Source organism: Kocuria sp. CPCC 205261 (assembly GCF_040981025.1).
GTDB lineage: Bacteria > Actinomycetota > Actinomycetes > Actinomycetales > Micrococcaceae > Kocuria > Kocuria marina.
The window spans coordinates 113,905-154,699 of sequence record NZ_JAVKPU010000009.1 but is presented as its reverse complement, the minus strand read 5'-3'; the positions used below and the strand labels follow the sequence as shown (position 1 = coordinate 154,699).

Annotated in this window: 38 protein-coding genes (1 of these 38 cut by a window edge); 5 read left to right on the top strand and 33 right to left on the bottom strand. The window is 69.6% G+C overall.

What is annotated here, in order from left to right; all coding sequences use genetic code 11:
- Window positions 1-582: 582 nt before the first annotated feature.
- The 7 genes from tyrS to RF646_RS10325 all read right to left on the bottom strand — a co-directional run bounded on the left by tyrS (window position 583) and on the right by RF646_RS10325 (window position 9,954).
- The gene (gene tyrS / locus RF646_RS10355; protein ID WP_064845917.1) at window positions 583-1,890 is read right to left on the bottom strand and encodes a tyrosine--tRNA ligase; all 1,308 of its coding nucleotides are present in this window, start codon (window positions 1,888-1,890) and stop codon (window positions 583-585) included.
- Window positions 1,891-1,903: 13 nt separating this feature from the next.
- Window positions 1,904-4,201 (bottom strand): AAA family ATPase, encoded by a 2,298-nt coding sequence (locus tag RF646_RS10350; RefSeq protein ID WP_368835916.1) that lies wholly within the window; start codon window positions 4,199-4,201, stop codon window positions 1,904-1,906.
- Window positions 4,202-4,286: 85 nt separating this feature from the next.
- Window positions 4,287-4,814 (bottom strand): adenine phosphoribosyltransferase, encoded by a 528-nt coding sequence (locus RF646_RS10345; RefSeq protein ID WP_064845919.1) that lies wholly within the window; start codon window positions 4,812-4,814, stop codon window positions 4,287-4,289.
- 40 nt (window positions 4,815-4,854) lie between these two features.
- Entirely contained in the window at window positions 4,855-5,565 is a 711-nt protein-coding gene (locus RF646_RS10340; RefSeq protein ID WP_368835915.1) for a DNA-3-methyladenine glycosylase, read from the bottom strand.
- Window positions 5,562-7,007 carry an argininosuccinate lyase gene (gene argH / locus RF646_RS10335; protein ID WP_368835914.1) on the bottom strand — a complete coding sequence of 482 codons (1,446 nt, stop codon included), beginning with the start codon at window positions 7,005-7,007 and terminating at the stop codon, window positions 5,562-5,564. Before argH ends, RF646_RS10340 begins: the two co-directional genes overlap by 4 nt.
- 140 nt (window positions 7,008-7,147) lie before the next feature.
- On the bottom strand, window positions 7,148-8,353 hold the full coding sequence (locus RF646_RS10330; RefSeq protein WP_064845922.1) for an argininosuccinate synthase: 1,206 nt from the start codon (window positions 8,351-8,353) through the stop codon (window positions 7,148-7,150).
- 86 nt (window positions 8,354-8,439) lie between these two features.
- Complete coding sequence (locus tag RF646_RS10325) at window positions 8,440-9,954, bottom strand: long-chain fatty acid--CoA ligase (RefSeq protein WP_368835913.1); 1,515 nt, start codon at window positions 9,952-9,954, stop codon at window positions 8,440-8,442.
- A gap of 198 nt (window positions 9,955-10,152) precedes the next feature.
- Here RF646_RS10325 and RF646_RS10320 point away from each other — a divergent pair, with 198 nt between their 5' ends.
- Complete coding sequence (locus RF646_RS10320) at window positions 10,153-10,584, top strand: ankyrin repeat domain-containing protein (RefSeq protein ID WP_064845924.1); 432 nt, start codon at window positions 10,153-10,155, stop codon at window positions 10,582-10,584.
- Between the two features lie 109 nt (window positions 10,585-10,693).
- Here the strand turns inward: RF646_RS10320 and RF646_RS10315 are convergent, their stop codons facing one another.
- The 6 genes from RF646_RS10315 to argC are packed head-to-tail and all read right to left on the bottom strand — an operon-like array spanning window position 10,694 to window position 16,712.
- On the bottom strand, window positions 10,694-11,188 hold the full coding sequence (locus RF646_RS10315) for an arginine repressor (RefSeq protein ID WP_368835912.1): 495 nt from the start codon (window positions 11,186-11,188) through the stop codon (window positions 10,694-10,696).
- Complete coding sequence (argF, locus tag RF646_RS10310) at window positions 11,185-12,156, bottom strand: ornithine carbamoyltransferase (RefSeq protein ID WP_368835911.1); 972 nt, start codon at window positions 12,154-12,156, stop codon at window positions 11,185-11,187. The genes RF646_RS10315 and argF overlap by 4 nt, the downstream gene beginning before the upstream one ends.
- Before the next feature lie 36 nt (window positions 12,157-12,192).
- On the bottom strand, window positions 12,193-13,455 hold the full coding sequence (locus RF646_RS10305; RefSeq protein WP_368835910.1) for an acetylornithine transaminase: 1,263 nt from the start codon (window positions 13,453-13,455) through the stop codon (window positions 12,193-12,195).
- Window positions 13,452-14,402, bottom strand: a complete 951-nt coding sequence (argB, locus tag RF646_RS10300) for an acetylglutamate kinase (protein ID WP_131333162.1) — start codon at window positions 14,400-14,402, stop codon at window positions 13,452-13,454. Before argB ends, RF646_RS10305 begins: the two co-directional genes overlap by 4 nt.
- Before the next feature lie 10 nt (window positions 14,403-14,412).
- Window positions 14,413-15,618, bottom strand: coding sequence for a bifunctional glutamate N-acetyltransferase/amino-acid acetyltransferase ArgJ (gene argJ, locus RF646_RS10295; RefSeq protein ID WP_131333163.1), 1,206 nt, complete (start codon window positions 15,616-15,618; stop codon window positions 14,413-14,415).
- Window positions 15,619-15,662: 44 nt separating this feature from the next.
- Entirely contained in the window at window positions 15,663-16,712 is a 1,050-nt protein-coding gene (gene argC / locus RF646_RS10290) for an N-acetyl-gamma-glutamyl-phosphate reductase (protein ID WP_131333958.1), read from the bottom strand.
- 192 nt (window positions 16,713-16,904) lie between these two features.
- Between argC and RF646_RS10285 the strand changes: the two genes are divergently transcribed.
- On the top strand, window positions 16,905-17,882 hold the full coding sequence (locus tag RF646_RS10285; protein WP_313362062.1) for a quinone oxidoreductase: 978 nt from the start codon (window positions 16,905-16,907) through the stop codon (window positions 17,880-17,882).
- Window positions 17,883-17,951: 69 nt separating this feature from the next.
- Here the strand turns inward: RF646_RS10285 and RF646_RS10280 are convergent, their stop codons facing one another.
- The 8 genes from RF646_RS10280 to infC all read right to left on the bottom strand — a co-directional run bounded on the left by RF646_RS10280 (window position 17,952) and on the right by infC (window position 25,562).
- Window positions 17,952-18,563, bottom strand: coding sequence for a hypothetical protein (locus tag RF646_RS10280; RefSeq protein WP_368835909.1), 612 nt, complete (start codon window positions 18,561-18,563; stop codon window positions 17,952-17,954).
- A 31-nt stretch (window positions 18,564-18,594) separates the two neighbouring features.
- Window positions 18,595-21,147: a phenylalanine--tRNA ligase subunit beta gene (pheT, locus tag RF646_RS10275; protein WP_368835908.1), complete on the bottom strand. Its 2,553-nt coding sequence runs from the start codon at window positions 21,145-21,147 to the stop codon at window positions 18,595-18,597.
- A 4-nt stretch (window positions 21,148-21,151) separates the two neighbouring features.
- Window positions 21,152-22,210 (bottom strand): phenylalanine--tRNA ligase subunit alpha, encoded by a 1,059-nt coding sequence (gene pheS, locus RF646_RS10270; RefSeq protein WP_064845938.1) that lies wholly within the window; start codon window positions 22,208-22,210, stop codon window positions 21,152-21,154.
- Window positions 22,211-22,359: 149 nt separating this feature from the next.
- Window positions 22,360-22,803, bottom strand: a complete 444-nt coding sequence (locus RF646_RS10265) for a (deoxy)nucleoside triphosphate pyrophosphohydrolase (RefSeq protein ID WP_368835907.1) — start codon at window positions 22,801-22,803, stop codon at window positions 22,360-22,362.
- A 48-nt stretch (window positions 22,804-22,851) separates the two neighbouring features.
- Window positions 22,852-23,808, bottom strand: a complete 957-nt coding sequence (locus RF646_RS10260; RefSeq protein WP_368835906.1) for a TrmH family RNA methyltransferase — start codon at window positions 23,806-23,808, stop codon at window positions 22,852-22,854.
- A gap of 8 nt (window positions 23,809-23,816) precedes the next feature.
- Window positions 23,817-24,203, bottom strand: a complete 387-nt coding sequence (gene rplT, locus RF646_RS10255; protein WP_035963276.1) for a 50S ribosomal protein L20 — start codon at window positions 24,201-24,203, stop codon at window positions 23,817-23,819.
- A 92-nt stretch (window positions 24,204-24,295) separates the two neighbouring features.
- Window positions 24,296-24,493, bottom strand: a complete 198-nt coding sequence (gene rpmI, locus RF646_RS10250; protein WP_035963278.1) for a 50S ribosomal protein L35 — start codon at window positions 24,491-24,493, stop codon at window positions 24,296-24,298.
- Window positions 24,494-24,611: 118 nt separating this feature from the next.
- On the bottom strand, window positions 24,612-25,562 hold the full coding sequence (infC, locus tag RF646_RS10245; protein WP_368835905.1) for a translation initiation factor IF-3: 951 nt from the start codon (window positions 25,560-25,562) through the stop codon (window positions 24,612-24,614).
- A gap of 362 nt (window positions 25,563-25,924) precedes the next feature.
- Here infC and RF646_RS10240 point away from each other — a divergent pair, with 362 nt between their 5' ends.
- The gene (locus RF646_RS10240) at window positions 25,925-26,395 is read left to right on the top strand and encodes a DUF1844 domain-containing protein (protein WP_144932648.1); all 471 of its coding nucleotides are present in this window, start codon (window positions 25,925-25,927) and stop codon (window positions 26,393-26,395) included.
- A gap of 116 nt (window positions 26,396-26,511) precedes the next feature.
- Here the strand turns inward: RF646_RS10240 and RF646_RS10235 are convergent, their stop codons facing one another.
- The 7 genes from RF646_RS10235 to RF646_RS10205 form a co-directional block, all read right to left on the bottom strand.
- Window positions 26,512-27,465, bottom strand: a complete 954-nt coding sequence (locus RF646_RS10235) for an SseB family protein (protein WP_368835904.1) — start codon at window positions 27,463-27,465, stop codon at window positions 26,512-26,514.
- Window positions 27,458-28,207 (bottom strand): bifunctional 1-(5-phosphoribosyl)-5-((5-phosphoribosylamino)methylideneamino)imidazole-4-carboxamide isomerase/phosphoribosylanthranilate isomerase PriA, encoded by a 750-nt coding sequence (gene priA, locus RF646_RS10230; RefSeq protein ID WP_368835903.1) that lies wholly within the window; start codon window positions 28,205-28,207, stop codon window positions 27,458-27,460. The genes RF646_RS10235 and priA overlap by 8 nt, the downstream gene beginning before the upstream one ends.
- A 108-nt stretch (window positions 28,208-28,315) precedes the next feature.
- Entirely contained in the window at window positions 28,316-28,477 is a 162-nt protein-coding gene (locus tag RF646_RS10225) for a hypothetical protein (RefSeq protein WP_167318643.1), read from the bottom strand.
- Window positions 28,474-29,169 (bottom strand): imidazole glycerol phosphate synthase subunit HisH, encoded by a 696-nt coding sequence (hisH, locus tag RF646_RS10220; protein WP_368835902.1) that lies wholly within the window; start codon window positions 29,167-29,169, stop codon window positions 28,474-28,476. The genes RF646_RS10225 and hisH overlap by 4 nt, the downstream gene beginning before the upstream one ends.
- Before the next feature lie 17 nt (window positions 29,170-29,186).
- Entirely contained in the window at window positions 29,187-29,804 is a 618-nt protein-coding gene (gene hisB, locus RF646_RS10215) for an imidazoleglycerol-phosphate dehydratase HisB (protein ID WP_144932642.1), read from the bottom strand.
- Between the two features lie 156 nt (window positions 29,805-29,960).
- On the bottom strand, window positions 29,961-31,064 hold the full coding sequence (locus tag RF646_RS10210; RefSeq protein WP_368835901.1) for a histidinol-phosphate transaminase: 1,104 nt from the start codon (window positions 31,062-31,064) through the stop codon (window positions 29,961-29,963).
- 151 nt (window positions 31,065-31,215) lie between these two features.
- On the bottom strand, window positions 31,216-31,647 hold the full coding sequence (locus RF646_RS10205; RefSeq protein ID WP_085106695.1) for a LysM peptidoglycan-binding domain-containing protein: 432 nt from the start codon (window positions 31,645-31,647) through the stop codon (window positions 31,216-31,218).
- Between the two features lie 280 nt (window positions 31,648-31,927).
- Here RF646_RS10205 and lexA point away from each other — a divergent pair, with 280 nt between their 5' ends.
- On the top strand, window positions 31,928-32,698 hold the full coding sequence (gene lexA, locus RF646_RS10200; RefSeq protein WP_368835900.1) for a transcriptional repressor LexA: 771 nt from the start codon (window positions 31,928-31,930) through the stop codon (window positions 32,696-32,698).
- Window positions 32,699-32,937: 239 nt separating this feature from the next.
- Here the strand turns inward: lexA and RF646_RS10195 are convergent, their stop codons facing one another.
- Complete coding sequence (locus RF646_RS10195) at window positions 32,938-34,992, bottom strand: ATP-dependent DNA helicase (RefSeq protein ID WP_368835899.1); 2,055 nt, start codon at window positions 34,990-34,992, stop codon at window positions 32,938-32,940.
- Window positions 34,989-36,692: a GTPase HflX gene (hflX, locus tag RF646_RS10190; RefSeq protein ID WP_368835898.1), complete on the bottom strand. Its 1,704-nt coding sequence runs from the start codon at window positions 36,690-36,692 to the stop codon at window positions 34,989-34,991. The genes RF646_RS10195 and hflX overlap by 4 nt, the downstream gene beginning before the upstream one ends.
- Before the next feature lie 86 nt (window positions 36,693-36,778).
- Between hflX and RF646_RS10185 the strand changes: the two genes are divergently transcribed.
- On the top strand, window positions 36,779-37,396 hold the full coding sequence (locus tag RF646_RS10185) for a class I SAM-dependent methyltransferase (protein WP_368835897.1): 618 nt from the start codon (window positions 36,779-36,781) through the stop codon (window positions 37,394-37,396).
- Window positions 37,397-37,603: 207 nt separating this feature from the next.
- Here RF646_RS10185 and dapF read toward each other — a convergent pair whose 3' ends face one another.
- The 3 genes in view from dapF to miaB are tightly spaced (at most 7 nt apart) and all read right to left on the bottom strand, a layout consistent with a single transcriptional unit that may run on beyond the window.
- Window positions 37,604-38,548: a diaminopimelate epimerase gene (dapF, locus tag RF646_RS10180; protein ID WP_242670443.1), complete on the bottom strand. Its 945-nt coding sequence runs from the start codon at window positions 38,546-38,548 to the stop codon at window positions 37,604-37,606.
- Window positions 38,541-39,482, bottom strand: a complete 942-nt coding sequence (gene miaA, locus RF646_RS10175) for a tRNA (adenosine(37)-N6)-dimethylallyltransferase MiaA (RefSeq protein WP_368835896.1) — start codon at window positions 39,480-39,482, stop codon at window positions 38,541-38,543. The genes dapF and miaA overlap by 8 nt, the downstream gene beginning before the upstream one ends.
- A gap of 7 nt (window positions 39,483-39,489) precedes the next feature.
- Window positions 39,490-40,795, bottom strand: partial view of a tRNA (N6-isopentenyl adenosine(37)-C2)-methylthiotransferase MiaB gene (gene miaB / locus RF646_RS10170; protein ID WP_239318253.1) — the 3' portion only. The gene runs 200 nt beyond the window's last position; 1,306 of the gene's 1,506 nt are visible here — the last part of the coding sequence; its start codon lies beyond the right edge, outside the window; the stop codon is at window positions 39,490-39,492.

The window sequence follows — 40,795 nt, the reverse complement described above, 5'->3', positions numbered from 1 at the left end:
AGCGCAGCAGAACCAGGGCAGGATCCCAGCTGACACCCAACACCCCCAGGAAACGGGAAAACACCCAGGGGCCATCAGGCCATCAACCAAAAACAAAAAAACTTTGGTATCAACAAACTAGACACACTATTGAGTTGACAAACAACAAACCACACCACCAGACCCCTCACCAGGGCCACAACGGTCGGTTGTCCGATCGAGCCGCTGGGGGCCGATCAACGATTTGGTAGCTGCCTCTCGGATCGAACCTCTTGGGTCCGCCGCGAAGCGACTCATCAAGCTTAGTTCCGCGTTGCTCGGCGTGTCAACTTGACTGTTCAAGCCAATTCGCTTCGCGCTGCCGAATGCCAGGTAACCATAGCATGAACGAGGTCCGACGTGTCGGGCTGATCTTTGCTGGTCACCCCGCGGCTCCGGTTCCTTCTCGGTTCCTCGCCGCGGCGACTCGGAATACATTACACACGAGCCGGGACCGGCGCAAAACGCTGGCCCCGGCTCGCGGGTGCTCCGCCGTGCGGCGGTTCCGGGCGTCCATGCCCGGGGTATGTGACCAGGGCCCGACGGGGACCCGGTGCCCGACGATCAGCTCCCGACCGTGACGGCTGCCAGGTTCTTCTTGCCCCGGCGCAGCAGCGCGAACCGACCGTGCAACAGGTCGTCCGCGGTCAGGGTGGCGTCCTCCCCCGAGAGCTTGCGGTTGTTGACGGAAGCACCACCCTCCTTGAGCGTGCGCCGCGCGGCGGACTTGGATTCCGCCAGGCCCGTGGCCACGAGCAGATCCACCACGGCGTGCTCACCCGGTGCGACCTCCGCGTGGGGCAGCTCTGCCGCGACCGCCGCGAGCGTGTCTTCGTCCAGGTCCTCGAAGGAACCCTTGCCGAACACGGCGGCGGACGCCTCGATCGCCTTGCGCGTGGCCTCGGGCCCGTGCACCAGGGTGTTGACGTCCGAGGCTAGGACCTTCTGGGCCTCACGCCGGAAGGGTTCCTCCTCGGTGAGACGCTGCAGTTCCGCGATCTCCTCGCGGGTGCGGAAGGTGAAGACCTTGAGTCGATCCGCCACGTCCGCGTCCGCGGTGTTGAGCCAGAACTGGTAGAACGCGTAGGGCGAGGTCAGTTCCGGATCCAGCCAGATGGCATTGCCCTCCGACTTGCCGAACTTGGTGCCGTCCGAGTTGGTGATCAGCGGCGTGCCGATCGCGTGTACCGTGGCGCCCTCGGCCTTGCGCACCAGGTCGGTGCCGGAGGTGAGGTTGCCCCACTGGTCGGAACCGCCGGTCTGCAGGACGCAGTCGTACTGCCGGTACAGGTTGAGGAAGTCCAGTCCCTGCAGGATCTGGTAGCTGAACTCGGTGTAGGAGATCCCCTCTTCCGAGTTCAACCGCTTGGCCACGATGTCCTTCTTGATCATGGTGCCCACGCGGAAGTTCTTGCCGATGTCCCGCAGGAAATCGATCGCGGACAGCTGGGACGTCCAGTCCAGGTTGTTGACCATGCGCGCGGGATTGTCCCCCTCGAAGGACAGGAACCGCTGGACCTGTTCGCGCAGCAGGTTTACCCATTCGGCCACCGTCTCGCGCGAGTTGAGGACGCGTTCCGAGGTCTGCCGCGGATCACCGATCAGCCCGGTGGATCCGCCGACCAGACCGATCGGGTGGTGTCCCGCGAGTTGGAGTCGGCGAAGCAGCAACAACTGCACCAGGTGTCCCAGGTGCAGGGAGGACGCCGTGGGGTCGAACCCGCAGTAATACGTGATGGGACCACCGTCGAGCGTTTCCTGCAGGGCCTCCGCATCCGTGGAGACCTGGACGAGTCCGCGCCAGTTCAGCTCCTCCCACAGGGAGGAGAAGGACGGATCGTTGTGCTGCGTGCTGAGATCGGTGGTTGACACGTGGACTAAGTTATCAGGCCGCCGTGGGGTCCCCGGAGCCCGGTTCCCCGGGTTGCGGGGTGATCCCGTCGGGCAGTCCGTGGGCCGCCACGAGGTACAACCGCTGGGTGGGACGGGTCATGGCCACGTACAGATTGCCCGGGCCCCCGGCGGGGTCGTCCGCGATCTCCGTGGGTTCCACGACCACCACGGAATCGAACTCGAGGCCCTTGGCATCCCACGGGGTGAGCACCATGATCCGCCGGTCCAGGCTGCGCATGCCCGCGGCCACGAGCCCCGGGAAGGCCTCGTCCAGGGCCTTACCCACCGCGGCCAAACGTCCCCCGGGGCACACCACTCCCACGAGACCCCCGGCGAGCCGCTCCAGTTCGCGCCGCACCTGCGCCACGATCTCCGCGGCCAGCTCCGCCTCGACGGCCACCGGCACGATCACCGGCGGATCGCCGCCGCGCACCGCCGTGGGATCGGAGACCGCGATCCCCGTAGCCTGCGCGACCCGCACCGCGGCGTCGGCGATCGGTTGCGGGGTGCGGTAGTTGACCGTGAGTTCCTCGAGCGTGAAGCGCTCCCCCACGAACGGCTCGAGCGCCTCGTCCCAGGTCCGGGCCGCCGCCGCGTTCCCCGCCTGAGCGATGTCCCCGACCACCGTGAAGGACTTCAGGGGGCACCGGCGCATGAGCACGCGCCACTGCATGGGCGAGAGTTCCTGCGCCTCGTCCACGACTACGTGCCCGTACGCCCACGTACGGTCCGACGACGCCGCTTCGGCCGCCGTCATCCGGTGCGGCGCCTCAGCGTTGAAAGACGTGAGCTGTTCGACCGTGACGACGCCCTGGGCACCGATGTCCTCGAAACCCTCCGCCATGGCCTCGAGCGCCTTCTGCGCCGATTCCTGGGCCTTGCGCTCCTCGAGCGAACGGTCCCCGCGCACCTTGATACCGGCGGACTCGAAGTCGCCCAACAGTTCCGCGGCCTCGTCCAGCAGGGCGACGTCGGGTACGGTCAACGGCGCGTCGACGGGCCGCAGCAGGCGCGAGACCTGGGCGTCCGAGAGCCGCGGGGCGGCGGAGCGCAGGTAGTGCTCCTTGGCGAACAACTGAGCCACGAGTTGCTGGGGTGTCAAGGGCAACCACAGCAGGTTGAGCGCGATGCGTACCTCTCGGGACTGTCGCAGGTCCTCCTTGAGGTACGAGCGGTCCATCGTGGTCCCGGCCTTCTCGTTGAGCTCGTCCCCGAGGTTCTGGGCGAGCTCCTTAACGATGACCTTCACGAACGTCTCGCGGGCCTCGTTGTGCGGCTTGCCCGTGGCGCGCGCACGCTCCCGGGCCCGGCGCACGAGCGAGGGTTCGAGCCGCACGCGGTGGCCGTCCACGGTGAGCCACTGGGTGCGCTCAGGAACCTTCTGCCGGTCAGCAACGGCGCGCTTGATGACGTCCACCATGTGCAGCCCGGACTTCCAACGGGTCACCCAGGGGTCGGTCTCGACCGTGCCGTGTACACCCGGATAGAGGTCCGCGAGGGACGACATCACCACGCCGGTCTCCCCGAGCGCCGGAAGCACGCGTTCGATGTACCACAGGAACGACGACGACGGACCCACGATCAGCACACCCGACTTGGCGAGCCGCTCCCGGTGTTCGTATAACAAGTACGCGGCACGGTGCAGGGCCACGGCGGTCTTGCCGGTACCCGGGCCACCCTGGACCACGCGCACCCCGGACAGCGGGGCGCGAATGATGCGGTCTTGTTCGGCCTGGATCGTGGCGACGATGTCCGTCATGCGGCCCGTGCGCTCGGAGTTCAGGGCCGCGATGAGCGCGCCCTCGCCGTGCACAACCTCGGCGTCGGAGACGGCACCCGGATCCAGGACGTCGTCCTCGAGGGCGGTGACCTCCCGCCCGTCCATGATGAGGTGGCGTCGACGCACCAGGTCCATGGGGTTGGCGGCGGTGGCCTGGTAGAAGGCCCCGGCCTCGCGGGCCCGCCAGTCCAGTACGAGCCGGCGGTGGTCCTCCGTGGCCAGTCCGAGCCGGCCCACGTAGTGCCGCTCCCCCTCGGTGGTGTCCAGGCGACCGAAGACCAAACGTTCATCCACCGAGTCGAGTTGGGTGAGTCGGTCCTCGTAATGCGTGGCGAATGCGTCACGTTCGGAGCGCGCCTGGTGTCCCCCGCCGAAGTTCGTGGTCCGGACGCGGCGCAACTCGTCCGCATTGAGTTGCCGCAACTCGTCCAACCGGGCGTAGGCCTCGGCGACGTAGCGCCGTTCCTCCCCCAGTTGCCGGGACACCTCCACGGATGCGGATTCCTCCACGCACTTCACCTCACGCACACTGCCGACGGGTCCGGTCGCTCAACCGGCGATCGTCTATCCTACCGCTCGACCCGCGACTCCCCCGTCACACGCGCAACAGAGCGCGCACGCGATGCCCACCCAGTTGGGCCCGGCCGCGCAGCGCAGTCAGCTCCATGATCACGCCGAAACCCGCGACGTTGTACCCGCCGCGCGTCAACAACGACGCCGTGGCACCCAGGGTCCCGCCCGTGGCGAGGACGTCGTCCAGGACCAGGACGCGCGAACCGCGGGGAGCGTCGTCGGTGTGGATCTCCAGGGTGCCCGTGCCGTACTCGAGGTCGTAGGCCTGGGAGATGGTCTCGCGCGGGAGCTTGCCCGCCTTGCGCACCGGGATGATCCCCACCCCGGAGGCGTACGCCACAGCCGCGGCGATCATGAATCCGCGCGCCTCCACACCGGCCACGCAGTCGTACTGGCCGCGGAAGGCGTCCACGAGCGCGTCCACGGTGCGCTGGAAACCGTCCCCGTCCGCGAACAGGGGCGTGAGATCGCGGAAGAGCACCCCCGGCTCGGGATGGTCGGGGATCTTGGCGCACAACCGGTCGATCATCTGTTCCACGGATTCAGTCACCGCTCCATCGTATCCGGCGCACCGCGCGGCGGGCGGTGCGCTAGCGCGTGCGGCGGCGTTTGACGGTGGCCTTGCGGTACGGGGAGACCGTGGGCTCGCCCGGCAGTGCGTAGCGCCACGGGTACGCGTCCGTCCCGCCCTCCCCGGACACGCCCGTCCGGGCCGTCACGACGACGTCGCTCGCGGGGCGTTGCGCGAGGACCAGTCCGGTCCACGTGTCCTCACCGCGCCGTTCGACCTCCTCGCGCGCCCGGGCCACGGGATCGGGGGCGGTGCCGAGATCGGCGAGCGCGGCGCCGTCGTCGTCGCGGGTCAGTGCGAGGGCTTGCGCCACGTTGCCGGGCCCGCGCGCGAGCGAGGCGAAGGCCGGTTCGGAACTGCGGTTTGCGAGCCTGCGCTGCGTGGCCACCTCGGTGCCCAGCACGACCTCGCCCGAGCGGATCAGGACACCGCCACCGACGCCCTCGGGCCGGCACACGAAGTTCACCGCGTGATGCAGCCCGTACGTGAAGTACACGTAGACGTGCCCGGGCGGGCCGAACATCGAGGCGTTGCGCGCCGTGCGACCCCGGTAGGTGTGGGCCCCGGGATCCGGCAGGTCCGAGTCCTGCGGGCCGCCATAGGCCTCGACCTCGGTCAGCCGCAGCCCCACCGTGCCCCCGGGGCGCGCGCACACGAGGACGGCGCCGAGCAGCCGGGGAGCGACGTCGGGGGCCGGGGCGAGGAGAAGCTCGTGCAGTCCGGCCGTCACGAGACGACGGGCTCGCGCGCGGCGAAGGCGTCCAGCTCCGCGAGCTGCCGTTCGAGCTCGGTGAGCTGTTGGGCGACCGCGTCCGGCGCGGTGCCGCCCTGGGAGTTGCGCGAGGACAGGGAGCCCTCGACCGTGAGCACCTCGCGGACCCCGGGCGTGAGGTGCGGCGAGATCGCGGCGAACTGCTCATCGGTCAGGTCCCACAGCTCGATGCCCTCGTCCTCGCACACGCGCACGGCCTCCCCGGAGACCTCGTGCGCCTCGCGGAATGGGACGCCCTGACGCACGAGCCACTCGGCGACGTCGGTCGCGAGCGCGAAACCCTGCGGGGCGAGCTCGGCGAGGCGCTGCGTGTGGAACTCGAGGGTCGCCATCATGCCCGTGACGGCGGGCAACAGCACCTCGAGCTGGTCGATCGCGTCGAAGACGGGTTCCTTGTCCTCTTGCAGATCCCGGTTGTACGCGAGCGGCAACCCCTTGAGGGTCGCGAGCAGACCCGCGAGGTCACCGATCAACCGCCCGGCCTTACCGCGCGCGAGTTCCGCGACGTCCGGGTTCTTCTTCTGCGGCATGATCGATGAGCCGGTCGAATAGGCGTCGTCCAGGGTCACGAACGAGAATTCCTTGGTGGCCCACGTGGTCACCTCCTCGCTCATCCGGGAGACGTCCACGGCGGCCATGGCGCACACCCACGCGAACTCCGCGTAGACGTCCCGCGACGCGGTGCCGTCGATCGAGTTGAACACCGCGGAGTCGAAGCCGAGCTCGGCCGCCACGGCATTGGGGTCCAGGCCCAGCGACGATCCCGCGAGCGCGCCCGAACCGTACGGGGACACCGCCGCACGCTTGTCCCAGTCGGCGAGCCGCTGGACGTCCCGCAGTACCGCCCACGCGTGGGCGAGCAGGTGGTGGGACAGCAGCACGGGCTGGGCGTGCTGCAGGTGGGTGCGCCCGGGCATGGGGGCGTACGGGTGGCGCCGCGCCTGCTCCACGAGGGCTCGCACGAGCTCCAGCAGGTTGCGCGCCATGATCGAGGCGTGGTCGCGCAGGTACATCCGACCCAGGGTCGCGATCTGGTCGTTGCGGGAGCGACCCGCGCGCAGCTTGCCGCCGAGGTTCGCCCCGGCGCGCTCGATGAGCCCGCGCTCGAGGCACCCGTGGACGTCCTCGTCCGACGGCGACGGCGCGTACGCCCCGCTGCGCACGTCCGCCTCGAGCCGGTCGAGTGCGTCCAGCATCCCGCTCAACTCGTCCTCGCTCAACAGGCCGGCCGTGTGCAGCACGCGGGCGTGGGCGCGGGACCCCGCGATGTCGTACGGCGCCAGACGCCAATCGAAATCGGTGGACTTGCTCAGCGCGGCGAGGGCGTCCGCGGGCCCGCCCGCGAATCGACCGCCCCACAGGGCGCCCTCGTTGGTTCCGTGCTGCTCGTGCTGGGCCATGATGCTCCTCGTGGACGTCGTGGGACCGTGGATTGCCGGGCACTCACCCGGCGTGGGGAACGGCCGGGCTCCAGTCTAGGAGCCCGGCCGTTCGCGATGATGTGGTGATCACCCGCGCACCGGGGCGCGGGAGACGGATGTCAGCCCTCGGCGAGGCCCTGCTCGCGGCGGGAGGCCACCTTGGAGGACATCCCGAACAGTTCGATGAACCCGCGGGCGTTGGACTGGTCGAAGGAGTCACCTTCGTCGTACGTGGCCAGGTTGAAGTCGTAGAGACCCGTGGACGAACGCCGCCCGGTCACTGTGGCCCGGCCCGCGTGCAACTCCATGCGGATGTCACCGTTGACGTACTTCTGGGTGTCCTCGATGAACACGTCCAAGGACTTCTTCAACGGGGAGAACCACTGGCCGTCGTAGACGAGCTCGGTCCAGCGTTGACCCACGGTCTTCTTGAAGCGGGCCTGCTCGCGCTCGATCGTGACGTTCTCGAGTTCCTTGTGCGCGGCGATCAACGCCATGGCACCCGGGGCCTCGTAGATCTCGCGGGACTTGATGCCCACGAGCCGGTCCTCAACGATGTCGATCCGCCCCACACCCTGGGCACCCGCGCGGCGGTTGAGCTCCTGGATGGCCTGCAGCGGCGTGACGGGCTTGCCATCGAGCGCCACGGGCACGCCCTGCTCGAACGTGATCACGACCTCGTCCGCGGCGGGCGGGAACGTGGGATCGTCCGTGTAGTCGTAGACGTCCTTGGTGGGCGCGTTCCAGATGTCCTCGAGGAACCCGGTCTCCACCGCGCGGCCCCACACGTTCTGGTCGATCGAGAAGGGGTTCTTCTTGGTCGTGGCGATCGGCAGGTTGTTGTTCTCCGCGTACGTGATGGCCTTCTCACGGGTCAACGCGAGGTCACGTACCGGCGCGATGCACTTGAGTTCGGGACCCAGGGTCTGGATGCCCACCTCGAAGCGCACCTGGTCGTTGCCCTTGCCCGTGCAGCCGTGGGCCACCGTGGTGGCACCGAACTGCTTCGCGGCCTTCACGAGGTGCTTGACGATCACCGGGCGGGAGACGGCCGAGACCAGGGGGTAGGAGTCCATGTAGAGGCCGTTGGCCTTCAACGCGGGCATGCAGTACTCGCTCGCGAACTCGTCACGGGCGTCCGCGACGTACGCCTCCACGGCACCGCAGTCCAGGGCGCGCTGACGCACGGTCTCGAGGTCCTCGCCACCCTGTCCGACATCCACGGCCACGGCGATGACCTCGGCACCGGTGGCCTCACCGATCCACCCGATGGCCACGGACGTGTCCAATCCGCCCGAGTAGGCCAATACCACGCGATCACTCACGGTGCTTTCCTCCACAACTGCTCGACGACGCCGACTACGCGGGAGTGCCCCGCGGCTCATGCATGACTATACACAGCAATCAGTATTTATGCATCGAGGGTCAGTTCGCGCTTCAAAATCTTGCCCGTAGGGCCCTTGGGCAGCTCGTCCACGATCCGGTAGATCCGGGGGTACTTGTACTTGGCCACCCGCTCCTGGACGAACGCGTCCAGCTCTCGCGTGAGCGCCTCGCGGCCCTTGGACTGGAGCACCCCGGACTCGAAGACCACCACGGCCCCGACCTCCTCGCCGTGCTTCTCGCTCGGGACCCCCAGCACCGCGGCCTCCACCACGCCGGGGAACTGGTAGATGGCCTCCTCGACCTCGCGCGGGTACACGTTGTAACCGCCGCGCAGGATCATGTCCTTCTTACGGTCCACGATGAAGAACGCGCCGTCCTCGTCCTCGCGAGCCATGTCACCGGTGTGGAACCAGCCGCCGCGCATCGCGTTCTCGGTGGCTTCGGGCTTGTTCCAGTAGCCCTTCATCACGTACTGCCCGCGCACCACGAGCTCACCGACCTCGTTGGTGGGGACCTGCTGGTCGTCCCCGTCCACCACGCGCAGCTCCGCACCGCGCACGGCCGTGCCGATGGAGCCCGGCTTGCGCTCGTTGCCCGGCTGGTTGAAGCACACCACCGGCGAGGTCTCGGACAGCCCGTACCCCTCGAACACGGTGGTGTTGAAGACCTTCTCGAACTTGACCATGACCTCCACAGGCATGGGGGACCCTCCGGACACGCCGGCACGCAGGTCCACGCCCTCGACGGCCTGCGGGTCCTGGTTGGCCTGGTGCAGCAGGGCCACGTACATGGTGGGGACCCCCGCGAAGATCGTGACACCGTCGCGGCGCAGGATCTCCAGGGCCTTGCCCGGGTGGAAGCGGGGCAGCAGAGTCACGGCCGCACCGCTGCAGATCACGCCGTTGAGCGCCACCGTCTGGCCGAACACGTGGAAGAAGGGCAGCCCACCGAACATCACGTCCCCGTGGTGCAGGTTGAACACCTCGCCGGCGACCTCGGCGTTGGTGAGCAGGTTGTGGTGGGTCAGCTCCGCACCCTTGGGGCGGCCGGTGGTCCCGGACGTGTAGAGCAGCACGGCCGTGTCCGAGTCCTGACGCTCCACGACGTCACGGTCGGGATCCACACCCTGGAGGCGCTCCACCGTTCCGCGGGCGCTGATGGGCAGCACGGCGAGGCCCTCGATCTCCTCGGCCGCCTTCTGGCTGGCCTGCGCCATGTCCTCCCACGCGAGCACGAAGGAGCACCCGGAGTCCTGGAAGTGGTAGGTGAGCTCTCGGGGCGTGAGCAGGGGGTTGAGGGGGACGACGATGCCGCCGGCGCGCAGGATCGCGTAGTACAACACGGCCATGTGGGGCACGTTGGGCAGCACGAGGGCCACGCGGTCCCCCGGTCGGATGCCGTTGGCCTTGAGCAGCGCCGCGCCGCGGGCGGAGAGATCGTCCAGCTGCCCGTAGGTCATGTGCAGCTCGTCGAGAATGATCGCGGGATCGGACGTGTACTGGGCGGCCGAGGTGGTGAGCAGGGTGGCCAGGTTGGTCATGGGTCCTCCAGAAGACGGTGTGAGTTCTAACACGTGATACTGCCCGTATCGGATATTCGAGTCAAACGTCGACCCCGCCCGGATTCCGCGTGCGACACTAGACAGCGCCGCACGCGACGAGCCCCGGCCGCCGCTCTCCGCAATCCCGTCAATTCGTTCCCGGGCCACGGGCCGTGGCCCCGTACAGGAGGATCCCCCGTGACCGACCAGCACAGAAACGCGCAGAGCCCCCAATTCACCGAGGCGGAGCTGGCCTACGTCTCATCCCTGTTCGACGCCGCCCGCAACGGCGACACCCAGCTGCTGAGCTCTGCGCTCGACGCCGGGGTGCCGGTCAACCTCACGAACAGCAAGGGGGACACCCTGCTGAACCTGGCGGCGTACCTGGAGCGCGAGGAGACGGTGGCCATGCTGCTCGCCCGCGGCGCGGACACCGAGCGCGTGAGCGACATGGGCTTCACTGCCCTGGTCTGTGCGGTGTTCCGCGGCAACGAGCCCATTGCCCGCGCGCTGCTCGAGGCGGGGGCGGGCCAGGCCACGGGTCACCAGCACGCACAGGACGTGGCCCGCGTCTTCGGCCAGGAGCACCTGCTGCCGCTGCTGGAGAGCTACGAGACGCGCGAGGCCTGAACCGGGCGGACGGCACCTGCTCTTCCAGGGGCTGGGGGCCCACCGCCGGGAGGTGGCACGGGCGCGGACGGCGCGCGGGCGGCGTCGTCCGCGTGCCTGGTGGGCGCGCTCAGCGGGCGAGGCCCAGGAACTTCCGCGCGAGCTGCTCCCCGCCCTGGGGATCCCGGCTGACCACCATGATGGTGTCGTCCCCGGCAATGGTGCCGAGCACCTCGGGGAGCAGCGAGTGGTCGATCGCCGAGGCGAAGTACTGCGCGGCCCCGGGCGGGGTGCGCAGGATCACGAGGTTGGCGCTGCCCTCGGCCGTCACGAGCAGCTCGCGGCACAGTGCGGCGAGCTTGGCGTCGGTGCTCTCGCGGGTGACGCCGCTGGTCGGGGACCGGTCCACCCCCGCCTGGGGAACCGCGTAGACCATGCCCCCGCTCGCGGAGCGCACGCGCACCGCCTCGAGTTCCACGAGGTCTCGGGACAGGGTCGCCTGGGTCACCTGGATGCCATCCGCCGCGAGCAGTTCGGCCAGTTCGGCCTGCGAGTGGACGTCTCCTCCGGTCACAAGTTCGAGGATCCGGGCCTGGCGCGCCGTCTTGGTCGTGGGGATGCTCACCGTGCCTCCTCCCGGCGCAAGGCGGCGGGCAGGTCCGCGGCCAGTCCCGAGGAATCCAGCAGGAACGTGAGCAGGGCCTTCTGCGCGTGCACCCGGTTCTCGGCCTCGTCCCACACCCGGGACGCGGGGCCGTCGATCACGTCCGCGGCGACCTCGAAGCCGCGGTAGGCAGGCAGGCAGTGCAGGAACACGGCGTCGTCGGCCGCGAGCGCCATGGCCTCGGAGGTCACGGAGTACGGCGTGAAGATCTGCGCGCGCTCGGTTTTCTCGCTCTCCTGGCCCATGGACACCCACGTGTCGGTGACAACGGCGTCCGCGTCCTCCAGCGCCTCTCTCGCGTCCGTGGTCACGAGCACCGAGCCGCCGGTGAGCTCGGCGCGTTCGCGGGCCGCGGCGACGACGTCCTCGCGCGGCAGGTAGCCTCCCGGTCCGGCCACGCGCACGTGCATGCCGGCCGTGGCGCAGCCGAGCAGGTAGGAGTTCGCCATGTTGTTCGCGGCGTCCCCCAGGTAGACCAGGGTGCGCCCGGCCACGTCCCCGAACTCCTCGCGCAGCGTCAGCAGGTCCGCGAGGATCTGGCACGGGTGGTAGTCGTCGGACAGGGCGTTGATCACCGGGACGTCGCTGAACTCGGCCATCTCCTCGAGCCCGGACTGCGCGTACGTGCGCCACACGATCGCCCCGAGCATCCGGGAGAGCACGCGGGCGCTGTCCGCGACGGTTTCCTTGTGGCCCAGCTGGGACTCCCCCGGGTTGATGATCAGCGGGTTGCCGCCCAGGTCGCTCACCCCGGCCGCGAACGAGACGCGGGTGCGGGTGGAGGTCTTGTCGAAGATGATCCCCACGGTCTGCGGACCCGCGAGTGGGCGGCGGGAGAACCGGTCCGCCTTGAGCGAGGCGGCAAGGTCCAGGACCCCGGACTGTTCCTCGGGGGTGAGATCGGTGTCGACCAGGAAGTGACGGGGCACGGGGGATTCTCCTTCGGGTGTGGTGCTGTCCGGGGCTCAGCGGGCGCGGACGGTCTCGAGCACATGCGGCAGGGCCTCGACGAACGTGTCCGCCTGCTCCGCGGTGATGATGAGAGGCGGCGCCAAACGCAGCGTGGTGGGTCCGGTGGCGTTGAGGATGAATCCAGCCTCGCGCGCGGCGGCGACGACGCGCTGGGCCATGGGGTCCCCGGGGGTCCCGGCGTTCTCCGCGTCCTCGGTGTTCTCCGTGACGAGGTCCACGCCGACCAACAGACCGTACTGGCGGACCTCCCCCACCCCGGGGACCTCCCGCAGCCGCTGCGCGAGGTGGGCTCCCACGTCCCGGGCGTTGGCGAGCAGGTTCTCGTTCTCGAGGGTCGTGACAGTCGCGAGTCCCGCGGCCATCGCCAGGGGGTTGCCCCCGAACGTGGTGCCGTGCTGACCCGCTCCCAGTAGGGCCGAGACCTCCGGTCCCGCCGTGAGCATGGCCCCCACGGGGAACCCGCCACCGAGCCCCTTGGCGAACGTCACAGCATCCGGGAACTCACCCCGGGGCAGCTGGGCGGTGGCGGCGAGCCACGCGCCGGTGCGGCCCATCCCGGACTGCACCTCGTCCACGATCAGCAGTGCACCGTGCTCGCGCGTGAGCCTGCGGGCCAGTGCCAGGAACCCCTCGGGCAGCCCGTGCACGCCGGCCTCGCCCTGGACGGGTTCCACGATCACCGCACTCACGGTGTCGTCGAGTTCGCGCTCGAGGGCCTCCGCCGTGGCCGGGATGTGGGTGACCCCGGCGGGCAGCGGTTCGAACGGTTCGCGGTAGGCCGCCTTGGCCGTAAGTGACAGGGATCCCATGGTCCGGCCGTGGAACGAGTTCTCGAGTGCGAGCACACGCGTCCGGGGCCGACCCTGCGCGTCCGGGTGCGCGCGGCCATGGCGGCGCGCGAGCTTGAACGCGGCCTCGTTCGCCTCCGAGCCCGAGTTCGCAAAGAACACGTGGGAGCCCTCGGGCGCCCCCGTGACCTTGAGCAGTTTCTCGGCCAGGTGGATACTGCCCGGGGACGTGAACAGGTTGGAGATGTGCGCAAGGGTTCCCGCTTGCTCCGAGACCGCCCGTACCCACGCGGGGTGCGCGTGGCCCAGGGCGTTCACCGCGATCCCCGCGAGCAGGTCGAGGTACCGCTTGCCGTTGGCATCGGTGACGTGCACGCCCTCGCCCGACACGAGCACGAGTGATGGATCCCCGAACACTCCCAGAAGGTGTTCCTTGTACTCCCCCAGCAGTTCGTCCTGGTTGCTCATGTGTGCTCAACTCCGTCCGGTGTGACCTCTGTGCCGATACCCGTGTCCGTGAAGATCTCCAACAGGGACGAGTGCTCCGTGCGCCCGTCCACGATGCTCGCGCGCGGCACACCGCCGTCCACCGCTCGTAGAGCCGCCCGCATCTTGGGGATCATCCCCGATTCGAGCTCCGGCAGCATCTCACGCAGTTCCGCCGCGGATAGGGACGAGATCAGCGACGAGCGATCCGGCCAGTCCGCGTAGAGCCCCTCGACGTCCGTGAGGGCCACGAACTTCTCCGCGCCCAGGGCCACGGCCACCTCGGCGGCCGCCGTGTCCGCATTGACGTTGAGGACTTGCCCCGTGAGCGCACCCCGCCCCGCGGCATCGTCGTCCGAATCCGCGAGCTCCGGGGCGATCGAGGCGATGACCGGGATCTTACCGATGTCCAGCAGCTGCTCGACCGCGACCGTGTTGACGCGCGTGACGGTACCCACGAGACCGAGGTCCAGGGGCGCGCCGTCGGACCCGATGCGCACGCGGCGCGCCTGCAGCAGCCCCGCGTCCTCGCCGGACATGCCCACCGCGTACGGGCCGTGGGCGTTGATCAGGCCCACGAGTTCCCGCCCCACCTGCCCTGTGAGGACCATGCGGATGACAGACATGGCCTCGGGCGTGGTCACGCGCAGACCGTCCTTGAACTCGGACGGGATGTTCAGGGACTCGAGCATCGCGCTGATCTGCGGGCCGCCGCCGTGGACCACGACCGGGCGGATGCCCACGTGGCGCAGGAAAACCATGTCCTCCGCGAAGGCGCGCCGCAGGTCGTCGTTGATCATGGCGTTGCCGCCGTACTTAAAGACCATGGTGGATCCCGCGTAGCGCTGGATCCACGGCAGGGCCTCCATGAGGGTCTCCGCCTTCGAGCGGGCCGTCTCGTACCTGGTGTTATCGCTGAGTCGTGACATGGTGGGCGCGCTAGCTGGAGTAGGCGCTGTTCTCCTCGACGTAGTCATGGGTGAGGTCGTTGGTCCACACGGTCGCGCTCGCGTCCCCGGCCTTGAGGTCAATGAGGACGTCCACAGCGCGCGACGCCGCGAGGTCCACGCCCTCGCGCGGATCACCGATCGCGCCGTTGCGGCACACCGTCACGCCGTTGATGGTGACGTCGATCCGGTCGGGGTCGAACTGGGCGTCCGTGGTGCCCACCGCCGAGAGCACACGCCCCCAGTTGGGGTCGTTACCGAACACCGCTGTCTTGAACAGGTTGGAGCGGGCCACCGTGCGGGAGACGTCCTCCGCCTCGGTCTCCGTGGCCGCGCCCACCGTGGTGATCGCGATGTCGTGGGAGGCACCCTCCGCGTCCGTGATCAGCTGCTGCGCGAGGCTGTGGCACACCGCGGTCAGTGCGTGCGTGAACTCCCCCTGGTCCGGGCGCTGCGCCGAGGCGCCGGATGACATCAGGACCACGGTGTCGTTGGTGGACATGCACCCGTCCGAGTCCGCGCGGTTGAACGTGACACGGCACGCCTCCTTCAGAGCGAGCGAGAGCTCCTCCGCGCTCAGGACGGCGTCGGTCGTGAGGACCACGAGCATGGTGGCAAGCCCCGGTGCGAGCATGCCCGCCCCCTTGGCCATGCCGCCCACGCTCCACCCTGAGCCGCTCACGCAGGCCTGCTTGGGGACGGTGTCCGTGGTCATGATGGCCTCCGCGGCCTCCGCCGCGGCACGCTGCCCGGGTGCGAGCGCGGCCACGACGGCCGGGACCCCGCCGCGCACGACGTCCATCGGCAGCTGTTCCCCGATCAGCCCGGTGGAGCACACCAGAACGTCCCCTGCACCGATGCCCAGCTGCTCACCCACCAGCTCGGCGGTCTCGTGGGTGTTCTGGAAGCCCTGCGGGCCGGTGCACGCGTTCGCCCCGCCCGAGTTGAGCACCACCGCGCGGGCACGGCCCTGCCGGATCACCTCGCGGGACCAGTGGACGGGGGCGGCGGCCACGCGATTGCTGGTGAATTGGGCGGCCGCGGCGTCGTCGGGCCCGGTGTTGACCACCAAGGCGAGGTCACGGCCACCCGACTTCTTGAAGCCGGCCACCACGCCAGCGGCGCTGAAACCGGCCGCGGCGCACACGCCGGAGTCGGTGCTCACGGGGACGTCGGGAATGGGGTTGTGCGAGGACATCGCAGCTCCTGGTTCGGACGGGCGGTCGAGCGGGGACCCGGGATTCACGGTGCCACGCCCTGCGCGGCGAGGCCCGAGGTCTCGGGGAGGCCGAGGGCCAGGTTGAGGGACTGCACGGCGGCTCCTGCCGTCCCCTTGGTCAGGTTGTCGATGGCCGCGCTCACCACGAGCCGCCCGGCGTGCGGGTCCACGGCCAGCTGCAGCGCCACGTGGTTCGAGGCCTGCACCGACTTGGTGGTGGGCCACTGCCCCTCGGGCAACAGGTGGACGAACGGCTCGCCGTCGTACGCGGCGCGGTAGGCTTCCCGCACAGCTTCCTCGGTCGTGCCCGGGCGCAGCACGGCGGTGGCCGTGGTGAGGATGCCGCGGGGCATGGGGGCCAGGGTGGGGGTGAACGAGATCCGCACGCCCTCGCCTGCCGCCCATCCCAGCCCCTGTTCGATCTCCGGGGTGTGCCGATGCCCGCCGCCGACGCCGTACGGGGACATCCCCCCCATCGTCTCGGCACCGAGCAGGTGAGGTTTCAGGGCCTTGCCCGCGCCCGAGGTCCCGGACGCGGACACGATCACGATGTCCTGGGGAGACACCAGTCCCGCCGCCAGCGCGGGTGCCAGCGCGAGCAGCGATCCCGTGGGGTAGCAGCCAGGGACGGCGATCCGGGTGGCGCCGGGCAGGTTCTCTCGCTGCTTGCGGCCGTTCGGGTCCACGAGCAGCTCGGGCAGCCCGTAGGGCCACGTGCCGGCGTGGTCTGATCCGTAGAACGCTCCCCACGCTTCGGCGGACTCGAGCCGGTGGTCCGCCCCGGCGTCGATCACGACCGTGCCTGCGGGCAGCTGCTCGGCCAGCGCCGCGGACTGACCGTGGGGCAGGGCCAGGAACACGACGTCGTGGCCCGTGAGGTTCTGCGCGGTGGACTCGACGACGTCCCTGTCCACGAGCGCGTGCAGGTGCGGCTGGAGCGCCCCGAGCTTCTGCCCGGCGGAGGAGTGGGCCGCCACGGTGGCGATCTCGATGTCCGGGTGCCCGCACAGCAGACGGAGCACCTCTCCCCCCGCGTAGCCGGTGGCGCCTGAGACTGCAGCGGTGTAGGTCATGGGCTCCACCATACCGTATTCCTATGCACTCCACTCAATATTTATGCATAACGCCTTCCAAATCTCCGCGCGGCTGACCGCCCGCCCCGACGTGCACTGCCTTGTGCCGGGAGGTGCCGCAGCGCGAGACTGACGGGGACGCCGTCGTGCCCCTCTGCGAGCACGGCACCCCGCTGCGAGGAGGAACTGACAATGAGCGAGACCACGATGCAGGCGATCGTCGCGCACGAGCCCGGTGGCCCGGAGGTGCTGCGCCCGGCCGAGGTGCCCGTCCCCGAGCCCGGCCCCCGGGAGGTCCTCGTCCGGACCGAGGCCACCGGTGTGAACTTCATCGAGACCTACCAGCGCTCCGGCGTGTACCCCGTGGACTTCCCGTTCACGGCAGGCTCAGAGGGCACTGGCGAGGTCGTGGCTGTGGGCTCAGAGGTCACCACCGTGCGGACCGGTCAGCGCGTGGCAACCTCCGAGGCCACCCGCACGTACGCGCAGTTCTTCACGGTGGAGGAGGACAAGGCGCTACCCGTGCCGGACGGCATGGACCCTCAGACCGCCGGTGCGCTGCCCCTGCAGGGACTCACGGCGCACTACCTGGTGCGGTCCACGTTCCCCGTGCAGCCCGGGCAGACCGCGGTGGTCACGGCGGCCTCCGGCGGTGTGGGCGGGCTGGCCATCCAGCTGCTCAAGCGCATCGGCGCCACCGTGATCGCGCTGACCTCCACCCCGGATAAGGCCGCGACGGCCAAGCGCCTCGGCGCGGACCACGTGCTCGGCTACGAGGGCTTCGCCGAGCGCGTGCGCGAGCTCACGGACGGTCTGGGCGCGGACGTGGTCTATGACTCTGTGGGCCGTACGACCTTCGACGAATCCCTCGCGGCCACCCGCGTGCGCGGGACCACCGTGCTCTTCGGGGGCTCCTCCGGCCAGGTGCCCCCGCTGGACCTGCAGCGGCTCAACAGCTCCGGGGCGCTCTACGTGACCCGCCCGTCCCTGGCTTACTACACGCGGGACCGGGACGAGCGCACGTGGCGCTGGGGCGAGCTCATGGACGCCGTGACCTCCGGGGGCCTCGAGGTCCGGGTGGGCGCCACGTACCCGCTCGGCGACGCCGCCGCCGCGCACCGCGACCTCGAATCCCGCGGCACGCAGGGGAAGCTCCTGCTGCTGCCGTGAGACGACACCGCCCCGTGGGTCCGGGAGCCCACGGGGCGGTGCGCCGCAGGCTTGCGCCGGAGCGGAGATCTAGGTGCCTGCCCGCACCCCGCGGTGCACGCGGCGCGCACCCCAGGCCGTGAGGCCGATGCAGAACAGCGCGCCCATCCCGAGTGCCGCGGCGCGGACCCGCTGGCCGGTGACCATCGAGTCCGTCACCCCGCTGTCCCCGTAGGAGCCGGGCTCGCCCGTCTCCACGACCGTCAGGTGACCGTTCTGCTCCGCGAGCAGGGCGTCCACCTCCCGCGGGAAGTCGGAGTCCTGGACACCCGTCTGGGTGCCGCGGAACGTGATCTGGTTCCCCTCGGTCTTCTTGACGGGATCGTCGAGCCGGTTGTCGAACGGGTAGCGTTCGGTCAGCTCGTTCTTGGGCATGATGCCCGCGTAGATCCCGTTGTAGTCCTGGGTCACGAGGTCCTTGGTGAGCGTCTGGTACGTCCCGGAGACGACCATCGACTCCCCCGCCCACTCCTCCAGCCGGGAGGCCTTGTCGAAGGACAACGCCGAGGCCAACCCCAGCCCCAGGGTCACGACTGCCCCCAGCAGCACGATGAGGACGATCCACCATCCTCGGGCACCACCGGGTCGTGTCTCCTGGTCGTTCTCGTCGAAATCGATGAGTTCCTGGGTGTCGTGGCTCACGGTATGACTTCTCCTGGCTGGTGGGGGGTGATCAGCTTCGGATCTCAGCGCCGTGCTCCCTGTGGGCCGCATCCACCGCGTTCTCACGGGCCTGGGAGGCCTCGTCCGCGGTGAGGGTGCGGTCCGCGGCCCGGAACCGCAGGGCGATCGCCACGGACTTCTTGCCCTCGGGGATGCCCTTGCCCGCATAAACGTCGAAGACCTCGGCGGCTTCGAGCAACTCGCCCGCTCCCCGACGCACCGTGGTCAGCAGGTCGGCCGCGGGGACGCTCGCGTCCACCACGAGTGCGACATCCTGGGTGGCCGCGGGGTAGCCCGAGATCACCTGGGCGGTGACCGCCGAGGCCTCGCGATCGAGCAGCGCGGACAGGTCGAGTTCCACGGCGCACGTGCGCTCGGGCAACCCCTGGGCCGCGACGAGCTTGGGGTGCAGCTCTCCCGCCATACCGATCACGGCGCCGTCCTGAGTGCTCAGCTGCGCGGTGCGCCCGGGGTGGAACGCGTGATGCGAGCCCTGGGTGACCCTCAGCTCCACGCCCACGCTGCGTGCGGCGAGCACGGCGACGTCGAGCGCGTCCTGCCAGTCCAGGGTGCGCGGCGTAACCCACGGGCCTGCAGCGGCGTCGTGCCCCGTGAGCACCGCGGCGAGCCTGCGCGGCTGGTCGGGGACGGCGGCGTCGAGCCGTTCGAGCTCCGGAGCGGCCGGGCGCACGCCGAGCGGCGGGATGGGCTGGGTGTCCGGGGTGTAGCCGTCCGCGAGGAACACGTGGCCCATCTCGTAGAGGGCCAGGTCCCGCAGTCCGCGCGAGTGGTTGCGCTTGAGCACCCCGAGCAGCCCGGGCAGGATGCTCACCCGCAGCAGGGACTGGGCCTCGCTGATGGGGTTCGCGAGCTTGATCGACGCCACGTGCTCACCGTCCGCGCTGCCCCACAGGTCGTTGTCCGCCTGGGACACGAACGGGTAGCTGAGCACCTCTGTGAGCCCGGCGGCCGCGAGCGTGTTGGCCACGCGGCGTCGTGCGGCCTGCGAGCGCGTGAAGCCGCGCCCGGGAGGCGCCACGGGGAGGCGATCGGGGATCTTGTCGTAGCCGTCCAGACGCGCGACCTCCTCGACGAGGTCCTCCTTCTCGAGCAGATCCGGGCGCCACGACGGCGGGACCACGGTCCAGCCGTCCGCGGTCTCCGTGACCTCGGCGCCGATGGCCACGAGGCTGCGCTCGACGACCTCTGGAGAGTAGTCCACTCCAACGCGCGCCGCAGGGTAGCCCGCAGGCAGCTCGATCGCGGCGGGGCGGTCCGTGTGGTCCACGTCCGTGACCCGCCCGGAGTCCGTACCGCCGGCCAGCTCCACGAGGAGGTCGACGACGCGCTGCGCAGCAACCGGCGCGAGCTGCGGGTCCACGCCGCGCTCGTATCGCTTGGACGCCTCCGAGGGAAGCTTGTGTCGGCGGGCGGTGCGGGCGATCGAGACCTCGTCGAAGCGCGCGGCCTCCACGAGCACGCGCGTGGTGTTCTCCCCGACCTCGGTCGCGGCACCGCCCATGACGCCGGCGAGGCCCACGGGGCCGGACTCGTCCGCGATCACGAGGTCCTCGGTGTTCAGCTCACGGGACTTGTCGTCCAGCGTGGTCAGCTTCTCGCCGGCCCGCGCACGGCGCACGGTAATCCCGCCCTGCAGGGTGTCCGCGTCGTAGTTATGGATCGGCTGGCCGTACTCGAGCATCACGTAGTTGGAGATGTCCACGGGCAGGCTCAGGGAGCGGATCCCGGCCAGGCGCAACCGCGACACGAGCCACTGCGGGGACGGGATGGATGGATCCACGTTCTCCACGATGCGCACCGCGAAGCGGTTGCACCCGGCGCGGCCGTGGATCGGGGCGTCGTCGGACACGGTCACGGGGAACCCGTCCTCGGTGGACGCGGGCACCCGCGGCGCGAGCTCCGCCACGGGATCCGTGAACGGTGCGCGCACCGCGTGGCAGTACTCGCGGGCGATCCCGCGGATCGAGAACGCGTACCCGCGGTCCGGGGTCACGTTGACCTCCGCCGCCGAGTCGTAGAGACCCAGCAGCTCCAGGGCGTCGGAGCCGATCTCGGGGTCCAGCCCGATCCGAGACAGCACCAGGATGCCGTCGTGGTCGTCGCCAATGCCGAGCTCGCGCACGGAGGCGATCATGCCTGCCGAGATGTGGCCGTAGGTCTTGCGCGCGGAGATCCGGAAGTCACCCGGCAGCACCGCACCCGGAAGGGCGACGACCACCTTGTCACCCACCGAGAAGTTGTGGGCACCGCAGATGATTCCCTGGACGCCCGAGGGGTCGATGCCCTTGCCCGTCAGCGTCTGCTCATGGCCCTCCGGCACCACGCGCACGGAGCACCAGTTCACGGTCTTGCCGTTGGAGTGGGTCTCGGGCTCCATGGAAAGCACCTGGCCTACCACGATCGGACCGGAGAGGGAGTCGGAGGGGCGGTGGACGTCCTCCTCCTCAAGACCCACCTTCACGAGGGTGGCCAGGACGTCCTCCGCGGTGGCGTCCTCGGGAACGGGCGCGTACTCGCGCAGCCATGACAAAGGAACTCGCATTGCTCTAGATCTCCATCCCGAAGTGTTCGCTGAAACGGACGTCGCCCTCGACCATGTCGTGCATGTCCGGGACGTTGTTGCGGAACATCAGGGTCCGCTCGATGCCCATGCCGAACGCGAACCCCGAGTAGCGCTCGGGGTCGATCCCCGCGGCCCGCAGCACGTTGGGGTGCATCATGCCGCAGCCACCCCACTCAATCCACCGCGGTCCGCCCTTGGCGGTGGGGTGCCACACGTCCAGCTCCGCGGAGGGTTCGGTAAAGGGGAAGTAGTTGGGCCGCAACCGGATCGCGGCCTCCGGGCCGAACATGGTGCGCGCGAAGTGGGTGAGGGTGCCCTTGAGGTCCGCCATGGACAGCCCTTCGTCCACGGCGATGCCCTCCACCTGGTGGAACACCGGGGTGTGGGTCGCGTCCAGTTCATCCGTGCGGTAGGTCTTGCCCGGGCACACCACATACACCGGCAGCTCGCGCTCCAGCAGCGAGCGCATCTGCACGGGTGAGGTGTGTGTGCGCAGCACCAGGTGTGACGACGGCGGGTCCACGAAGAACGTGTCCTGCATCTGCCGCGCCGGATGGTCCGGCTTGAAGTTCAGCGAGTCGAAGTTGAACCACTCGTGCTCGAGCTCCGGTCCCTCCGCGACCTCCCAGCCCATGCCCACAAAGATGTCCCCGATGTGGTCCATCAGGTTGGTCAGGGGGTGCCGTCCGCCCAGCCGACGACGCCGCGTGGCCGCCGTGACGTCCACCGCTTCCTCCACGAGGATGCGGGCATCCCTCTCCTCCTCGAGCACGGTGGCGCGTGCCGCGAGCGCCTTGTTCACGCGTCCGCGGGCCTGCCCAACCAGCTTGCCCGCGGTGGCCTTGGCGGCCTTGTCCAGCCCACCGATCGCACGGTTGGCCAGCGCCAGCGGGGATTTCTCCCCCGTGTGGGCCAGGCGAACGGTCTTCAGCTCGGAGAGGTCGGCGGCGGCCTCGATCTCACGCAGTGCGTGCTCGAGGGCGGCCGTCACCCCGGCCTCGTCGGTGGGGTCCACCGCGGCGGACGGTGTGGTCTCGGACATGGTTTCTCGCGTTCCTACTGGCGGACGGTGTTCTCACGAGCTCGCTCCCCCTGTGGGTGAGCCGCTTTTCGTGCAAATGCCCGCAGCGTGGCCGGTGCGGGCAGGGTCAGTCTAGTGGAGGACCCATGGCGTCCGCTGACCCGGCGGGGTCATGGGGCGAGCTGTCCCAGCAATGCCCGCACGATTGGAAGGTCCGCCGGGATCCACGGCAAGGCCAGTACGGCGTCGGGGTCACTCGACGGAACCCACCGCACGGCCAGGTGATCGGTGCCCACCACGGGTGTATCCGCAGTGGTTCCGGTCCACACTCGCATCGCGGCCTTCTCGGACAGTGGCCATCCCTGAGCATGGGGGCCTGAGATTTCAGCCAGAAGCTCCACCCGCACCGACAGCTCCTCCGCGCATTCGCGCACGAGTGCGTCCTCGGCGCTCTCCTCCGGTTCCTGCTTGCCGCCCGGGAACTCCCACAGCCCGCGCAACGTCTCGGGGTAGGCGCGCTGGGCGGCGAGGAACGCGGTGGGGTGATGTGCGTCGTCGACCAGGGCCACCCCGACCACCTGGGTCCGGAAGCGCGCGGGGAGATCGGAAGTCATAGTGTTCAGTGTGTCATCGACAATTCGGACAGCGCGGAGAGAGAAGCGTCAGCGATCGAAAATCCGGCGCTGGGCTTGCGCCGATGCATACAGACACACGGTCGCAGCGGTGGCCACGTTGAGCGATTCGGCGGCCCCGTACAGCGGCACCGCCACAGACAGATCCGCGGCCGCGACCTCCGCTTCCGACAGTCCCTGCGCCTCATTACCGAACAGCCACGCGGTGGGCTGCTCGAGGGGATACGCCACGTCACCCGAAGAAATGCCCGCGGCGCGCAGCACCGCGGCGTCGGCCAGCTCGGAGACCGTCATGGAGGCATAACCATCCGCGGCGAGCACGCCCATGCCGTGCTCACGAGCCGCTGCGACGACCTCGGCGAGTTCCATGCCCGTGAACACTGGGACGTGGAACAGCGACCCCGCAGAGGAACGCACGGATTTCGGGTTGAACGGGTCCACGGTGCCGGGAGTGCACAGCACGGCATCTGCGCCGGCGGCGTCCGCGGTACGGATCACGGTGCCGGCGTTACCCGGGTCCTGCACCCGGACCAGCATGCCCACCAGGCGTGCGGCACCGAGGGCGCGAGCGGCGTCGTCAGAGGAGCCCGACGCCTCAGACGCGTCCAAAGCAGAGGAAGGGAAGCGGCACACCGCCAGCATCCCCTGCGGCGTGGCCGCATCGGTCATGGCCGCGAGTACCTCCGGGGTAACCGCCCGGACGAACACGTCACCGCGGTCGGCGACCGCCGTGAGGTCCGAGGCGATCCCCGGATGCCGGTCGAGCTCCTGCAGGGTCACGTACACGGCATCGAGCCGCGGCAGCCCGGGAGCGGGAGAATCCGCGAGCGCGAGACGGACCGCCTCGCGCACGTTCTGCGGGCCCTCGGCGCGGAACAATCCGCGCTTGGAACGCATCGAGCGCCTGGTCAACGCGGCCACGTCCTTGACCCGATCGGCTCGGGGGTTGGACAGCAACCGGTCTTCCAGGCGCTCGACGAACGTCACAGCGGCACTCAGGCGGCGGTGCGGGGCGCGGAGGTGTCCTCCGGCAGGGCGTCCTTGGCCACGCGGACCAGGGTCGCGAACGCGTTCTCGTCGCTCACGGCCAGCTCGGCCAGCATGCGACGGTCCACCTCGACCTCAGCGGCCTTCAGGCCCTGGATGAAGCGGTTGTAGGTCAGACCGTTCGCGCGGGCGGCGGCGTTGATGCGCTGGATCCACAGCCGACGGAAGTCGCCCTTCTTCTTGCGACGGTCGTTGTAGGAGTAGGTGTACGAGTGGAGCATCTGCTCCTTGGCCTTGCGGTACAACCGGGACCGCTGACCGCGGTAGCCCGAGGCCTTCTCCAGAACTTCACGACGCTTCTTGTGGGCATTGACCGCCCGCTTCACACGTGCCACGTGCGTACTCCTAACGATTCGGTTCCGACCCCTGCCGGAACATGACTACCCGCCGCGCAAACGCGGCGCTGACGAAATGGAAGAGGAAGGGCCTACTTGGCCAGCATCCGCTTGATGGCCTTGGCCTCACCCGGCGTGGAGACGATCTGGTCGCCCGCGAGACGGCGGGTCAGACGCGAGGACTTGTGTTCCAGGTAGTGGCGGCGGTTGGCCTGCTGGCGTTTGACCTTGCCCGAACCGGTGAGCTTGAAACGCTTCTTGGCACCGCTGTGGGTCTTCATCTTCGGCATGGTGGCCGTCTCCTTTTACATCGACCGGTGGGGCACACCGGTGGGTCGCGACACACGGCCGCGACCACGCTGGTGTCGGGCGATCACACGCCCAACGCTGTCAATTCCTGTGCCGCGGTTACTTCTTGGCGGGCCCGGGCTTGAACGCCCCGGGTTTCGGTGCCGCGGGCTTGGCCGCCGCGCTCGGCTTCGCGGGTGCGGGCTTCGCACTCGGCTTCGCGCTTGCAGCGGGCTTGGGGCTCGCTGCGGGCTTGGGTGACGACGCCGATGCGGTACCCGCCTGCGCCGCCGCCGGCCTGGCCGCTGCGACCTTGGCGTCCGCGGTGGCCTGCTGTGCAGAAGCCTCGGGCTGCGCCGGAACCTGGGTGGCTTCGGTACCGGACGCCGGCGCCCCGGTCTCCTGGACCTTGTCCTCCGCCGCGATGGGAGCGCTCTGCGAGCTCTCCGCCTGCACGGTGGCCGCCTGACGCAGTTCCGCCGGGAACGCATCCCCGATGGACTGGGTCACGGACTCGGCATGAGAGGTGTCCACCCGCTGCTTGCGCTGGTTCTCGGACTGCGACGTCTCCCGCTGCTTCTGCTTGCGGGCCTCAGCGCGAGCCTCTGCCTTGTTCTTGAGCGGACCGATGACCATGACCATGTTGCGACCGTCCACGCGGGGCGCGGTCTCCACGACACCGACCTCGGCGACGTCTTCCGCGAGCCGCTCGAGCAGGCGCACACCCATCGCGGGGCGCTGCTGCTCACGACCGCGGAACTGGATCATGGCCTTGACCTTGTCCCCCGCGGAGAGGAAGCGCTTGGCGTGACCCACCTTGGTCTCGTAGTCGTGCGTGTCGATCTTCAACCGGAAACGCACTTCCTTGAGCACCGTGTTGGCCTGGTTCTTGCGCGCCTCACGAGCCTTGACCGCAGCTTCGTACTTGTACTTGCCGAAGTCCATGAGCTTGGCCACGGGGGGCTTGGCGTTGGGTGCGACCTCGACCAGATCGAGATCCGATTCTCGGGCCAGCCGCAGCGCGTCCTGCACGCGAACGATGCCGACCTGCTCGCCGCCAGGTCCGACCAAGCGGACTTCCGGGACACGGATTCTGTCATTGATACGTGGATCGCTAATGCCAAGCTCCTGAGTTCGTGGGTTTCCCCGTGGTTGGGTCCTGGACCACAACGAAAAACCTCCGCTGCGGCACGCGCGAGCGGAGGTGAGAACCACACAGAGACCGAGATGACACGACCGTTATGAAAACGGCGTGGTCGTTCGGTCACGAACCCGGGCACCTGGTGCCGTGTGATCGCGTCACTCGGCGGGCGGCGGCGGGTGGGAGTCATCTCCGCTTGCACACTGTCCACCAATATAACCCATCCGGGGGCGCCGGGGCCAGTCGGACGACGGCCCCGCGCCGGACGATACCGCTGTTCTACAGTGGTCCCATGTCCGAGCAGCCGCGCTCCGAGCGCTTCGAATTCACCGACACCGCATCGTCCCAGGGTCCCGCCCACGGTCACGACGCCGCCCACGACCACGGCGCCTCCGATCCCGGTGCACTGCCAGACGAGACCCTCGCCGAGGTGAACAACCAGATGCGTGACATCGCCGAGGTCCCCGCGGTCGAGGTCATCACGACCGCCGCCGTTCACCTGATGAGCGCCGCCGCAGTTAAGTGCGGTCTGGCCGCAGAGGAGAACGCCGAGGAACTCAAGGACCTGGACGAGGCGCGCAAGCTCATCATCGCCCTGGCAGGTCTGATCACCGCTGCCGCCCCCGAAATCGGCTCCCAGCACGCCGGCCCGTTGCGCGACGGCCTCAAGTCCCTCCAGCTCGCGTTCCGCGAGGCCTCCCCGTTCCCCGACGCCCCCGGCGCCGGACCCGGCGAAAAGTTCACGGGCCCGGTCTACGGCTGAGCGTCAGTCCCGTTGAAGCCCTTTTAAGGAACGCGACGCGCGACCGGTGGTCGTGCGCCGCGTTCCTCTTGGTGACGTCAGACGGCGACGTCACGCTGTGATCTCACGCAGTGACCTCACGCGGTGAGCCGGACCTCGATCGAATCCACCGCCTTCGCCATGACGGGCTGGGCCGCGAGCTGCTGTTGGTAATGCCCCACTGCTGCCTGTATTTCGTCGGCGGACAGCCCCACCCGCAACTGCAGGGTGACCGTGAGCTCCGGGCCCTCGCCCCCACCGCGTAACGCGGCGCCGTCGGACCGCGCGGCATTCACACCGCGACCCGGGCCGGCGAGCGCCGCCACGATCTCCGAGCGCCCGAGTGCCGCGCGCGTGACGGCGTCGTCCACCGCGACATCCCGGTACGACGGCGTCCACTCGTGTCCCTGTGCCACGGCCCACAGGGCGGGGCGCCGGACCACGAAGGCCGGATCCGCCCCCGGATCCACGACAAGCAGCGCGGAGCCGTCTTGCACCGCGGACAGCGCGGCGCGGCGGATGTCCGCGGCGACCGGTCGGGCCCGGGCGTTCCATGCGGTCAGTGCACTGGTGGATGTGAACACCGGCAGGGCTTTGCGGCCGTCAGCGGCCTGCAAGCTCACGAGGGCCATGTCCGCTTCCTTGTCGGAGACCAGGCCGTCCTCGGTGATGTGGGACTGGGACACCTGCGCCACGATGGGCACGAACACCCGGATCCCGGCGAGCGCGGCCACGACCTCCTCCTCGCCCACTGTCCCCGCGCGCCATGCGTCAAGTGCGCAGGCGACATTCGGATCCGCGGTGCCGGGGTCGTCGGGAAACTGGTGGGTGTGGCTCGTACCCTCCCCCAAATTGCGACCCTCCCACGACTGACCGCCGGTGTCTGTGGGGCCACCGGCCGAGCGCAGCTGGGCGGCGATGTGCGCGGGAAGGGCGCGAGCGCCGTCGGCCCCGGAAACGCGTGCGCTGGGGCCGGAAACGTCGTGGTCACCGCGCCCGGAGGGCGGGTGCGCTTCGCATCCGGGCCCGCGATCCGCGCGGTGCTCAGGCACTCGGGCGACCGGCGACGTCCAGGGCTTCGGCCAGGGTGAACTTGCCGGCGTAGAGCGCCTTGCCCACGATCGCGCCCTCGATGCCGGCGGGGACGAGCTCGCGCAGCGCGGCGAGGTCCTCGAGAGACGAAATTCCGCCCGAGGCCACCACGGGCTTGTCCGTGCGGCGGGCGACCTCGGCCAGCAGCTCGGTGTTGGGCCCGCGCAGCGTGCCGTCCTTGGTCACGTCGGTGACCACGTACCGCGCACAGCCGTCGGCCTCGAGGCGCTCCAGCACCTCCCACAGGTCGCCGCCGTCCTTGGTCCAGCCGCGCGCGGCGAGCGTGGTGCCGCGCACGTCCAGACCCACGGCGATCCTGTCCCCGTGCTCGGCGATCACGCGACGCGTCCACTCGGGGTTCTCGAGCGCCGCCGTGCCCAGGTTAATGCGCGCGGGGTCCAGGGTCAGGACGCGCTCGAGGGATTCGTCGTCCCGGATCCCGCCGGACATCTCGATCCTGAGGTCGAGGTTCGCAGCCACGCGGCGCAGGACCTCGATGTTGTCACCGCGACCGAAAGCGGCGTCGAGGTCCACGAGGTGCAACCATTCGGCGCCCGCGTCCTGCCACGCGAGGGCGGCCTCGAGCGGATCGCCATAGCCGGTCTCGGAGCCGGCCTCCCCCTGGACCAGGCGCACGGCCTGGCCCCCTTGAACGTCCACCGCGGGCAGCAGTTCCAAACGGCGTTCGGTGGTCTCGGTCATGTCTCTCCTCACGTGGCGCCCGCGGGCGCCGTGGTGGTCCGGTGGTTGATTGGATTGTCGCGGTGCGGCGCGCGCCCCGTACCCGTTGACGACGGCACTACGCCCGGTTCACACGCTCGTGAACCACGAGTAGCCCCCGTAGCCGATCAACACGAGGGCCACCAACGCGAGCAACACCACGCTCCACAGCGGCTTGCGCTGCTGATGGAAGGAGATCGCCCCGCCCACGAAGAACGCCCCCGCCACGAGCAGCAGCACCGATGCGGTCATGCCGGGACCCCCGAACCCGGTGCGGGGATGCGCCCGGCCATGCGTCCGGTGCGCGGCAGCGTGGACAGCCAGTTGCGCAGCAGGGCGATCCCCGCCGCGGAGGACTTCTCGGGGTGGAACTGCGTGGCGCTCAACGGACCGTTCTCCACGGCGGCCACGAAGGGCGCTCCGTGCTCGGACCAGGTGACGCCCGGGGGCACCATGTGCTCGATGCTCTGGTCGAATTCCCACTCCCGCACCCCGTAGGAGTGCACGAAGTAGAACCGCTCGTCCTCGATGCCGCGGAACAGTACCGAGCCCTCCGGCGGGCGCACCTCATTCCAGCCCATGTGCGGGACCACCGGAGCGTCGAGGCGTTCCACGGTCCCGGGCCACTGTGCCAGTCCCTCGGACTCGTGACCGTGTTCCACGCCGCGGTCGAACATGACCTGTAGGCCCACGCAGATCCCTAGCACCGGACGGCCACCGCTCAACCGGCGATCGATGAGCCGCGGGGCGTCCACCGCGCGCAATCCCTCCATGACGGCCGCGAAGGCGCCCACGCCCGGGACCACGAGACCGTCCGCGTCCATGACGTCGCGCGGATCGGCGCTCAGCACCACCCGCGCGCCGGCCTCCTCGAGGGCGCGCACGGCAGAGCGCACATTGCCCGCGCCGTAGTCCAGGACGACAACGCTCGACGCCTCCGTCATGTTCTGCTCCGCCCCGTTCACAGGGCGCCCTTGGTGGACGGGACCACGCCGGCCATGCGGGCGTCGGGCTCCACGGCTTCGCGCAACGCCCGCGCAAGCGCCTTGAACTGGGCCTCGGCAATGTGGTGCGGATCGCGGCCGCGGATCACTTCCACGTGCAGGCACAACTGGGCGTGGTAGGCCAGGGACTCGAAGACGTGGCGGGTCATCGACCCGGTGAAGTGACCACCGATCAAGTGGTATTGCTGGCCCTCCGGTTCACCCGTGTGCACCACGTAGGGTCGCCCGGACACGTCCACCACGGCGGACGCGAGTGCCTCGTCGAGCGGCACGGTGGCCTGCCCGAAACGGCGGATCCCCCGCTTGTCCCCGAGTCCCTGGCGCAGCGCATCACCCAGGACGATCGCTGTGTCCTCGACCGTGTGGTGGACGTCGATGTCCGTGTCCCCGTGGGCCTGGATGTCCAGGTCGATCAGGGAGTGCTTGGACAGTGCCGTGAGCATGTGGTTGTAGAACGGCACCGTGGTCTCGATCGAGGACGTACCCGTCCCGTCCAGGTCCAGGCTCACGCGCACGGTGGATTCACTGGTCACGCGTTCCACCGTGGCGGTGCGGTGGTTCTCGACTGCGCTCATGAAAGACGACATCTCCTCGGGGACGACGCCCGGCGACGGCTCGGCGGGCGGGTCCAGTCTAGATGGCTGGGGTGGGACCATGGGGCCGCGCTCCGACCGGTCCCACGGTTCGAGACGAGCCGGGCCGGTTCAGAATCTTGGCCCGGACGGTCCGGCTCAGAACCGGGCGAGGTAGGACTCCACGGCCTCGAGGAACGCGGTGGTCTCCGCTTCCGTCCCGGCGGTGACCCGTAGGTGGCCGGGGATCCCCACGTCCCGCACGAGGACGCCCTGGTCGAGCAGACCCTGCCACATGGCGTGGGCGTCCCCGCCGCACTCGAAGAACACGAAGTTGGAATCGGATTCGGCGGGGGTCAGGCCCAGTCGCTTGAGCTCGTCCACGATCCGGTCGCGCTGCAGTTTGATGTCCTCGACCGTGCCGAGCAGTGTTTCGTGGTGTTCGAGTGCGGCCAGTGCGGTCGCCTGGGTCACCGAGGACAGGTGGTACGGCAAGCGCACGAGGCGCATAGCGTCCGCAACGGAGCGGTCCGCGGCGAAGTATCCGAGCCGTGCACCCGCTAACGCGAACGCCTTGCTCATGGTGCGCGTGACGATGAGCCGGGGACGGCCGGGAAGCAGGGTTAGCGCCGAGGAGGTTCCGAAGCGCGCGAACTCGGCGTAGGCCTCGTCCACGACGACGATGGTGTTGCGGTCCTCCCCCGCCTCGTACACGGCCTCGACGACGTCCAGTCCGAGCGCGGTCCCGGTGGGGTTGTTGGGCGAGCACAGGAACACGATGTTCGGGGCGTGCTCGCCCACCTGGCGAGCCGCCGACTCCGCGGACAGGGAGAAGTTCGCGGCGCGCTCCCCCGCGATGAACCGCGTTCCGGTCCCGAGGGCGAGCAACGGGTACATCGAGTACGTGGGGACGAAGCTCAACACGGAGCGCTCCGGCCCACCGAAGGCCTGCAGGATCTGCTGCAGGATCTCGTTGGACCCGTTGGCGGCCCACAGATTGTCCTCGGTCAGCTCGTGACCCAGATAGGACGCTAGGGCGGTCCGCAGATTGGTGAAGTCCCGGTCCGGGTAGCGGTTCAGGGACGCCGCGGTATCGGTGACGCGCCGCGTGATGGCCCGAACCACGGGCTCGGGAACCGGATGGGTGTTCTCGTTGGTGTTCAGTGCGACACGGACTTCCAGCTGGGGAGCACCGTAGGGAGACAGGCCCCGCAGGTCGTCGCGCAGCGGAAGGGCTTCGAGAGAATCATCACGAGAATTCACCAGACCAGTCTATGGACTCGGCGCATATCCGGTCACACGACGTCTCACGGTGTGTCGATTCCCGGACCAGTCGTGACACCGCCCGGAGCTTGTCGGCGCACCAGGAGTCGCTCACTTGGCACCGACGGATCACGTCACCGACGGGTCACCGTCAGCGGGACGGGACCTCCAGGACCTGACCGGTGTGCAGGGTGGAGGACGTCAGACCGTTGAGCTCGGCGATGTCGTTCATGACCTCGCGGGTGTCCCGCTGCGGGTCCGCGACGGCGGCGATCTCCCATAGGGTCTGGTCCGCCTGCACCGTGACACTGTGGGTCACGGGCGCCCCCGCCGGTTCCGTGGATGCCTTGACCGTGGGCGGCAGCAGGAAGACGGCGGCGACCACCAACAGGGCCGCCGCTCCCGTGACGAAGGGCAGTCCGATCAGGAAGAACCGGCCGCGGCGGGTGAGCTGCAGCGGCGAGTGAGCGGCGCGCGGGGCGGCCTGGACGGACGCGGCACGGGCCGACGTACGAGCGCGCACGGCGGCGGAGGACGCAGCCGTGGCGGAACGAACGGATCGCGACAAGGTGAGAGCGGTCATGGCTACCTCCTGGTGATCTGACCGGATCCACCCGAAGGTGGCGGTGTTCGAACGCGAAGCGTATTTAGAACACATTTTCGAATCTCTACCAACAGTTCTAGCACGGGTGTACGAATGCTGTCGAGGACCTTTTCGAACACATATTTGAACCCGGGGACGCGCGCAGGTTAAGCTCGAGGTCACACAGGAGTTAGTTGACCCCACGTCTCCGACACGCATAAGCGGCCTCCGCGGCCCACCGCAGGGTGTGCACAGCGTGGACGGTGAAAGGACCCCGCACGTGAGCATTTCTTCCCCGAATCAGCAGGCGTCCGACCGACGCTCGCGCACGCTCACCCCTCGACAAGCACGGATCCTCGGTGCCGTGCAGCGCTGCATCACCACGCGCGGCTACCCGCCGTCCATGCGTGAGATCGGTGACACCGTGGGTCTGGCGTCCCTGTCCAGCGTGACCCATCAGCTCGGCCAGCTCGAGAAGTGGGGCTACCTGCGCCGGGATCCGCGCCGACCCCGCGCCATGGAGGTCCTGCGCCCGTTGAGCGTGGAGGAACTCGACCGCCACCTGGGGCCGGCCGACGAGCCCGCGGGTTCCGTGGAGTCCTTGGCGACCCGCGCATCGGGCGCCGCGTCCCCCGCGGTGCACACCATGGGCGACCTGCCCGCCGCGGACGACGACGCCATGGTCCCCGTACCGCTCGTGGGGCGCATCGCCGCCGGTGGTCCCATCACCGCCGAACAATCGGTCGAGGAGGTCTACTCCCTGCCACGGCAGTTCGTGGGTCACGGCCAGTTGTTCATGCTCAAGGTCTCCGGGGACTCCATGATCGACGCTGCCATCTGCGACGGCGACTGGGTCGTGGTGCGCCAACAGAACTCCGCGCAGAACGGGGACGTCGTGGCTGCCCTGCTGGACGACGAAGCGACCGTCAAGACCTTCCGCCAGCGCGACGGCCACACGTGGCTGCTGCCCCAGAACACCCGCTACGAACCCATCCTGGGTGATCACGCGACCGTGATGGGAAAGGTCGTCTCGGTCTTCCGCTCCCTGTAGCTCGCCCTCCGAACGGTTCCGGGAACCGCGCGTCGCGTCACGCGGGACCCGGCGGCGTGCACCGCCTCGGAACCGCCCGTGCTCGCGCTCCGGACCACGGGCCCGCGCTCACAGGGCTGCGGCGCGCGCCGTAATACCGTGCGCCGACCCGCGCATGATCCGGCGGGGAGCGCACGGAGGCACTCAACGCGCGTCTCCCTAGACGGCACCACGGATGTGAGCACAGCGACGTCGAACGCTCAGGAGCGCGCCAATCGCTCTAACGCCCCGAGAACGGTCGAGCGGTCCGTGGTGGGCCACAGCGGCGGGAGGGACCGGGCCAGGAAGGACCCGTAGCGCGCCGTGGCGAGCCGCGAGTCCAGCACGGCGACGACGCCCTTGTCCCCGCTCGCACGGATCAGTCGGCCGGCGCCCTGCGCCAGGCGCACCGCGGCGTGGGTGGCCGAGACCGACATGAACCCGTTGCCGCCTGCCCGTTCGGCCGCGCGTGTGCGGGCGGTGCCCAGGGGATCGTCCGGGCGCGGGAACGGGATCCGGTCGATCACGACCAGTCGGCACGATTGCCCCGGCACATCCACTCCCTGCCACAGGCTCATGGTTCCGAACAGGCTCGCTGAGGGATCGTCGGTGAATTCCTTGACCAGGGACGGCAGGGAGGCGTCCCCCTGGCACAGGATGGGCAGCTCTGTACGATCGCGCAGCGCCTCCGCCGCGTCCTCCGCGGCCCGGCGGGACGAGAACAGACCGAGCGCGCCGCCGCCCGAGGCCTCGAGCAGCCCGAGCAGTTCCTCGAGTTGCTCTTCCGAGACGCCACGGCCGGGTTTCGCGAGGTGCTTGGCCACGTAGAGGATGCCCTGGCGGCGGTAGTCGAAGGGGCTGCCCACGTCCACGCCCCGCCACGCGGGGGACCCCGGGCCCTGCAGGCCGAGAGCCCCGGCCGTGGACGAGAACGATGACCCCACGGCCAGGGTCGCCGAGGTCAGCACGACCGTGCGCCCGTCGAACAACCCCTCCCGCAGGGGCCCCGCGACGCTGAGCGGCGCGATGTTCAGGGTCGCCGGTTCCCCTTCGGACATTCCCACGTATCCCTCGGTGGGCGACCAGCGACCCACGCGGGAGATCCACAGGACGTCATGGGCGGTGTCCGCCGACAGCATGCGTTCGGCGGTGTCCAACAGCTCGGACAATCGTGAGCGGGCCGCGTGACGTGCCGCGTCCTCGCCCTTGGAATCGCCCTTGGTGTCACTGAGCCCCGTGCGCGCGGCATCCTGAACGCCACCGACCGCGTAGACCTGCTCCTCGGTGAAGCCTCGTGGCAACAGTCCGGACGGGTCGGGGTCGAAGGCGAGATCGAAGGCCTGCGCGGCCTTCTCGAGTGCATCGCTCGACGCCGCGGTGTGCTTGCGCACGGCCGTGGCCGCCGCTCGTACCGCGGCGGCGGACAGCGACGCGGTCACGGCACCCGTGACCCGGTCCCGCAGCTCATGGGCCTCGTCAACGATCACGACGTCGTGCTCGGGCAGGACCGCGAGCCCCTCGAACGCGTTGATCGCGAGCAGCGCGTGGTTGGTGATCACCACGTCCGCCTCGCCGGCCTCGGCCCGGGCGCGCTCGGCGAAGCACTCCTCCACGAGGGGGCACTTGCGCCCCAGGCACTCCTTGGCGGTCACGGAGACCTGCCGCCACGCGGCGTCCGTGACACCCGGCTGGACGTCGTCCCGGTCCCCGGTCTCGGTGGTCTCGACCCATTCCCGCAACCGCAGCACCTGCTGGGCCAAGCCACCGAGGGGGCGATCCGCGCCCCCTGCGGCGGGTCCCGAACCGGGGACGTCGAACAGGGCGCCGTCGTCGTCCGGGTAGCCGCCCTCGACCTTGTGCAGGCACGCGTAGTTGGAGCGGCCCTTGAGCAGCGCGACGACGGGGCGGTCGTCCAGTTCGTCCTCGAGCGCGTCGAGCAAGCGGGGGACGTCCCGGCCCGTGATCTGGGACTGCAGGGCCAGCGTGGCCGTGGCCACGACCACGGGCTTGTCCGCGGTGCGGGCGTGGCGCAGGGCCGGGACGAGGTATGCGAGCGACTTACCCGTACCGGTCCCTGCCTGGACCAACAGATGCCGGCCGGTCTCGAGGGCCTCGGCGACCTTGGCCGCCATGAACCGCTGTCCCTCCCGACGCTGCCCGCCCAGCGCGGTCACGGCGGAGTCGAGGAGCTCGAGCGTGTCCACCGCGCCGGGCAGCGTTTCGGGGCGGACGTCCGAGAGGTCGTGCCCCGCTTCGTCGACGAACGATGCGCTCATGCTCCGGCGGGATCCTCCGCGGTGGGCGCGGCGGCCGGGCTCCCGAGCTCCAACACGCGGTAGGGCTCGAGTTCGCCCACGAGTTCCTCGCGAACGCGCACACGCAACCGCGTGCCCTCGGGAGTGTGTTCCGTGCGCAGGATCTCGGCGTCCTGGGCGTGCAGCCGGGAGACCACCTCGCCGTGAACGTAGGGCACGAGCAGTTCCATGTCGTGGTTGGGGCGCGGAATAGCGGAGGAGATCAACCGCTGCAATTCCTCGATGCCCTCTCCCGTGCGCGCCGACACGGCCACCGACGGGTGCTCGTGATTGCGCAAACGGCCCAGCACCACGGGATCCGCGATGTCGGCCTTGTTCAGGGCCACAATCTCCGGGATGTCATTGGCCCCCACGTCCGTGAGGACGTCCCGCACGGCCTTGAGCTGACCCTCCGGATCCGGGTGGGAGGCATCCACTACGTGCACGATGACGTCCGCGTCCGCGACCTCTTCCAGGGTGGAGCGGAAGGCCTCGACCAACTGGGTGGGCAGCGAGCGCACGAAGCCCACGGTGTCCGCGAGCGTGTAGCCGATCCCGTCCGGGGTCTCGGCCTTGCGCACCGTGGGATCCAGCGTGGCGAACAGCGCGTTCTCCACGAGGACCCCGGCATCCGTCAACCGGTTGAGCAGGGACGACTTACCCGCGTTGGTGTACCCCGCGATCGCGACCGAGGGCACGGAATGACGCTTGCGGTTGAGTCGCTTGGTCTCACGCGCCGGCTTCATGGCCGCGATCTCCCGACGCAACTTGGCCATGCGCTGGCGGATCCGGCGCCGGTCCAGTTCGATCTTGGTCTCACCGGGACCACGGCTACCGATGCCCTCACCCGAGGCCGCACGGCCACCGGCCTGCCGGGACAGCGACTCACCCCAACCACGCAGACGCGGGAGCATGTACTCGAGCTGCGCCAGCTCCACCTGCGCCTTGCCCTCCTTGGACTTGGCGTGCTGGGCGAAGATGTCCAGGATGAGGCCCGTGCGGTCGATGACCTTGACCTTCACGACGTCCTCAAGAGCACGACGCTGCGACGGCGCGAGCTCGGCATCCACGATGACGGTGTCCGCACCGGTCGCGGCCACCACGTCCTTGAGTTCCAGGGCCTTGCCCGAGCCAAGGTACGTGCCGGGGTCCGGGGTCACGCGCCGCTGCAGCAGACCGTCCATGACCTCGGAACCGGCGGTCTCCGCGAGCGCCGCGAGCTCACGCAGCGAGTTCTCCGCATCGGCCAGGGTCCCGCTCGAGAACAGACCCGCCAGGACGACGCGCTCGAGCCGCAGCTGCCGGTACTCGACCTCGGTGACGTCCTCGAGCTCGGTGGACAGTCCGGCGACACGGCGCAGCGCGTGACGTTCGGCGAGGTCCTGCTGATCGCCGTCGGATTCGACCTGGACGTGGTCCGCGTCCGCGAGCTCACGGGCGCGGCCCAGGTGATCGTGTCCGCCGCCCGCGGCGTACGACGCGTCGTGGTCGCGGGCGCCGTGGACGCCCCGTTCATCGTCGAAGTCGTCCTGACCGGCGTCATGTACGTGGGTGGGTTCGGAGCGTGTGCGCGCACGGGCCAGGACACGCGAGACGACGTCCTCCAGTTCCGGTCCGGTCAGTTCCGCGGAGTGTCCGGGCTGCCTCGGAGCGGGATTCTGGTGCTGGTGAGATTGCGTCATATTTCCTTGATCTATGGCTGGAGACGGTTGACCAAGTCTAGCGCCGGGCACTGACACGACGGGCAGGGGCACTAGCATGTGGAGCCATGGTCCCCGAGAATCCCGCGCAGCATTACTTCGTGTCCGACCCGTCCGTCGCGGAGAAACCGCGGCGGATCACCGTGGAGCTGCGGGGCCGCACCGTGGACGTGGGGACGGCAGCGGGGGTCTTCTCCCCCTCGGACCTGGACAAGGGAACCGCCGCGCTGCTGCGCAACGTGCCCGATCCGCACGGGCGGAACCTGCTCGACATCGGGTGCGGGTGGGGGCCGATCACCCTGGCCCTCGCGCTCGCTGCACCGAGTGCCACGGTCACCGCGGTGGACGTCAACGAACGCAGCCTGCGGCTGACTGCGGCGAACGCGCGGGAGCTGGGTCTCACGGGCGTGGAGACCCATCTACCCGAGGACGTACCCGCGGATCGTACGTTCGACACCATGTGGTCCAACCCGCCGATCCGCGTGGGGAAGCAGGAACTGCACGACATCCTCATGATGTGGCTCCCCCGCCTCGCGCCCGGTGGTACGGCGTGGCTCGTGGTACAGAAGAACCTGGGTGGGGACTCGCTGCAGCGCTGGCTCGCGGCCACCCTGGGTGAGGGGTATTGCGTGGACCGGGCCGCAACCGACAAGGGCTTCCGCGTCATCACCGTCCAGCGCGCCTGAGGCGCGCGGAGGCACGCATGCCGGGCCGGGAACCGGGGTTGCGTGTACGGCGTTGGAAGCCACACCCCCGGTCGTTGGGTCGGGAACCGGTATCAGGGGAGTCGGGCTGGGAGTCGGCGCGCAGCGTCGTCGTCGGACGATGCATGCAACAGGGCCGCGCGGCGAGGCCCTCCCGACTCAGCCCACCGCGGCACGAACGCGACCGACTCAGACGAGTTCGGCGGTGGCCACCACGCGCACCGGACCCGCGAGGACGACATGCTCGGTGCCGTCCGGGGCGGGCACGAACGTCACGGACAGCACGCCCCCGGGGACACGCACGAACCAGCGGTCCGGGGAGTCGGGACCGCCCCAGAACCGGGTGGCCGCCGCGGCCGCGCACGCTCCCGTGCCGCACGAGTACGTCTCGCCGACACCCCGTTCGTGGACGCGCATCTCGAGGCGACCGAACTCAGAATCGCCGTCGTCCGAGGGCACCACGAACTCCACGTTGGTCCCCTCGGGAGGGGTGGGTTCCACGACGGGCGCGGTGTGTAGGTCCAGCCCGTCCAACTTCTCGCCCTCGGACAGGGCCACGACCGTGTGGGGATTGCCCATGCTGATGGACACCCCCGGGCGCGGGACCGTGAGGCCCTCCGCATTCACGAGGCAATCCGAACCGCGCTCGCGCGCGGCGTCCCCATCCTCGAAGCTCCACGGACCCATGTCCACGGCGTAGCCGTCGGACGTACGCGCCACGGTGCGCATCCCCGCGCGCGTGCCGATGCGCAGTTGGGAACCGCGCGGGAGGCTCACGAGCCCCTCGCGCACGAGGTGGTCCACGAACACCCGCACCCCGTTACCGCACATCTGCGCCACGGAACCGTCCCCGTTGCGGTAGTCCATGAACCATTCGACGTCCGGGTGCGCTTCGGCGAGCTCGCCGGCATCGGCCACGTGCTCGGTGCGCACGGCGCGGATCAGGCCGTCACCGCCCAGCCCGAGGTGTCGGTCGCACACCGCCGCGACCGTGTCCGGTGAGACGTCCAGGGTGCCGTCCCGGTCCGTGAAGACCACGAAGTCGTTTCCCGTGCCGTGCGCCTTGGTCACGCGCACGCCCGCCAGTTCCTGCCAGTTCACGCTGCCTACCGTCCCCTCGGTCGTGTCAGTCATCGCCGCCATCATACTGAGCCCGGACGACGTCCATTGCCCGTTCCGGCAGCGCGGACGGTCCCGCGGGATCGTCCGCGCGCAACCAGTGCACGCGAGGATCCGCCCGGAACCACGTGCGCTGGCGCTTCACGAACCTGCGGGTGGCGGTCACGGTCTCGTCCCGGGCGCGCTCGAGCGTACTCGTGCCGTCGAGCACCGCGAGCAACTGGGGGTACCCCAGGGCCTTCCCGGCGGTGGGGCTCTCGCGCAGCCCCCGGGCCGCGAGCGCTCGTACTTCGTCCAGCCACCCCCGCTCGAGCATGGTGTCCACGCGGCGGGCCACCCGCTCGTTGAGCACGTCCCGCGCCATGGCGAGACCGATCTGCACCGTGGGCCGCACGTACCGGCGCTCGGGCATGAACGACGTGAAGGGCCGTCCGGTCAGCCGATGCACCTCGATCGCCCGGACCAGTCTGCGGTCGTCCTTGACCGTGGCCGCCGATTCGGGATCTACGTCCGCGAGCCGCTGCAGCATGCGGGCGTGCCCGTGCTCGTGCAGCTCGGCTTCGACCCGCGCTCGCAGCTGCGGATCGGTTCCGGGGAATTCGATGTGGTCGAGCACCGCGCGCACGTACAGTCCCGAGCCGCCCACGAGGACGGGCACGTTGCCGCGTTCCTCGATCTCGGCGATGACGGTGCGAGCGCGAGTCTGGAACGCGGCGACCGACGCTTCCTCGTGCAGGTCCAAGATGTCGAGCAGGTGGTGCGGCACTCCCCCGCGTTCCTCCGGGGGCAGCTTGGCGGTCCCGATGTCCATGCCCCGGTAGAACTGCAGGGCGTCCGCGTTGACGATCTCCCCGCCCACGCGCTGGGCGATCGCGATCCCGAGGTCCGACTTCCCGGTCCCCGTGGGCCCCACGACCGCCACGACCGGGCGTTGCGTCCCCCGGGTCATACCGCGCTCAGGGCTTCCGCAGCGACGGCATGCCCAGCCCCACGGCGGCGGGTTTGCCCGACGACGACGGCACACCACACGATTCCGCCTGGGCGGCCTCCCACGCGTCCCCGCCGCGGGAGCGCCGTACGCTGTACTCGTTCGCGTCCCGCGGGTCCGCGAGCAGGTGGTACGTGGCGGCCCCGGTCACCGGAACCGTGACGAAATCACCCGGGCGCGGGTGTTCGGCTCCGTCCGGGACACTGAAGTGCACGAGCCGCTGATCCGGGCCCCGCCCGCTCAGTCGGTGCGTGGCTTCCGATTTACGGCCCGATTGGGCGCTCACGAGCACCTCCGTGCGCGCGCCCACGAGCTCGCGGTTCAACTCCGCGCTGATCCGGTCCTGCAGGGCGGTCAAACGTTCGAAGCGTTCCTGCACCACGGGGGCGGGGACCTGGTTCGCCATCTCCCCGGCGGGAGTGCCCGGGCGCACCGAATACTGGAAGGTGAACGCGGAGGAGAACCGGGAGGCCTCCACAACGTCCAGGGTGTCCTGGAAGTCCTGCTCGGTCTCCCCTGGGAAGCCCACGATGATGTCGGTGGTGATCGCGGCGTGCGGGATCCGCTCACGCACCCGGTCCAGGATGCCCAGGAACTTCTTGGAACGGTACGAGCGCCGCATGTCCTTGAGGATCCGGTCCGAACCGGACTGCAGCGGCATGTGCAACTGAGGCATCACGTTGGGGGTCTCCGCCATGGCATCGATCACGTCGTCCGTGAAGGCCGCGGGGTGCGGACTCGTGAAGCGCACCCGCTCCAACCCCTGGATGTCCCCGCAGGCGCGCAGCAGTTTGGCGAACGCCCCGCGGTCACCGAACTCCACGCCGTACGAGTTCACGTTCTGCCCCAGCAGGGTCACTTCCACCGCACCGGAGTCCACGAGCGCCTGGACTTCGGCGAGGATGTCCCCGGGACGGCGGTCCTTCTCCTTGCCGCGCAGCTGGGGGACGATGCAGAACGTGCACGTGTTGTTACACCCCACCGAGATGGACACCCACCCCGCATAGGCCTGTTCCCGCTTGGTCGGCAGTGCCGACGGGAACGTCTCGAGGGCTTCCAGGATTTCCACCTGGGCCTGCTCGTTGTGCCGGGCGCGTTCCAGCAGGACCGGCAGGGACCCGATGTTGTGGGTCCCGAAGACCACGTCCACCCACGGGGCCTTATCGACGATGGTGGCGCGGTCCTTCTGGGCGAGGCAGCCGCCCACCGCGATCTGCAACCGTTCGTTGCGCCGCTTGACGGGGGCCAGCTGACCCAGCTGGCCGTACAGCTTG

Bases quoted from the DNA above. Each gene is read 5' to 3' on its own strand.
- RF646_RS10205 (WP_085106695.1), bottom strand. From the start codon at position 31,647: ATGACCGCTCTCACCTTGTCGCGATCCGTTCGTTCCGCCACGGCTGCG.
- RF646_RS10265 (WP_368835907.1), bottom strand. From the start codon at position 22,803: ATGACTTCCGATCTCCCCGCGCGCTTCCGGACCCAGGTGGTCGGGGTG.
- RF646_RS10185 (WP_368835897.1), top strand. From the start codon at position 36,779: ATGGTCCCCGAGAATCCCGCGCAGCATTACTTCGTGTCCGACCCGTCC.
- RF646_RS10195 (WP_368835899.1), bottom strand. From the start codon at position 34,992: ATGAGCGCATCGTTCGTCGACGAAGCGGGGCACGACCTCTCGGACGTC.
- RF646_RS10285 (WP_313362062.1), top strand. From the start codon at position 16,905: ATGAGCGAGACCACGATGCAGGCGATCGTCGCGCACGAGCCCGGTGGC.
- pheS (WP_064845938.1), bottom strand. From the start codon at position 22,210: ATGTCCGAGACCACACCGTCCGCCGCGGTGGACCCCACCGACGAGGCC.
- argJ (WP_131333163.1), bottom strand. From the start codon at position 15,618: ATGTCCTCGCACAACCCCATTCCCGACGTCCCCGTGAGCACCGACTCC.
- argC (WP_131333958.1), bottom strand. From the start codon at position 16,712: ATGACCTACACCGCTGCAGTCTCAGGCGCCACCGGCTACGCGGGGGGA.
- argB (WP_131333162.1), bottom strand. From the start codon at position 14,402: ATGTCACGACTCAGCGATAACACCAGGTACGAGACGGCCCGCTCGAAG.
- dapF (WP_242670443.1), bottom strand. From the start codon at position 38,548: ATGACTGACACGACCGAGGGGACGGTAGGCAGCGTGAACTGGCAGGAA.
- RF646_RS10225 (WP_167318643.1), bottom strand. From the start codon at position 28,477: ATGACCGCATCGGTGCTGCTGCTCGTGGCGGGGGCGTTCTTCGTGGGC.
- RF646_RS10240 (WP_144932648.1), top strand. From the start codon at position 25,925: ATGTCCGAGCAGCCGCGCTCCGAGCGCTTCGAATTCACCGACACCGCA.
- RF646_RS10305 (WP_368835910.1), bottom strand. From the start codon at position 13,455: ATGAGCAACCAGGACGAACTGCTGGGGGAGTACAAGGAACACCTTCTG.
- hisB (WP_144932642.1), bottom strand. From the start codon at position 29,804: ATGAGCGCAGTCGAGAACCACCGCACCGCCACGGTGGAACGCGTGACC.
- priA (WP_368835903.1), bottom strand. From the start codon at position 28,207: ATGACCGAGACCACCGAACGCCGTTTGGAACTGCTGCCCGCGGTGGAC.
- argH (WP_368835914.1), bottom strand. From the start codon at position 7,007: ATGGCCCAGCACGAGCAGCACGGAACCAACGAGGGCGCCCTGTGGGGC.
- pheT (WP_368835908.1), bottom strand. From the start codon at position 21,147: ATGCGAGTTCCTTTGTCATGGCTGCGCGAGTACGCGCCCGTTCCCGAG.
- hisH (WP_368835902.1), bottom strand. From the start codon at position 29,169: ATGACGGAGGCGTCGAGCGTTGTCGTCCTGGACTACGGCGCGGGCAAT.
- rpmI (WP_035963278.1), bottom strand. From the start codon at position 24,493: ATGCCGAAGATGAAGACCCACAGCGGTGCCAAGAAGCGTTTCAAGCTC.
- miaA (WP_368835896.1), bottom strand. From the start codon at position 39,482: ATGACCCGGGGGACGCAACGCCCGGTCGTGGCGGTCGTGGGGCCCACG.
- hflX (WP_368835898.1), bottom strand. From the start codon at position 36,692: ATGACGCAATCTCACCAGCACCAGAATCCCGCTCCGAGGCAGCCCGGA.
- RF646_RS10325 (WP_368835913.1), bottom strand. From the start codon at position 9,954: ATGACCAACCTGGCCACCCTGCTCACCACCTCGGCCGCCCAGTACACG.